The 57,671-nt window shown below is 68.2% G+C and carries 49 protein-coding genes (2 of these 49 only partly in view); 27 read left to right on the top strand and 22 right to left on the bottom strand.

From position 1 onward, the window contains the following. The 6 genes from ACGFI6_RS14765 to ACGFI6_RS14740 form a co-directional block, all read right to left on the bottom strand. On the bottom strand, positions 1 to 322 hold the 5' end (the start) of the coding sequence (locus tag ACGFI6_RS14765) for a glycosyltransferase family 4 protein (protein WP_393118615.1). 797 nt of this gene lie to the left of the window's left edge; the window shows 322 of its 1,119 coding nt (coding positions 1-322); it begins with the start codon at positions 320 to 322; its stop codon lies beyond the left edge, outside the window. Continuing rightward, positions 319 to 1,560, bottom strand: a complete 1,242-nt coding sequence (locus tag ACGFI6_RS14760; RefSeq protein ID WP_393118613.1) for a M48 family metallopeptidase — start codon at positions 1,558 to 1,560, stop codon at positions 319 to 321. The genes ACGFI6_RS14765 and ACGFI6_RS14760 overlap by 4 nt, the downstream gene beginning before the upstream one ends. Continuing rightward, entirely contained in the window at positions 1,553 to 3,040 is a 1,488-nt protein-coding gene (locus ACGFI6_RS14755; RefSeq protein ID WP_393118611.1) for a hypothetical protein, read from the bottom strand. The genes ACGFI6_RS14760 and ACGFI6_RS14755 overlap by 8 nt, the downstream gene beginning before the upstream one ends. Positions 3,041 to 3,157: 117 nt before the next feature. Next, positions 3,158 to 4,219: an NlpC/P60 family protein gene (locus ACGFI6_RS14750; RefSeq protein WP_393118609.1), complete on the bottom strand. Its 1,062-nt coding sequence runs from the start codon at positions 4,217 to 4,219 to the stop codon at positions 3,158 to 3,160. 289 nt (positions 4,220 to 4,508) lie between these two features. Further along, positions 4,509 to 4,736 (bottom strand): hypothetical protein, encoded by a 228-nt coding sequence (locus ACGFI6_RS14745; protein WP_393118607.1) that lies wholly within the window; start codon positions 4,734 to 4,736, stop codon positions 4,509 to 4,511. Positions 4,737 to 4,828: 92 nt separating this feature from the next. Further along, positions 4,829 to 6,136, bottom strand: coding sequence for an NYN domain-containing protein (locus ACGFI6_RS14740; protein WP_393118605.1), 1,308 nt, complete (start codon positions 6,134 to 6,136; stop codon positions 4,829 to 4,831). A gap of 174 nt (positions 6,137 to 6,310) precedes the next feature. Here ACGFI6_RS14740 and ACGFI6_RS14735 point away from each other — a divergent pair, with 174 nt between their 5' ends. Continuing rightward, entirely contained in the window at positions 6,311 to 8,104 is a 1,794-nt protein-coding gene (locus ACGFI6_RS14735) for a DEDD exonuclease domain-containing protein (RefSeq protein WP_393118603.1), read from the top strand. Between the two features lie 22 nt (positions 8,105 to 8,126). Here ACGFI6_RS14735 and ACGFI6_RS14730 read toward each other — a convergent pair whose 3' ends face one another. After that, positions 8,127 to 8,546 (bottom strand): hypothetical protein, encoded by a 420-nt coding sequence (locus ACGFI6_RS14730; protein WP_393118601.1) that lies wholly within the window; start codon positions 8,544 to 8,546, stop codon positions 8,127 to 8,129. Between the two features lie 84 nt (positions 8,547 to 8,630). Between ACGFI6_RS14730 and ACGFI6_RS14725 the strand changes: the two genes are divergently transcribed. From ACGFI6_RS14725 to ACGFI6_RS14715, 3 genes are all read left to right on the top strand, one after another. Continuing rightward, on the top strand, positions 8,631 to 9,428 hold the full coding sequence (locus ACGFI6_RS14725) for a helix-turn-helix domain-containing protein (RefSeq protein ID WP_393118599.1): 798 nt from the start codon (positions 8,631 to 8,633) through the stop codon (positions 9,426 to 9,428). 43 nt (positions 9,429 to 9,471) lie between these two features. After that, a complete protein-coding gene (locus tag ACGFI6_RS14720) occupies positions 9,472 to 9,759 on the top strand; it encodes an Lrp/AsnC family transcriptional regulator (protein ID WP_393118597.1) in 288 nt (95 codons plus the stop codon). A gap of 122 nt (positions 9,760 to 9,881) precedes the next feature. Next, positions 9,882 to 13,958: a hypothetical protein gene (locus tag ACGFI6_RS14715; protein WP_393118595.1), complete on the top strand. Its 4,077-nt coding sequence runs from the start codon at positions 9,882 to 9,884 to the stop codon at positions 13,956 to 13,958. An 826-nt stretch (positions 13,959 to 14,784) separates the two neighbouring features. On the opposite strand, the gene ACGFI6_RS14710 is transcribed toward ACGFI6_RS14715, so the two are convergent. Further along, positions 14,785 to 15,366, bottom strand: coding sequence for a hypothetical protein (locus tag ACGFI6_RS14710; RefSeq protein WP_393118593.1), 582 nt, complete (start codon positions 15,364 to 15,366; stop codon positions 14,785 to 14,787). 381 nt (positions 15,367 to 15,747) lie between these two features. Between ACGFI6_RS14710 and ACGFI6_RS14705 the strand changes: the two genes are divergently transcribed. Further along, on the top strand, positions 15,748 to 16,443 hold the full coding sequence (locus ACGFI6_RS14705; RefSeq protein WP_393118592.1) for a hypothetical protein: 696 nt from the start codon (positions 15,748 to 15,750) through the stop codon (positions 16,441 to 16,443). Positions 16,444 to 16,493: 50 nt separating this feature from the next. On the opposite strand, the gene trpD is transcribed toward ACGFI6_RS14705, so the two are convergent. From trpD to ACGFI6_RS14690, 3 genes are read right to left on the bottom strand one after another with little or no spacing between them, the layout of a single operon-like run. Further along, complete coding sequence (gene trpD / locus ACGFI6_RS14700) at positions 16,494 to 17,534, bottom strand: anthranilate phosphoribosyltransferase (protein ID WP_393118590.1); 1,041 nt, start codon at positions 17,532 to 17,534, stop codon at positions 16,494 to 16,496. A 9-nt stretch (positions 17,535 to 17,543) separates the two neighbouring features. Then, on the bottom strand, positions 17,544 to 17,963 hold the full coding sequence (locus tag ACGFI6_RS14695; RefSeq protein ID WP_393118588.1) for a hypothetical protein: 420 nt from the start codon (positions 17,961 to 17,963) through the stop codon (positions 17,544 to 17,546). 58 nt (positions 17,964 to 18,021) lie between these two features. Next, a complete protein-coding gene (locus ACGFI6_RS14690; protein ID WP_393118587.1) occupies positions 18,022 to 18,939 on the bottom strand; it encodes a cytochrome c oxidase assembly protein in 918 nt (305 codons plus the stop codon). 142 nt (positions 18,940 to 19,081) lie between these two features. Here ACGFI6_RS14690 and ACGFI6_RS14685 point away from each other — a divergent pair, with 142 nt between their 5' ends. From ACGFI6_RS14685 to ACGFI6_RS14670, 4 genes are read left to right on the top strand one after another with little or no spacing between them, the layout of a single operon-like run. Next, a complete protein-coding gene (locus tag ACGFI6_RS14685) occupies positions 19,082 to 19,684 on the top strand; it encodes a heme-copper oxidase subunit III (protein ID WP_393118585.1) in 603 nt (200 codons plus the stop codon). Continuing rightward, positions 19,681 to 20,547 (top strand): c-type cytochrome, encoded by an 867-nt coding sequence (locus tag ACGFI6_RS14680; protein WP_393118583.1) that lies wholly within the window; start codon positions 19,681 to 19,683, stop codon positions 20,545 to 20,547. Before ACGFI6_RS14685 ends, ACGFI6_RS14680 begins: the two co-directional genes overlap by 4 nt. A gap of 17 nt (positions 20,548 to 20,564) precedes the next feature. After that, a complete protein-coding gene (locus ACGFI6_RS14675; RefSeq protein WP_393119734.1) occupies positions 20,565 to 21,593 on the top strand; it encodes a Rieske 2Fe-2S domain-containing protein in 1,029 nt (342 codons plus the stop codon). Beyond that, on the top strand, positions 21,590 to 23,263 hold the full coding sequence (locus ACGFI6_RS14670; protein ID WP_393118581.1) for a cytochrome bc complex cytochrome b subunit: 1,674 nt from the start codon (positions 21,590 to 21,592) through the stop codon (positions 23,261 to 23,263). Before ACGFI6_RS14675 ends, ACGFI6_RS14670 begins: the two co-directional genes overlap by 4 nt. A gap of 47 nt (positions 23,264 to 23,310) precedes the next feature. Here ACGFI6_RS14670 and ACGFI6_RS14665 read toward each other — a convergent pair whose 3' ends face one another. Next, a complete protein-coding gene (locus ACGFI6_RS14665; RefSeq protein ID WP_393118579.1) occupies positions 23,311 to 23,775 on the bottom strand; it encodes a MarR family winged helix-turn-helix transcriptional regulator in 465 nt (154 codons plus the stop codon). Positions 23,776 to 23,815: 40 nt separating this feature from the next. On the opposite strand from ACGFI6_RS14665, the gene ACGFI6_RS14660 reads away from it, so the two are divergent. Then, positions 23,816 to 24,589: an alpha/beta fold hydrolase gene (locus ACGFI6_RS14660; protein ID WP_393118577.1), complete on the top strand. Its 774-nt coding sequence runs from the start codon at positions 23,816 to 23,818 to the stop codon at positions 24,587 to 24,589. A 51-nt stretch (positions 24,590 to 24,640) separates the two neighbouring features. On the opposite strand, the gene ACGFI6_RS14655 is transcribed toward ACGFI6_RS14660, so the two are convergent. The 4 genes from ACGFI6_RS14655 to coxB all read right to left on the bottom strand — a co-directional run bounded on the left by ACGFI6_RS14655 (position 24,641) and on the right by coxB (position 29,147). Then, on the bottom strand, positions 24,641 to 25,888 hold the full coding sequence (locus ACGFI6_RS14655; RefSeq protein ID WP_393118575.1) for an Ig-like domain-containing protein: 1,248 nt from the start codon (positions 25,886 to 25,888) through the stop codon (positions 24,641 to 24,643). Between the two features lie 198 nt (positions 25,889 to 26,086). Continuing rightward, positions 26,087 to 26,482 (bottom strand): cytochrome c oxidase subunit 4, encoded by a 396-nt coding sequence (locus ACGFI6_RS14650; RefSeq protein WP_393118573.1) that lies wholly within the window; start codon positions 26,480 to 26,482, stop codon positions 26,087 to 26,089. After that, positions 26,479 to 28,263 (bottom strand): cytochrome c oxidase subunit I, encoded by a 1,785-nt coding sequence (ctaD, locus tag ACGFI6_RS14645; RefSeq protein ID WP_393118572.1) that lies wholly within the window; start codon positions 28,261 to 28,263, stop codon positions 26,479 to 26,481. The genes ACGFI6_RS14650 and ctaD overlap by 4 nt, the downstream gene beginning before the upstream one ends. After that, positions 28,260 to 29,147 carry a cytochrome c oxidase subunit II gene (coxB, locus tag ACGFI6_RS14640; RefSeq protein ID WP_393118570.1) on the bottom strand — a complete coding sequence of 296 codons (888 nt, stop codon included), beginning with the start codon at positions 29,145 to 29,147 and terminating at the stop codon, positions 28,260 to 28,262. Before coxB ends, ctaD begins: the two co-directional genes overlap by 4 nt. A gap of 94 nt (positions 29,148 to 29,241) precedes the next feature. Here coxB and ACGFI6_RS14635 point away from each other — a divergent pair, with 94 nt between their 5' ends. The 5 genes from ACGFI6_RS14635 (at position 29,242) to pulA (ending at position 37,569) form a co-directional block, all read left to right on the top strand. Continuing rightward, on the top strand, positions 29,242 to 30,357 hold the full coding sequence (locus ACGFI6_RS14635) for a cysteine desulfurase family protein (RefSeq protein ID WP_393118568.1): 1,116 nt from the start codon (positions 29,242 to 29,244) through the stop codon (positions 30,355 to 30,357). Beyond that, complete coding sequence (locus ACGFI6_RS14630) at positions 30,354 to 30,566, top strand: sulfurtransferase TusA family protein (RefSeq protein ID WP_393118566.1); 213 nt, start codon at positions 30,354 to 30,356, stop codon at positions 30,564 to 30,566. The genes ACGFI6_RS14635 and ACGFI6_RS14630 overlap by 4 nt, the downstream gene beginning before the upstream one ends. A gap of 13 nt (positions 30,567 to 30,579) precedes the next feature. Then, a complete protein-coding gene (locus ACGFI6_RS14625) occupies positions 30,580 to 31,143 on the top strand; it encodes a GNAT family N-acetyltransferase (RefSeq protein WP_393118564.1) in 564 nt (187 codons plus the stop codon). After that, complete coding sequence (locus ACGFI6_RS14620) at positions 31,130 to 31,852, top strand: NAD-dependent deacetylase (protein WP_393118562.1); 723 nt, start codon at positions 31,130 to 31,132, stop codon at positions 31,850 to 31,852. Before ACGFI6_RS14625 ends, ACGFI6_RS14620 begins: the two co-directional genes overlap by 14 nt. A 74-nt stretch (positions 31,853 to 31,926) precedes the next feature. Then, entirely contained in the window at positions 31,927 to 37,569 is a 5,643-nt protein-coding gene (pulA, locus tag ACGFI6_RS14615; protein WP_393118560.1) for a pullulanase-type alpha-1,6-glucosidase, read from the top strand. 7 nt (positions 37,570 to 37,576) lie between these two features. Here pulA and ACGFI6_RS14610 read toward each other — a convergent pair whose 3' ends face one another. Further along, entirely contained in the window at positions 37,577 to 37,945 is a 369-nt protein-coding gene (locus tag ACGFI6_RS14610) for a DoxX family protein (protein ID WP_393118558.1), read from the bottom strand. Between the two features lie 78 nt (positions 37,946 to 38,023). Between ACGFI6_RS14610 and sigJ the strand changes: the two genes are divergently transcribed. Beyond that, positions 38,024 to 38,872, top strand: a complete 849-nt coding sequence (sigJ, locus tag ACGFI6_RS14605; protein ID WP_393118557.1) for an RNA polymerase sigma factor SigJ — start codon at positions 38,024 to 38,026, stop codon at positions 38,870 to 38,872. A gap of 125 nt (positions 38,873 to 38,997) precedes the next feature. Here the strand turns inward: sigJ and ACGFI6_RS14600 are convergent, their stop codons facing one another. Beyond that, a complete protein-coding gene (locus ACGFI6_RS14600) occupies positions 38,998 to 39,894 on the bottom strand; it encodes a diacylglycerol/lipid kinase family protein (RefSeq protein ID WP_393118555.1) in 897 nt (298 codons plus the stop codon). Between the two features lie 37 nt (positions 39,895 to 39,931). Between ACGFI6_RS14600 and ACGFI6_RS14595 the strand changes: the two genes are divergently transcribed. The 6 genes from ACGFI6_RS14595 to ACGFI6_RS14570 all read left to right on the top strand — a co-directional run bounded on the left by ACGFI6_RS14595 (position 39,932) and on the right by ACGFI6_RS14570 (position 47,082). After that, entirely contained in the window at positions 39,932 to 41,353 is a 1,422-nt protein-coding gene (locus ACGFI6_RS14595) for a serine hydrolase domain-containing protein (RefSeq protein WP_393118553.1), read from the top strand. A 46-nt stretch (positions 41,354 to 41,399) separates the two neighbouring features. Then, the gene (locus ACGFI6_RS14590; protein ID WP_393118551.1) at positions 41,400 to 42,338 is read left to right on the top strand and encodes an NAD-dependent epimerase/dehydratase family protein; all 939 of its coding nucleotides are present in this window, start codon (positions 41,400 to 41,402) and stop codon (positions 42,336 to 42,338) included. A gap of 143 nt (positions 42,339 to 42,481) precedes the next feature. Continuing rightward, on the top strand, positions 42,482 to 43,774 hold the full coding sequence (locus ACGFI6_RS14585) for a M20 family metallopeptidase (protein WP_393118549.1): 1,293 nt from the start codon (positions 42,482 to 42,484) through the stop codon (positions 43,772 to 43,774). Further along, positions 43,771 to 44,931: an amidohydrolase family protein gene (locus ACGFI6_RS14580; protein WP_393118548.1), complete on the top strand. Its 1,161-nt coding sequence runs from the start codon at positions 43,771 to 43,773 to the stop codon at positions 44,929 to 44,931. Before ACGFI6_RS14585 ends, ACGFI6_RS14580 begins: the two co-directional genes overlap by 4 nt. Positions 44,932 to 44,964: 33 nt before the next feature. Beyond that, positions 44,965 to 46,263: an amidase family protein gene (locus tag ACGFI6_RS14575; RefSeq protein ID WP_393118546.1), complete on the top strand. Its 1,299-nt coding sequence runs from the start codon at positions 44,965 to 44,967 to the stop codon at positions 46,261 to 46,263. A 9-nt stretch (positions 46,264 to 46,272) separates the two neighbouring features. Continuing rightward, complete coding sequence (locus ACGFI6_RS14570; protein ID WP_393118544.1) at positions 46,273 to 47,082, top strand: MerR family transcriptional regulator; 810 nt, start codon at positions 46,273 to 46,275, stop codon at positions 47,080 to 47,082. Here ACGFI6_RS14570 and ACGFI6_RS14565 read toward each other — a convergent pair. The 3 genes from ACGFI6_RS14565 to ACGFI6_RS14555 all read right to left on the bottom strand — a co-directional run bounded on the left by ACGFI6_RS14565 (position 47,069) and on the right by ACGFI6_RS14555 (position 50,023). Next, entirely contained in the window at positions 47,069 to 47,560 is a 492-nt protein-coding gene (locus ACGFI6_RS14565; protein WP_393118543.1) for a DUF3830 family protein, read from the bottom strand. The two genes, ACGFI6_RS14570 and ACGFI6_RS14565, sit on opposite strands and share 14 nt — an antisense overlap. 100 nt (positions 47,561 to 47,660) lie before the next feature. Next, a complete protein-coding gene (locus ACGFI6_RS14560) occupies positions 47,661 to 49,046 on the bottom strand; it encodes an amidase (RefSeq protein WP_393118542.1) in 1,386 nt (461 codons plus the stop codon). Beyond that, the gene (locus ACGFI6_RS14555) at positions 49,043 to 50,023 is read right to left on the bottom strand and encodes a D-2-hydroxyacid dehydrogenase (RefSeq protein WP_393118540.1); all 981 of its coding nucleotides are present in this window, start codon (positions 50,021 to 50,023) and stop codon (positions 49,043 to 49,045) included. The genes ACGFI6_RS14560 and ACGFI6_RS14555 overlap by 4 nt, the downstream gene beginning before the upstream one ends. A gap of 67 nt (positions 50,024 to 50,090) precedes the next feature. Here ACGFI6_RS14555 and ACGFI6_RS14550 point away from each other — a divergent pair, with 67 nt between their 5' ends. From ACGFI6_RS14550 to ACGFI6_RS14540, 3 genes are read left to right on the top strand one after another with little or no spacing between them, the layout of a single operon-like run. Then, entirely contained in the window at positions 50,091 to 50,870 is a 780-nt protein-coding gene (locus ACGFI6_RS14550) for an Asp/Glu racemase (protein ID WP_393118538.1), read from the top strand. Continuing rightward, positions 50,863 to 52,056 carry a M24 family metallopeptidase gene (locus tag ACGFI6_RS14545; protein ID WP_393118536.1) on the top strand — a complete coding sequence of 398 codons (1,194 nt, stop codon included), beginning with the start codon at positions 50,863 to 50,865 and terminating at the stop codon, positions 52,054 to 52,056. The genes ACGFI6_RS14550 and ACGFI6_RS14545 overlap by 8 nt, the downstream gene beginning before the upstream one ends. A 4-nt stretch (positions 52,057 to 52,060) precedes the next feature. Then, the gene (locus tag ACGFI6_RS14540; protein WP_393118534.1) at positions 52,061 to 53,257 is read left to right on the top strand and encodes a PLP-dependent aminotransferase family protein; all 1,197 of its coding nucleotides are present in this window, start codon (positions 52,061 to 52,063) and stop codon (positions 53,255 to 53,257) included. A 46-nt stretch (positions 53,258 to 53,303) separates the two neighbouring features. On the opposite strand, the gene ACGFI6_RS14535 is transcribed toward ACGFI6_RS14540, so the two are convergent. Continuing rightward, the gene (locus tag ACGFI6_RS14535) at positions 53,304 to 56,528 is read right to left on the bottom strand and encodes an FAD-linked oxidase C-terminal domain-containing protein (protein WP_393118533.1); all 3,225 of its coding nucleotides are present in this window, start codon (positions 56,526 to 56,528) and stop codon (positions 53,304 to 53,306) included. A gap of 93 nt (positions 56,529 to 56,621) precedes the next feature. Here ACGFI6_RS14535 and ACGFI6_RS14530 point away from each other — a divergent pair, with 93 nt between their 5' ends. Both ACGFI6_RS14530 and ACGFI6_RS14525 read left to right on the top strand, forming a co-directional pair. Continuing rightward, a complete protein-coding gene (locus ACGFI6_RS14530) occupies positions 56,622 to 57,350 on the top strand; it encodes a maleate cis-trans isomerase (protein ID WP_393118531.1) in 729 nt (242 codons plus the stop codon). Beyond that, on the top strand, positions 57,347 to 57,671 hold the start of the coding sequence (locus ACGFI6_RS14525) for a GntR family transcriptional regulator (protein ID WP_393118529.1). Its footprint extends 326 nt past the window's final position; the window shows 325 of its 651 coding nt (coding positions 1-325); the start codon lies at positions 57,347 to 57,349; its stop codon lies beyond the right edge, outside the window. The genes ACGFI6_RS14530 and ACGFI6_RS14525 overlap by 4 nt, the downstream gene beginning before the upstream one ends.

The raw sequence follows: 57,671 nt of genomic DNA, 5'->3' as shown, positions 1-57,671 counted from the left end.
TCGCGACGATCCGCCGCGCCCCCGCCCGCCGCAGCGCCGGCCCCATCAATCCGAGCGGCGCAGCGGCCCCGAACAGGATCCGGTCCGCGTCGTACTCGCGCATCAACTGCACGGCACGTCGGGTACTGCGGGCCGTCGGCAACAACATCGACGTACGGTCCCGGATCACCGGGAACGGCAGTGTCGCGTCGTACGCCACATCGCCGGCCTCACGTGATGTGTAGACGACCACGTCCGGCAGTTCGTCGCAGAGCGACCGGACGAACGTCTCGATGCCGCCCTGCCGCGGCGGGAAGTCGTTGGTGACGACCAGGACGGTCACGGGACACTAGCCAGCGGCGGGACCGTGACGCCGTTCTGTGCCGCCCACGCGCGGCCCATCGCGATCCGCTCCGGCGGCGTCGGGTGGGTCGCGAACATCCAGTACCGCCAGGCGCTCGGGTCCAGGCCGGAGATGTTCCGGACGGCCAGATCGCGCTGCATCGCGACGAAGTCCTGCGGGTCGTTCGTCAGCCGCAGTGAGTGGTAGTCGGCGCGCGCCTCGATCTTGCGGCTGACCAGGTTCTGCACCGGGCTGCCGAGTGTTGTCGCGACGACCATCAGCGCCACGAACAGTCCGGCCCGGCGCGGGTCGGACATCCGGGCTCCGAGCAACAAGTACAGCAAGACGATGCCGAACGCCGTTGCGAGAACGCCGATCAGCGTGCCGTGCAGTACGTCGTCCTCGGCCGCGTGACCGAGCTCGTGAGCGACCACAAGCCGGACCTGTGCGGGCGGCGTGTCCTTCAGCAGCGTGTCGTACACCACGAGCCGCCGCGTCGATCCGAAGCCGGAGACGTACGCGTTCAATGCCGTCGTCCGCTTCGACGCGTCCGCGACCAGCACGTCCTTGACCGGTACGCCGTCCTCATCCGCGAGCTTGAACAGGTCATTGCGCAGGGCACCGGCCGGCATCGACGTGAAGTTGTTGAACCGCGGCTCGACCAGCACCGGGTACGCGAACGAGACGCCGAGCACGAGCAACGCCGCGATGATTGCGCCGGGCAACCACCAGCCGCGCTGCGAGCGTTTCGCCAGGGCCATCAGCACGACCGCGATCACCGCAACCCCGAGCGACGTGAGCAACCAGTTCACGCCGCGGTCCCAGACCCACAGCCGCCAGTTCTCCACCGAGAGCCCGTACTTCAGGCTGACCCGCTCCGCGAGCACATCGGTCGGGACGGTGAGCAGGTTGGTGATCAGGGCGATCCCGGCGACCACGACCGGTACGGCGAAGAACCACGGGCGGACGCGCAGCGCGTCGTACATCCGGCGACCCAGCGGGCTGAAACCGATCGCCAGCGGAACCACCAGCGAGATGATCCAGGACGTCGTCGACCACTTCAGGATCTCGTGCCGGAACGCGTTCTGCCGGGCGATCTCCGCCGTGCTGAAGTCCAGCGCGGCGTCCGGCTTCGGCAGGTCGATCAGGTGCCACGGTGTGGTGACGGCGATCGTGAAGACCAGTGCGAGCGCGAGCAGACCACCCGTGGCGCGCGGCGCCCACGAGCCTTTAGTCACCTGCCAGCCTCTCAAGGTACTTCTGCCACTGGACGACGAACTCGGCCTCGGTCATCCCGAGCACCGACTTGAACGCATCCGCGAGCCCGGTCGAGCTCTTCGACGCGTGGACGGCGCGGTAGAACGCGACCAGCTTGTCCTGCCCCTCACGCTCGGCGATCAGCCGGCAGGCCAGCCACGCGGATTCGTACGCCTGCGGCAACTCGGTCGCCGAGGCCGCGAACGCCTCAGGTGTCGGCAACCCTGCCGGTACGTGCCCGGCATGGACCGCCTTGAAGAGTTCCTTTGCCGCCGAGTCGTCCTGCACCGGTACGGCGGTGAACGCAACGTAGTCCGCGAACCCCTCGGCCAGCCACAACGGAACCGGCGAGGCCGTCGCGTTCGACGCGACGTGGGTGGTCTCGTGCGTCAGGACGATCCGGCGGCCCTGCTTGCCGAGCTCCTCGAACAACTTCGGGTTCGCGACGATCCGCACCGGCGCACCGACCGCCGGAGTGTCCAGCTCGGCCATCGTGACGGCCGCGATCTGGGTGTACGTGTTCGGCTTGGCGCCGAGGATGCCCTCCATCTGGGCCTGTTTGGCGGGCAGGAAGATGATCACCTTCTGCCGCCACTTCTTGCCCCAGACCTTGCTCACCGACTCGACGGCCTTGTCGGCGACCGAGACGTAGCTCTTCGCCTCCGACTTCGCATCGGAGCCGGCGTCCAGGCTGACCACGAGGCTGTGCTTGCCCTTGGCGATCTCGATCGCGCCAAGCGCCCACACCGGACGCCGCTGCCCGGCCGCGAACCGCTCCGAGAACGAGGCGGCGTACGTCTTCCCGTCGCGGGTGACGAACGTCACCGGGAGGGTCTCGCGGGCCGGCGTCACGTCGAACCCGGAGAGCTGCCAAGAGACCTCGACCTGCGCCAACCAGGATTGCGTGCCGCCGAGCTGGGCCTGCCGGTCCGGCGTCAGAGCGCCCTCGTCGTCGCTCACATAGCGCAACTGGAACGTGCCGAGCGGGAGCGTACTCAGGTTGCTGAAGATCGTCCGCGCACTGGTCCGGAAGGTCGGCGTGTTCGGGTCGATGGTGTTCAGAAACTCGGTGCGGTCGTCGTGCACGACCGCGTCGGCCATCTTCTGCAGGACGGCCTCGCCGGCGACGGCCCGCTGGACACCGGCCTGCGCCTGGTCGGGCGTACTCGAGGTCGCGGACGGCGGCTGGTGCCCGCCCCGCGCGTTCGGGTCCGCAGGCGCGTTCGCGATGTGCTGCAACCCGGCGTACCCGGCCCCGGCGACCAGACAGACGGCCAGACCGAGGGCGACCTTCTTCAGGATCGGCGCGAACGGCGGGCGCTGCGGATCCGGCTCCTGTACGTGATCGAACGACTCCTGTGGGTCACCGTCGGACGGGATCATCGGCAGCGGAACCGTATCGCCGTGCTCGTCGATCACCTCGGCCCCTCGCTGCTCACCTGCCCCTGTCAGGCGGGACACCCGGCCTCCTTCGACACTACGGCATCGCTACCGCACGACACCGTCAGGTGACACCGTGACATGACTCGGCTCCGGGGAAGAGCCCCCGGAGCCGCAGAGTATGTCAAAGGTCTCAGGTCAGCCCGGACGGACCATCGTGTTGATCGGCATCTCGTCGAGCGGGGCGATCTCCACGCTCTTGCCCGGACGGGGGGCGTGCACGATCCGGCCGTTGCCGAGGTACAGGGCGACGTGGCTGATCGGGCTGTAGTAGAAGACCAGGTCGCCCGGGGCGAGCTCGGACCTGCTGACCCGGCGGCCTTCACCGGCCTGTGCCTTCGAGGAGTGCGACAGCGAAACACCGGCCTTGGCCCACGCGTACATGGTCAGACCGGAGCAGTCGTACGAGCTCGGGCCGTCGGCGCCCCACACGTACGGGTCGCCGAGCTGGGACAGCGCCGCGTTGATCGCGATCGCGCCGCGGCCACTGGCCGGAATGTTCGGCAGGTTCTTGTCATCGCTGGTCCGCTCGCTGTCGCGGGTCGGGCGCTGCTTGCGCGCTTCCTCAGCGGCCTTCTTGTTCTCTTCCTCGATCCGCTTCCGGTCGGCCTCGCTGAGCTTGTCGAGGACCTTCTGGGCGTTGTCGAGGTTCGTCTGGAGCTGCTTCTTGAAGCCGTTCTGCTTCGTCTGCACCGCCTGCAGCGCCGACAGCTCGGTCTGCTCGCTCGCCTGCAGGTCGGTGAGCTTGCCCTGCGCGATTTGGTAGCGACGCAGTGCCGAGTTCTGCTGGCCGGCGAACGCCTGGGCGGTGGACGCCTGGCTGAGGAACTGGTCCGGGTTGCTCGACAGCAGCAACTGCGCCGTCGTGGAGATGCCCGAGGTCTGGTAGCCGGCCACCGCGAGAGAGCCGATCTGCCGCTTCACCGCGTCCACCTGGCCCTGCTGCTTGGCGATCCCGGCCTTCAGCGCGTTCACCCGCGCCTGGGAGGCGGTGATCTGGCCGCGAAGGTCGTTCGCCGACTCACCGGCCACTTCGGCCTGGTGCTCGAGGGCGGCGACCTGCTTCTTCGCATCCGCCAGGGTGGGCTTGGGGTCGGCGTCCGCCGCTCCCTGGATCAGGAACACACCCGCGGCGACTGCCGTGCTGGTGATGGCGGCGAGGGCGATTCCCTTGGTGCGGTTGACGCGTCCGATGGACACAGCCCGGTCGGTCCCTTCCTCTGCTCGCGCCGTCCCCGTTGACCTGGCTCGCCACGGACATCACGTCCGCGGGATCCGCCGGATCACTCCCTCGGCTTGCTGCTGCCCGGTCGGCCGGAGCGGCCGACACCCTGAGGCAACGAGAGGTAACAGTAGTGACCGTTTCGTGACCAGTGCAATTCGCCCCTCGGGTTTGATCGAAAATTAACGAAGCCGGTCGCCTGCCAAACGACCGTTTCGCCTGTCGTCACAGGGGTTTCGGCACGATGGTCCTGACATACCGGGAGCGTCAGCCGGTCTGCTCCTCGGGCGCGGCGGGATCGATGCTGTCCACCGCGTGCACCAGGCGCAGCGGTGGAACCAGACCGGACTCGGCCAGCGCGTCCAGAGCGGCCTTCTCGTCGTCGTCGATCCGCAGGCTGCCGGAGCGCTCCGCGGAGAATCCGAGGACCACCGTGACAACGCAGTCCTGGCACCCCGGACCCTTCATCACACATGCGTCGCAGTCGATCAGCACAACATCCTCCAAGTGGGGAAGCACCCGGACTTGCATCCGGCTGAGAAGGACGCTAGAGAACCCCGCCGACAGTTTCTGGTGCCAGACAGGCTCTAGGGCCGGGCGATGCGGGCGATCAGGCTCGTGGCCGACAGTGCGCGGGCGCCGAGTTTGATGGTGCTGTCGGCAACTTCGCGGTCGGTGGAGACGACCACGACCGGACGGCCCGGCGGCTCCGCGCGGACCAGTTGCCGGATCACCTCGTCGGCGATCACTCCGGCCGGGCTGAACCGCACCCGTACCCCGCGCGGCGAATTCAGTTGCACCGGCCCGGACATCTCGGCGCCGTCGAACACCACCGTGACCTCCACACGACGCTGGGCGACCAGCGCGCCCAACGCGGTCACCAGGCGCTGACGCTGCGAGTGCAACGGCGAGTTGGGCCAAGCGGTCTTCGTCACGTTGTAGCCGTCGATGATCAGATGCACCTGCGGCAACGACAGCAGCTCGTCGAAGAGCGCCGGGTCGTCTTCCGGTGCCGTACGTCCGATCGGCGCCGCATCCGGCTCCGAGCCGGCCACGGTGTCCGCCGGACGGAGCTCTCCCCCGGGTGGCAGCGCGAGCTCGCGGCGGAGCCCACTCGCTGCCTCGAGCAACGTGTCGAGCAGCAGCCTGGTACGCGTCGTTGCGAGCTCGCGCTCCTGTCCAGCCGTCCGCCGGGCGGCGTGCTCGACCGCTTCCAGCTCGGTGATGCGGGTACGGAGCTTGCGCAGCTCACGCTCAACCTCGGCACGGGCTGCGTCGACCCGTTCGTCCGCGGTCTCGGCCTCCTTGGTGCGCTGCTCGACCTCGGTCTGCAGGCCGGTGATGCGCTGCCGGGCCTCGTTGAGCTTGCGGCGGAGCGTGACGTTCTCGCCCTTGAGCTCGTTGACCTGTTCACGAAGCCGTTCGCGGACCTGGCGGGTCTCGGTGCGGGCGTGGTCGAGCTGGTCGGACAGCCGGTCGACGACGGCGGCGTCGGCGCGCGGGTCCTCCACCGGGACCTGGGCTGCCGCGGCGACGTGCTGCTCCCAGCCGTCCGGACGGAGCAGGTACGCGAGGGCAGCGACCTCGACCGGATCGGCGGCAGGTACCGGTACGCCGTCCGCGATCGCGTCGCCGAGCTCCGGGTGCGCCCGCCGTACCTCGAACGCGGTCAGCTTGCGGAAGTGGTCGTCGGTCTCCAGGATCGGCCCGAGGACCGACGCGGACAGCTTCGCGCGTTTCGCCGGCGCGAAGCTGGCGAACCGGCGCAGCGGCGCCGGGACGTCGGTCGCGGGGAGCTGGCCGAGGGCGTGCGCGGCCAGCGTCAGAACGCGTTGCCGGACCGGTTCAGGCAAAGTCGTAGCGGCGGAGCTCGCGGCGGTGCCGGCCTCAGTCACCGGTCCGCTGTCCGGCCGGAACGGCGGCCCGAACGGGCCGGTGACGCAGACCACAGCGACCGGGCCCGGGGCCCTGATCCACGGTGATCGCCTGTGTACGCATACAGAGAGCCTAGTCGACTCGCAGGCGTGTCACCTGCGGAATTGTCGGTGGCGGCTCTTAGCGTCGTGGCCATGACCAGCCCAGGACAGGCAGCTGCTGCGGATCCGACGTCGCCGATCCGTGGTGTGCAGCACAGTTTCGACGACCTGGGGACGCCGCTGCGCGACATCACCTTCTGCGTCGTCGACCTGGAGACCACGGGCAATCCGCCGGGTGAGGGCGGCATCACCGAGATCGGTGCGGTGAAGGTGCGGGCCGGTGAGGTGATCGGCGAGTTCCAGACCCTGGTCAATCCGGCGGAGCCGATCCCGCCGTTCATCGCCGTCCTGACCGGTATCTCGAACCTGATGGTTGCCTCGTCACCCCGGATCGACTCGGTGCTGCCCGCGTTCCTCGAGTTCGCGCACGGCTGCGTGATGGTCGCGCACAACGCGCCGTTCGACATGGGCTTCCTGAAGCACGAGACCCAGGTGCACGGGTACGACTGGCCCGACTTCGCCGTCGTCGACACCGCGCTGCTGGCCCGCCGGGTGATCACCCCCGACGAGGCGCCGAACTGCAAGCTCGGCACGCTGGCCAAGCTGTTCCGGACAACGGTCACGCCCAACCACCGGGCGCTGTCCGACGCGCGCGCGACCGTCGACGTGCTGCACGGGCTGTTCGAGCGGGTCGGGTCGTTGGGCGTGCAAACGGTGGAGGACCTGCAGACGTTCTCGGCGCGGGTCGCGCCGGCGGTCCGCGCGAAACGGCATCTGGCCGAGTCGTTGCCGCACGCACCGGGTGTGTACCTGTTCACCGACGACCGCGGCGAGGTGCTGTACGTCGGGAAGTCCAAGGACCTGCGGACCCGCGTCCGCTCGTACTTCACCGCCTCCGAGACCCGGAACCGGATCGGCGAGATGGTCGGGATCGCCACCGGTGTCCGCGGCATCGAGTGCGGTACGCCGCTGGAGGCCGAGGTCCGCGAGCTGCGGCTGATCGCGGAGCACAAGCCGCGGTACAACCGGCGGTCGAAGTTCCCGGAGCGGCAGCACTGGCTGAAGGTCACGGTCGAACCGTTTCCGCGGCTCTCGCTGGTCAAACAGGTGCGCGACGACGACGCCGGGTACCTCGGCCCGTTCAGCTCGAAGAAGACCGCCGAGCGGGCGATGGCGGCGCTGCACGAGGCGTTCCCGATCCGGCAGTGCACGGCCCGGATGTCTCGGCGCCCACAGCTGTCGCCGTGCGTACTGGCCGAGATGGGCCGGTGCGTGGCACCGTGCGACGGCCGGATCTCGATGGATTCGTACGGCGAGTTCGTGAGCGCGCTGCGGTCCGCGCTGACCGTGGACCCGACGCCGGTCGTCGACGCACTGGACCGGCGGATCGACGTGCTGTCCGCGGACGAGCGGTTCGAGGACGCCGCCGTCCAGCGCGACCGGCTGAGCGCGTTCGTACGGAGCTCGGCGCGGATGCAGCGGATGGCGTCGGTGACCGGCTGCGCGGAGATCTGTGCCGCCAGGCGGACCGACGAGGGCGGCTGGGAGCTGCACGTGATCCGGCGCGGCCGGCTCGCGGCGGCCGGGTTCAGCCCGCGCGGCACGGATCCGCGACCGCATCTGGAGATGCTGCGGGCGTCGGCCGAGACGGTGCTGCCCGGGATCGGTCCGGTCGCGGCGGCGTCGCCGGAGGAGATCGAGCTGATCCTGCGCTGGCTCGAGCTCCCCGGTGTCCGGCTGGTCGAGATGGACGGCACCTGGACCTGCCCGGTGAGCGGCGCCGGCCGGCACCTCACCCGCCTCGACAACTCGCACTCCGACGCCCACCACCACCCCACCGAACGCCGCCGCCACCTCCGCCCACTCGGGCCGGTGCGCGTAGGTTAGGGCGTGTCTCCCAGTCCCGCGCCTAGCTCTCGATGAACTGGTAGTCGGTGCGGATCCGGCCGTCCGCGGCGAGCAGCAGCAGATCGATGCCGATGGCAAGCGCCTCTCCGCCGCCGGCCGGGACCATCGCCCAGCGCAGTTTCACCAAGTCGCTGAGTACGGCGGCCGTCCCGTGCGGTACGAATTCGTACTCCCCCGGCGCGACGAACTCGCCGTACGCCGTGCTCACCCGGTTGACGAGCTGCTCGTACCCCCGCGCCTCCAGGCTCGCCGTGACGCCGATCTCGCTCGCCCGCTTGGCGATCTCCTCAGGTGGCTCCAGGACATGCAGGCCGTCCTCGGTCCACAGCTCCTCGACGGCCTTCCGGCGAGCGTCGGCGTCGGGCTCGTTCCAGACTGCTACATAACGGTGTGCCAGCTCTTCGGCTGCGTTGTTGTTCACATCCACGACCTTGCCGGTGGTGCGCGCGGCCGGACAATTCCCTGCTGGGTATGGACTGTCGGTGGTGTGCGTTAGAACTACGGCATGACATCTGTGATGGCCGAGGGGCTGCGGTCGTGGCGCGCTCGCCGGCGTGTCAGTCAGCTCGAGCTGGCCGTGCGGGCGGGGACCACGCAGCGGCACGTCAGCTTCATCGAGAGCGGGCGGTCGGTGCCCGGACGCGACATGGTGATCCGGCTCGCGGAGTCGCTGCAGGTGCCGTTGCGGGAGCGCAACCAGTTACTCGTGGCCGGCGGGTACGCCCCGGCGTACGACGAGACGCCGTACGACTCACCTGATCTCGGCGCGATCCGCCGCGCGCTGACCGCCATCCTCGACGGGCACCGCCCGAGTCCCGCGCTTGTGGTCGACCGGCGCGCCGACGTCGTGCTCACGAACAGCTCGTTCGACGCGCTCGCTGCCGGCGTCGCGCCGTACCTGCTCGAGCCGCCCGTCTCGCTGCCGCGGCTGCTGCTGCACCCCGACGGCCTGGCGCCACGAATCGTGAACCTGGCCGAGTGGTCGTGGCACGTGATCGACGGGCTGACGCGAGAGGCCGCCCTGGTGCCGGGTCTCGGCGTGGACGAGCTGATCGCGGACCTCGTCACGCTGATCCCGCCGCGTCCGGAGACGGGTCCGGACCACGTCGGGTTCGCCGTGCCGCTGCGGTTGCGCTCGGCGAGCGGAGAGCTGCGCTTGGTCACCACACTGACCCGGTTCGGTACGGCGATCGACGTCACCGTCTCCGAACTGCGGATGGAGGCGTTCCTGCCCGCGGACGAACCGACGGCGCGGGCGCTGCGGGGACTCGACCGCACTATGCTTCAGCGGGTCGAGACGTGAGTACCGGACGGCGTTTCCGGACGGGTGCAGAGGAGAGGACGACATGGTCACCGCGATCGTGTTCATCAAGGCCGACGTCGCACGGATCCCGGAGGTCGCCGAGCAGGTAGCCGCCATCGAGGGCGTCAGCGAGGTCTACTCCGTGACCGGCGGGCTGGACCTGATCGCGCTCGTCCGCGTCGCGCGGCACGACGACCTGGCGACCGTGATCCCCGAGCACGTGAACCGGGTGCCGGGCGTGCTGAGCACCGAGACACACATCGCGTTCCGTGCGTACTCCAGTCATGACCTGGAGGCGGCCTTCAGCCTCGGCCAGGAGGACGGTGTCTGAGGACCGGTCCGATCCGATCTGTCTGACACGAGCTGAAGTTACGGTGAACACATGAACGTCTGGGGTCAGTTCGTCGCCGGCCAGGTCCGCGCCTGCGCGCCGACGGTGCAGCGAGGACGCGGATGAGCAACCCACCCGCCGGCTGGTACCCCGACCCCACCGGGCAGCCCGACATCATCCGCTTCTGGAACGGCAAGAAGTGGACCAACAAAACCCAGCACGAGTCCGAGTCCACAGACGACGACTCCACCACTCCCCAGCAGCCCACCACACCTGAGCCCGAACACCAGCCAGGCACGTGGGACACACAGGACCAGCCCGGCGCGTGGGACGCGCAGCAGGCCAGTGGGTGGGACGCACAGCAGCAGCCCGGTGCGTCGGAGTCCCAGCAGCAGTCCGGGCCGTGGGACGCCGAGCAGCAGTCCGGTAGCTGGGACGCGCAGCAGTCCGGGGCGTCGGAGTCCCAGCCGAGTACGGCGGACGCCAACCAGCCCTCCTGGACTGCGAACCAGGAACCGTGGGGCGCCGACCAGTTCTCGACACACGACGAGGCCGCCCCCGCGCCGTCCGACGGCTCCCAGCAGCAGTGGCCGACGCAGGAACAGTCCTGGCCCGCCCAGCAACCTGCGCAGGAACCGCCGCAGCCTGCCCAGCAGCCGACCTGGCCCGCACACGAGGCGTCGCAGCCCGCTCAGCAGCAGTCCTGGCCCGCCCAACAGAGCGACACCACGCCGCAGACAGCTGAAGGCAACCAACCGGCTTGGTCCGCCAACCAGCAGCCGTGGAGCGCCGACCAGTTCACCTCCTACGACCAGCCCAACGAGACCACTCCCCAGCAACACTGGGAAGGCCAGCCCAACGCGAACGGCCCTCAGCAGCAATGGGACGGCCAGTCCAACGCCAACGGCCCTCAGCAACAGTGGAGCGGCCAGCCTGGCCAGGGCGGCACCCAGCCGCAGTGGGACGGCCAGTCCGAGCAGAGCGTCACTCAGCAGCAGTGGGACGGCCAGGCGGGTCCGGGGGCCACTCAGCAGCAGTGGGGTGGTCAGCAGGGCGGTGGGGACCCGAACCAGCCTGCGTGGTCAGCTGACCAGCAGCCGTGGAGCGCCGACCAGTTCACGTCGTACGACCAGCCTGACGCCGAGCAGACTCAGATCCAGCCGTGGTCGGGTCAGGACCAGTCGCAGCCCAGCACTCCTGACTCCACCGGCCAGCAGCCGTGGACGGGCCAGCACGACACAAACCCCCCGCAGCAGCAGTGGGACGGCCAACAGCCGGCCGCAGACAGCACCCAGCTCTGGGGCAGCCAGCAACCCGCAACCGAGCCGAACCAGCCCGCCTGGTCGGCCGACCAGCAGCCCTGGGGCGCCGACCAGTTCACCTCGCACGACCAGGCCGACGCCGAACAAACTCAAATCCAGCCGGCGGTAGAGCAGCAGTCCGGCGCCGACTTCGAGCAGACGCAGCAGCAGCCGTGGTCCGGCCAACAGTTCCCCGCGCACGAGACACCTGGCACCACCCAGCAGCCATGGGCCGGTCAGCAACCCGCCACCGACCCGAACCAGCCAGCGTGGTCCGCGAACCAGCAGCCCTGGGGCGCCGACCAATTCACCTCGTACGAACAGCCTGATTCAGGCCAGCAAGCGCCGCCCGACCAGCTGTGGGGAGCCCAGACGGGCGACAACAACCAGCCCCCACAACAGTCCTGGCCAGCCCAGCAAACCCCAGCCCAGCAACCCCCAGCCAATGACCACCCCAGCCAGCCAGCCGGACCCGACAGCTGGAACCCCCAGCAGTCCTGGCCAGTACAACAGCCAACCGACTATCACCAGCCAGAGCAGGGCTCCGGCACGGGCGAGCAGTCGTGGTCAGCACAGCCAACTGACAACCAGCAGTCCGCGCAACAGGCGCAGTCCGCCGGTGCTGAGCCGCTGAGCGCAGAGCAGCCCGGTGGGAATCAGGGAACGCGCAACCTGCGCTCGGTGCAGCCGAGCAGCGCACCTGACACCAGCCCGGCCGACCAAACAGACGGCGGCTGGTGGCAGCCCTCCCCCACACCGCAGCTCTGGAACCCGACGCAGTCCTCCGGCGGACCCGCGAACGACGGACCGCGCCTTCGCGCCGTGTCCCCCGACGAGTACGCCCAGCAGCCAGTCCAGTCGCCGCAACCAGACGCCCCCGAACAGCCTGCCCAGCAGTCATCCGCCGACACCGGCGAGCACGGCGACGGCTCGAGTCCAGCGGAGCGTGCCCGCGCGACCTGGGGCGCTCCTGAGCTCGCCCCGGCGCCTTCAGAGCACTGGACGCAACGCGACATCGCTGAGGTCAAAGCAGCCGAAGCAGCGCTCAAAGCCGACGTACAGGCCGATGAGCCAGTAACCGGCCAGCCCGCCGGACCGACCCTCAAGCTCGCCCCGGTCCCGGCCGAGCAGCCGGGTGAGGCCTCAGCCACTCCCGCGCCCAACGCCGACCCTGCCCCCGAGTCAGCCCCAGACACCGCCGCACCAGCTGCCGCCAACGTAGCTGCTGCACCTGCTGGTACACCGCCCGCAGATGCAGCTGGCGTAGGTGCAGCAGACGCCGGGCGGACGTCTGAGGAGGCTGCTCAAGAGTCGGCTGAGCGTGCAGCTGACGAGGCGGCGGCTGACGAGGCCGCGGCTCAGCAGGCGGCGGACGACTCCGAGGCGTCGAATGTGCTGGCGCCCGACTGGGGCAGCCAGGGCGGCGCCGAGCAGGACGCGCAGTCCAGCGACGTACCCGCGTGGGGTGTCGAGGCCGACGACGAAGAGGACCTGCAGACTCCGGAGAAGGCCGGCCCGCTCTGGACGGTGCCGGAGTCGACGGACACCGCCCAGGAGCAGCCACTCCAGCTCTGGGGCGACCAGAACCAGTCCCAAAGCTGGGCCGACCAGCAGGCCGGCAACCAACCCCAGAGCTGGGATCAGCAGGCGAGCGACCAGAACCAGAACTGGAACGGCCAACAGTCAGCCGGCCAGGACCAGTCCGGCGACCCGCAGCAGGGCGGCGGCGCGCAGCAGTCCGGCGGCGGGCAGCAGTCCGCTCAGGGCGGCCAGTGGGGTTCGCAGCAAGGTACGGCGGGCACGGATGCAGCACCGGCCGGCAACGGCTGGGGCGTCGGCGATCAGCACGGCGTACAGGAGTCGGGCCCGTGGGGTCAGGACGCCCAGCAGAACAACCAGTCGTGGGACAACGGCCAGACCTGGCCCGTACAAGAGTCCGGCAACCAGCAGGGCGCCAACGGTTGGGGCGACCCCCAGAACGGCCAGCAGAACGCGCAGCGGGGTGGTGCGCGGCACGGCGGTCAGCAGCAGTGGGGCGGTCAGCAGGGCACAGGTACGCAGCAGGCTCCGCAGCGCGCCTGGGGTGACGACGGGAACGAGGGCTGGGGCGGTCAGACCGATCTGAGTTCCGGCGTCGGCAAGCGGGAGAAAGGCAAGACCAAGAAGTCCAACAGCCCTGGTGGCGGCGGTCCGTTCGGCGGGAAGCTGCCGTTGGTCATCGCCGGTGGGGTCGCGGTTGTGCTGGTGATCGTGGCCGCGGTCGTCCTGCTCACCAACAAGGACGACAAGACGGCCACTCCCGACTCGACCGGTACGACGACGCAGAGCGCGTCGCCGTCGCCGTCCGGTGGGACCAGCCCTGGCCAATCGAAGAACCCGAAGCTGCACGAGGGCGACAACCGGGTCTCGTCGGACGCCATCTCGTTCCCGCGCCGGAACCCGCCGTGGTCGGATCACAAGCTGTTCGTTCCGCAGGTACACAACGCGGGCGGCCAACGGATCCTGCTGCAGGAGGACGCCGCAGGTACCAAGGACGACTGGAGCGCGGACATCTTCGTCGGCGGTCTGGGCACCGGGTCCGGGTTCAACGGCGACCCGAAGGCGACCGCGGCGACGCTCGCGACGCAACTGCAGACCAGCATGTACGGGAACATCCCCGTCACCGTGAAGGCCGGCGCGAACGGTGCGGTGAAGCGGACGGACAAGTCCGGCTGGTTCTTCCAGCAGACCGTCACCGCAAACGCGACCACAGTGCCCTCTCGGGTGCTTACCCTGACGGTGGCCGTGTTCGACCTCGGCGACGGGACTGCCGTCGCCTACGTCAGCGGGATCCCCACCAACCGCCCGGATCTGAAAACGGCCGCGGACGAGGCTTTCAAGGGAATTCAAGTTGGCTGAGAACGAAGACCAGAACCAGCCGCCGCAGGGCACTCCCCCGGACACACCGGCCGAGTCGCGCCCCGGCACGGCGGGCGATGAGGCACGCCCTGGCACTCCGGGTGAGGCGCGACCAGGTTCCTGGGGCGACGGATCCCTGGACGGGTCGCTGAGCATCCGGCTTGGTGGTTCGGGTGATTCCCTCGGTGGGTCCGGTGATCCGCTCGCCGGTACGCCGCAAGCACCTCCCGCACCGGCGCCGCGCCCTGTGCAGAACCCCGCACAGTCGCAGGACGCGGACCAGTCAGGCTCTCCGGACGTCCTGTTCGGCCAGTCCCCCGCGCCTGCACCGCCTCCCCGGCCGCCCGCACGCCCCCAACACGCAGCCCCACCCCAGCAGCAACACTGGACCAACTCACCCCCACCAGGCCCGCAGGCATCGGGTGCACAGTCAGGCGCGCAGGCATCGGGCGGACAGCCAGGCGTGCAGCAGCCGGTCAGCGCACAGCGGCCGGGAGAGCAGCAGCCCGACGCGCGCCAGCCGTTCAGCCCGCAGCAGTCGGGTGGGCAGCAGTCGGGTGGACAGTCGTGGGGCGCGCCGCAGCCACAGCAGTCACCTCCGCAGCGTCCCGGCCCACAACACGCGGGCCCACCGCAGCCAACCTCACAGCAACCCGGTCCGCAAACCCCGGCCTCCCAGCAGTCGTCCATGCAGCAAGCGGGCGCCCAGCAGCCCGGTGCGCAGCAGCCTGGGGCACAGCCGGCGCGGCCGCAGCACGCAGCTCCTCCGGCCGGACCGCAGTACGCCGGTCAGCAGCCGAGACAACCGCAACCGAGCCAGCAGGCTCTACCCGGTCAGCCCGGTCAGCCCGGTCAGGTAGGTCCACAGGCTCAGGCAGGGCAACAGCAGCCTGGGCAGCGGCAACCAGGTCCGGGGCAACCGCGCGGCGGGCAGCCACAGGGTGGGCAGCCGCAGGGTGGGCAGCCGCAGGGTGGGCAGCCGCAGGGTGGGCAACCGCAGGGTGGGCAACCGCAGGGTGGGCAACCGCAGGGTGGGCAACCGCAGGGTGGGCAACCGCAGGGTGGGCAACCGCAGGGTGGGCAACCGCAGGGGGCGCCTGTGTGGGGTGCTCAGTCGCCAGGGCAGCAGCCGGGGCAGCGGCAGGTTGGGTGGCAGGCGCAGGCGTTGGGCGCGGAGACTGCCGGACAGCAGCCCGGTCAACAGTCTGGCCAGCAGCCTGGGCAGTCGTCGGGTCCGCAGCAGGGTGGACGGCAGCAGGGTGGACGGCAGCAGCCGGCTGCTTTTACCGAGGTGATTGCGCGGGCGGCCGGGCCGGATGCCAAGACCGCTGGAGGCCGCAGCATCAGCGCCCAGGGTCCTGGTGATCGGCAGGGTTCGGTCAGCGGCCCGGCGGGCGCAGATGCGCATGGCACTGGCGGCGCGTATGCCAGCGGACCAGGCGGGCCTGGCGCACACGCGGCAGGATCTGGCGCGATCGGTCACCAGAACGCGGGCCCCAGCGCCGGACAGGGCACCGGGCCAGGTGCTCGTCAGAACGCCGGACCGGGCGCTCGTCAGAACGCCGGACCGGGCGCTGGGCCGAACGCTGGACCAGTCGCTGGGCAGGCCCCGGGACAGGGTGGTCTGCTGGGTGGTGGGCGGGTTGGGCGGCATGGTTCCGGGCCGAGTGGTGGGGTTGGTGCTGGGCCGGGTGGGAATGGTGCGTTCGGCGGCGGGGAGCTTGCTGAGACCGTTCGTGAGTCTGGCCGGAAGTCCGTGGGTTCAGGTGTCGGCGGGCGGGCTCGGGTTGTGGGGGCGCTCGTGCTGGTGGTGGCTGCGTTGGCGGCGACCGGGTTGAGTGTCGGGTGGATCGTCGACAAGGCCGAGGCCACGTCGCCGGTTGCGTTGCCGACCGGTGGGACGCCGCTCGAGACCGTCAGTCCGTCGGTCAAGCCGTCCGAGACGCCGACGCCGTTCGGCAAGGTGCTCGGCACCCAGATCGTTGCCTCGAACAACGACACGATGCCGATCATGAGTTCGGCCTGGACCAACACCGAGGAGCGCACCGGCCTGTGGGGCGGCGCGGCCGTCTGGCTGACGGTGCACAGCAACTACAACGGCAAGAAGGACAGCTGGGGCAACTACACGGCCTTCGGCCAGCTCCCGCCGGACATCCCGTACAAGAACAGCGCGGCCGGCCTGAAGGACGCGGCCGTGAAGATCGGCGGCCGTGCGATCAGCAATCTGTACGGCCAGAATCCGCAGATCATGAAGGGCACCACCCACAAGGTGATCACGGTCGACGGCCACCAGGGCCACGAGATCGTCGCCAAGGTGGCGGTCAAGGTGCCGCAGCTGCCGGAGACGTTCTCCACGGTGATGATCGCGGTGATCGATCGCGGTGACGGTACCGCGGCGGTCTCGATCGCCGACATCGCCGGCTCGACCCCGGACTATCAGAAGGTCTGGCGCTACAAAGTCACCCAGATCAAGATCAACAAATAGCAGGAAAGGCCGGCCGGGAAATCCCGGCCGGCCTTTCTACTGCGATCCGTTCAGCCGCGGACGTCCGCGCAGGCTGTGATCCAGCGGTCCAGTATGTCCTTCGCGGCGCCGGAGTCGATCGCCTCCGCCGCCCGGTCCATCCCGGTCCGGATCCGCTCCGTCACGGTGCCCTCCTCGGGCGTGTACGCGGCCAGCGCGGCACCGGCGTTCAGCAGTACGACATCACGCACCGGGCCTGTCTCGCCGTCGACCAAAGCGCGGACGACCTTCGCGTTGTACGTGGCGTCCGCGCCCTTCAGCGCGTCCGCCGCCACGGGCTCGATGCCGAGCTCCCGCGGGTCCAGCGTGATCGGTCCCTCGACCGTCCCGCCGCCGACGACCCACACCTGCGACGTCGTACGCGTGGTCAGCTCGTCGAGCCCGTCGTCGCCGTGGAACACCAGCGCATCGATCCCACGTCGCGCCAGGACGCCGGCCACCAGCCCGGCCACGCGGGCGTCCGCAACCCCGACGGCCTGCGCCGACGGGTCGCCCGGGTTCGCCAGTGGGCCGAGCAGGTTGAACGTCGTCGGCACGCCGAGCTCACGACGGGGCACCGCGGCGTACCGCAGCGCCGGGTGGAACGCGGACGCGAAGCAGAACGTGATCCCGGCCCGCTCGCCCACCTCGGCGACCTGCGGACCGGTGAGATCGAGCGGGATCCCCAGCTCTTCGAGTACGTCGGCGGCGCCGCACGCGGACGACGCCGCGCGGTTGCCGTGCTTCACGACCTTCGCCCCGGCGCCGGCCGCCACGATCGCGGACATCGTGCTGATGTTCACCGTGTGGGCCTGGTCACCGCCCGTACCGACCACGTCCAGCGTGCGGCCCGGGACACTGATCCGGGTGGCGAAATCGCGCATCGTCTGCACGAGGCCCTCGACCTCGTCGACCGTCTCGCCCTTGGACCGCAGCGCGATCACGAACCCGGCCAGCTGCGCCGGCGTCGCGGCCCCGGACAAGATCTGCTCCATCGCCCACGCGGTGGCGGCGGCCTCCAGGTCCTCGTGCCGCAGCAGCGGTCCGAGGACGTGGGACCAGGTGTAGGTCATCAGCCCGGGTCAGGCGGTGGTGGCAGGCAGCCCGGCGACCCGCTGCCGGAGCAGGTCGGCGGTGACCTGGGCCAGCTTGATCGGGTCGATCGGGTGCGAGACCGCGCCCTCGGCCCGCGACCAGGTCGCCAGCCAGGCGTCCTGCGGGCGGCCCGTGATCACCAGCACCGGCGGGCACTGGAAGATCTCGTCCTTCAGCTGCCGCGCGATCCCCATGCCACCGGCCGGGACGGCCTCGCCGTCCAGGATGGCCAGGTCGATCCCGCCCTTGTCCATGGTCTTGATCACGGCCGGCTCGGTCGCGCACTCGACGTACTCGAGCTCGGGCAGATCGGCCACCGGCCGCTTGCCGAGGGCCAGCCGGACGGACTCCCGCGTCGTACGGTCGTCGCTGTAGACCAGGACCTTCAGCGGACGCTCTGAACTCATCGATCCATCCCAAGCTGTGTTCTGAGGAAGACTGGACATTCAAACAACACCGCGCATGCTACCGGGGTGCCTGTTCGGCCCGGCGAGCCTGTTCCTCCAACCGGTCCAGACGCCGGTCCTCGCGGCGCGCCTCACGCTGCGACTCACGCACCCACTGGACGAACAGTACGGCGAAGAACACCACGCCGACGAGGTCGCCCGAGCCCCACAGCAGACCGCCCGCGATGTACTGGTCGTGCAGCGGCGACGGCGGCCAGGACCGGCCGAAGCCGGTGTACCAGTCCTCGGCGATCAGCTTGCCGGCCGACATGATCGTGATCCCGAGGAACGCGTGGAACGGCAGCGTGAGGAACGTCATCATCAGCCGGAACGGGTAGATCACCCGGCCGGGCACCGGGTCCAGCCCGAGTAGCGGCCAGAAGAACAGCGACCCGACCAGGATGAAGTGCAGATGCAGCAGGTCGTGCAGCGAGGTCGACCGCAGCGTCGCGTCGTACCAGCCCGTGAAGTACAGCGCCCAGGGGCTGAGCACGAACAGCGTGAAGCCGATCAGCGGGAAGCAGAGCACCTTCGCCACCCGCGAATGCAACACGGAGAGCAACCACTTCCGCGGCCGCCCGGGCAGCGTCCGCAGTGCCAGCGTGATGGGTGCGCCGAGCGCCAGCGCGAGCGGCGTCAGCATCGACAGGATCATGTGCTGAACCATGTGCACGCTGATCAGCACCGTGTCGTACGTGCCGAGTGCCGACTGGGTGGCGATCACGGCGCTGCCGAGGCCGACACCGACGAACGCGAACGTCCGCCCGCGGGACCACTTGTCGCCCCTCCGGCGCAGCCTGTGGACGGCGTACAGATACAGGGCGCCGAGCAGCACGATCACGGCGAGTAACACCGGTTCGAAGGTCCATGCCGTCAGCAACCGGACCGCCGTGAGCGGCTCGATCCGGTCGCCCGGGGCGGCGTGAAGGGGAAGCACGCTTCCACAGTAAGAACAGCCGGTCGGCGACATGCACGGGGGTGGTCGTAGCGCTGAACGCGAGGACCGACATAATGACCGCGTGGCCACTGCAACCGCGCTCCCAGCGTCTCGTGAACACGGTCATGCCGACCGTCCCAGCATGGTCAGTGTCGGCACGATCGTCTGGCTCTCGAGCGAACTGATGTTCTTCGCCGCCCTGTTCGCGGCGTACTTCACCATCCGGTCGGTGACGACCGCTGCCGCGGCTTCCGGAACGGAGACGCTCTGGCAGCTCATGACGGAGCATCTGGACGTCCCGTTCGCCGCGGTGAACACGACGATCCTGGTGCTGTCGTCCTTCAGCTGCCAGTTCGGCGTCTTCGCGGCCGAGCACGGCCGGGTCGGCCGGACCGGATCGGTGCTGAACCCGCGGGCCTGGGGCATGCGTGAGTGGTTCATCCTCACGTACCTGATGGGCGCGGTCTTCGTGGCCGGCCAGGTGACGGAGTACACCGGGCTGGTGCAGGAGGGCCTGACGATCTCGTCGAACGCGTACGGATCGGTCTTCTACCTGGCCACCGGGTTCCACGCTCTGCACGTGACCGGCGGCCTCATCGCTTTCATGTTCGTCCTGGCCAGGACGTACATGGCTCGTAAGTTCACCCACGAACAGGCCGTCTCGGCGATCGTCGTGTCGTACTACTGGCACTTCGTCGACGTGGTCTGGATCGCCCTGTTCGCGACCATCTACCTGCTCAAATGAGTGAGAAGAGACAACCCTTGTCACCGGCGCGCTTTTTCTCCGCGCGACGACGCCACCGGTCCGCCGGCCTCGTCGTGCTCCTGTTCGGCCTCCTGGCAGTCGGCTCGGCGTACGCCGCCTTCGCCCCTGACAACGCGGTTGCGGACAACTCGCCCCAGTCACAGCAGATCGAGGAGGGCAAGAAGCTCTTCTCGGTCGGTTGCTCCAGCTGCCACGGCCTGGCCGCCGAGGGCGGCGGGAACGGCGCGGGCAAGATGGCCGGCCCGTCGCTGATCGGCGTCGGCGCCGCCGCGGTCGACTTCCAGGTCGGTACCGGCCGGATGCCCGCGATGCAGCCGGGAGCGCAGATGCCGCGCAAGCAGCCGGCGTACTCGCAGGAGGAGATCGAGGCCCTGGCCGCGTACGTCGCCTCGCTCGCCCCCGGCCCGGCCGTTCCGGCCTCGGAGTCGTACGACGTAAGCAAGGCCACCGACGAGCAGATCACCCGGGGCGGCGAGCTGTTCCGCACCAACTGCACGGCGTGCCACAACTTCGCCGGCCGCGGCGGCGCGCTGCCGAACGGCAAGTACGCACCGTCGCTGATGGGCGTCGACCCCAAGCACATCTATGAAGCCATGCTGACCGGCCCGCAGCAGATGCCGGTGTTCTCCGACCAGGTCATGCAGCCGGAGGACAAGCGCGACATCATCGCGTACCTGAAGACACTGCAGAATCAGAAGGACCCGGGCGGCTTCGGCCTCGGCCGGCTCGGCCCGGTCTCCGAGGGCCTGTGGGGCTGGTTCGTCGGAATCGGCCTGCTGGTCTGCGTAGCCGTCTGGATCGGCGCCAAGGGCGTCAAGGCCAAGGGAGCGAAGGCCAAGTGAGTAACGACAACCTGCCGGTGAAGGCGGAGGACGAGGAGCACGGCGCCGTCGAGGTGGCGGAGCCGATCCCGGACCCAGGCCTGGAGCCGCACGAGCCGCGGATCACCGACATCGACAGCAAGGCCGCCGACCGCGTCGAGCGCCAGGTGTCGTCGATGTTCGGTCTGGCGACGCTGCTCGTGCTGGGCGCCTGCGTGGCGTACTTCGCCATTCCGCGGGACTCCTACATCGAGTTCGGCCCGCTGACCGGCAACGCGAACAACATGACCATCGGCCTGTGCATCGGGCTCGCGCTGTTCCTGATCGGTGCGGGCGCGATCCAGTGGGCCAAGAAGCTGATGGTCGACGAGGAGATCTCCGAGGAGCGCCACGACGCGCACTCCTCGCCGCAGCAGGTCGCTGAGATCACCGAGGCGTTCAAGCAGGGTACGGCCGAGTCCGGCTTCACCCGCCGCAAGATGATCCGGAACTCGCTGATCGGTGCCCTCGGCGCCCTCGGCCTGCCGGCCATCATCCTGCTCCGCGACCTCGGCCCGCTGCCCGGCCGCGCGCTGTACAACACGATCTGGGCCAAGGGCATCCGGGTCGTCAACGACGTCACCGACCGCCCGATCAAGCCGTCCGACCTGGTCGTCGGCCAGCTCGTGAACGCGGCCCCGGCGAACCTCGCGCCGATGCAGGACGAGGACCCGGTCGGCTACCAGAACGCCAAGGCCAAGGCCGCGGTGATCGTGGTCCGGATCAAGCCCAGCGAGATCCGTACGAAGCCCGGCCGGGAGAACTGGGGCATCGACGGGATCCTGTGCTACTCCAAGATCTGCACCCACGTCGGTTGCCCGATCTCGCTGTACGAGCAGACCACCCACCACGTGCTCTGCCCGTGCCACCAGTCGACCTTCGACCTGTCTGACAGCGCCAAGGTCGTCTTCGGGCCTGCGGCCCGGCCACTGCCTCAGCTACCGTTGGCAGTGGACGGTGAGGGCTACCTGGTTGCGCAGAGCGGCTTCAACGAGCCGGTCGGCCCGAGCTTCTTCGAACGAGGGTGACAACAGTGTCAACAAGCACAGAGTTTCCCGGACCGGTCAAGTGGTTCGACGACCGCCTCGGAATCGGGAAGATCGGCAAGAAGAACCTCCGGAAGGTCTTCCCGGACCACTGGTCCTTCATGCTGGGCGAGATCGCGCTCTACAGCTTCATCATCCTGATCCTCACCGGCACGTTCCTGACCTTCTGGTTCAAGCCGTCGATGGCGGAGGTCCAGTACCAGGGCTCGTACAGCCTGCTCAAGGGCTTGCACATGTCCGAGGCGTACGCCTCCACGCTGAACCTCTCGTTCGACATCCGCGGCGGCCTGCTGATGCGGCAGATCCACCACTGGGCGGCGGTGCTGTTCATCGCCGCGATGATGGTGCACCTGCTCCGGATGTTCTTCACCGGCGCCTTCCGCAAGCCGCGTGAGCTGAACTGGCTGATCGGCTTCGGGATGCTGTTCCTGGGCATCATCGAGGGCTTCATCGGCTACGGCCTCCCCGACGACCTGCTCTCCGGTACCGGTCTGCGAATCACCAACGGCATGATCCAGGCGTCACCGGTCGTCGGTACGTACATGAACTTCTTCATCTTCGGTGGAGAGTTCCCCGGCGGCGACTTCGTCTCCCGGTTCTTCATCGTGCACGTACTGCTGATCCCAGGCATCATCCTGGCGCTCGTCACGGCCCACCTGTTCCTGGTCGTGTACCACAAGCACACGCAGTACGCCGGTCCCGGCCGGACGCAGAAGAACGTGGTCGGCTACCCGCTGTTCCCGGTGTACACGGCCAAGGCCGGCGGCTTCTTCTTCGTGGTCTTCGGCATCACGGCCCTGATGGGCGCTTTGATGCAGATCAACCCGGTCTGGCTGTACGGGCCGTACAACCCGGCCGAGGTGACCGCAGGCTCCCAGCCCGACTGGTACATGGGCTGGCTGGAAGGCTCAGTACGAATATTCCCCGGCTTCGAGTCACACTTCTGGGGCATCACTCTCAGCTGGAACCTGATCATCCCCGCGCTGATCGTGCCACCCGCGTTCGTCACGCTGGTCGCGCTGTATCCGTTCATCGAGGGCTGGATCACCGGCGACAAACGTGAGCACCACCTGCTCGACCGGCCGCGGGACGTGCCGACCCGGACCGGTATCGGCGTCGCGTTCATCGTGTTCTACGCGCTGCTGTGGATCGGTGGTGGTAACGACGTCCTCGCCACCCACTTCGGCATCTCGCTGAACCACGTGACCTGGTTCCTGCGGTTCGCGGTGATCCTGGGACCGATCCTGGGCTTCTGGGTGGCGCGTCGCTGGGCGATCTCGCTGCAGCGTGCGGACACCGACCGGCTGATGCACGGTCTGGAGACCGGCGTCCTGGTCCGCTCCCCCGAGGGCAAGTACACCGAGCGGCACCAGCCGATCTCGACGTACGAGGCCTACTCGCTGACCGCGCGGGACCGGCTGGTGCCGCACGAGATCGGACCGGACACCGACGACAACGGCGTCCGCGCCCCGCGGCGGGCCCTGAACAAGGCACGCGCCGCTCTGTCCCGGTTCTACTTCGCCGACGCGGTGCAGAAGCCGACGACACAGGAGATCGAGGAGGCGCACGAGCACGCGCACGACTCCGACGAGATCCACGAGCTGACGGAGGACACGGAGACCTACCGCGAGGTCACCAGCGACAAGTCCTGACGTCGCACGACATGGAGAGGGCCCCGCTTCGGCGGGGCCCTTTCCGTTTATCCCAGAGCGTTGGCGACTGCTGTGAGGTAGTTCTTCACGAGAGTCTGCTCGTCGCTGCCGAGCGCCTGCGTGGTGACGGTCAGCCGGTTGAGGAGCGGGCCGAAGAACTGCCAGCCGAGCTCGACCGCACCGTCGGACACCTGGAGGCGGGAGCTGCGACCGTCTGTAGGGCTTCTGAGCCGTTCGACATGGCCGGCAGTCTCCAGGCGGTGGATGACCGCCGTCGTCGCCTGAGAGGTCATTCCGAGCTGTTGAGCGAGCCAGCTGGGCGTGGCCTCGAGTCCGGCGCGTTCGGCGTCCAGGAGGCGTACGAGCGCCCGTACGTCGGTCCCGTGCAGTCCCGTCGTACGGGCAAACTCACCGACCGCCAACTCGAGCCGCAGTGCGACCTCGCGCAGCAGATGCACCACGTCCAGCGCGGCCGCGCGTTCCGGGTCGGCCGGGGTCACTCCTTCACGCATACCCCGGACCTTACCTCACTCAGTGAGCTATTCTTGGCGCATGAGCTTCCGAGAGGCGTACGACGCCCTGCTCGATCGCTGGGGCGTACCGGTCGAACACCTCGACCTGGCCGGCACCCACGTCAACGTCTGCGGCCCGCCCGACGCCCCACCAGCAGTTCTGCTCGCCGGCCACGGAGCCACCGCCGCCGCATGGTTCGCCGTCGCCCCGCGTCTGGCTGACCGGTACCGCGTGTACGCGCCCGACCTCCCCGGCGACGCCGGCCTTAGCACCGCTCCCCCGCCGCGCACTGTCACGGACCTAATGGCGTGGCTGTCCGGTGTCCTGAAGGGCCTCGACGAGCCGCTGCTCGTCGGCCATTCGTACGGCGCCTGGGTCGCACTCACGTACGCGCTCGAGGCGCCGGTCCGGAAGCTGGCCCTGATCGACCCCACAGACTGTTTCACGGGCCTGAGACCCACCTACGTGGCCCGAGCCCTCCCCATGCTCTTGCGCCCGTCAGAAGCGCGCTACAGGTCTTTCATCCGCTGGGAGACTCAAGGCCTCCCAGTCGACCCCGCCTGGCTCCAGGCGGCAGCTCTCGGCTCCCTCGAACCCACAGCCAACCCCGTCAAACCCCGCCGCCCCGCAACCTTCAAGAACCTCCCACCAACAGTCGTCGTAGTAGCCGACCGCACCAAGGCCCACAACCCCCACCAAGTAGCCACCCAAGCCAAGTCCGCCGGCGCCACAGTCACCCACATCCCCCAAGCCACCCACCACTCCCTCCCAGCCCTCCACACCGAGGAACTCCTCGCCGCACTGGGCAATTGAAAACGGCCCCGACACCGGGTTGGTGTCGGGGCCGTTTCAGTTGCTGCTGGGTCAGGCGAGGGCGGAGCCTGCCTTGTACTTGGCCCAGGTGGAGTTCCAGTCGGTCCAGCCGTTGCCGGGCTCCATGTGGCGGGTGGTGCCGGTGACGATGACCGGGTCGCCGATCAGGGTCTGGCCGAAGTACCACTGGGAGTCCTTCAGGCTCATGCCGACGCAGCCGTGGCTGACGTTGGCGCTGCCCTGGCTGCCGGACGACCACGGCGCGCCGTGAATGAACTCACCGGAGCTGGTGACGCGCTGGGCGTACTTCACATCCGGGATGTTGTAGTAGTTCGGGTCGCCGGGCTTGAGGCCGATGGTCGCCGCGTCCATCCGCTTGGTCGTGTACTTCTCCATGATCACCTTCACGCCGCTGCGGGTGGTGAACCCGTCCTTGCCGGCGGTGATCGGGATGGTCCTGGCCAGCTTGCCGTTGATCGTCACCGTCATCACGTGCTTCTTGACGTTGATGTTGCTGACGACGGACTTGCCGATGCTGAACTTGATCGTCCGGCTGGCAGTGCCCCAGGTGTTGTTACCGGCGTTGACGCCCTGCGTGTCGATGTTCACCGTCACCTTGGTGCCGGCCGGCCAGTAGTTCTTCGGGCGGTAGTTGACCTGCTTGCTGTTCACCCAGTGCCAGCTGCCGTCGACCGGGACCGAGGTCTTCACCGAGAGCCGCTTCTCGACCGCGGCCCGGTCCTTGACCGGGTTGTTCCAGTAGACCTGGATCGGGTACGCGACACCGACGGTCGCGGTGTTCAGCGGGGCAACCGATGCCTTCAGGCTCCTGGTCGCCTTCAGGGTCTTGAAGGTCGAGCTGATCGGCACGGTGGCGCCGTCGGTGCCCTCGGCCGAGCCGGTCACCGTGTACGCGGCACCGGGCTTCAGCAGGTCCGCGGACGTCCACTGGGTCTTCTCGGCGTTGAAGCTGCCGGCAACCTTGTCGCCGTCGTCGTCCTTCACCGTGACCGCGCTGAGCTTGCCGCCGGTGGTGGTCACCGTCACCGGCTTGTCCGGCTGCACCGACGTGGCGCCCTTCGCGGGCACGATGGCGATGCTTGTGGCCGGAGCGGTCTCCGACGGAGTGGTCGAGTCATCGGGCGTGCTCGAGGCGCCCGGAGTACTGCTCTGCGACGTGGATGCGCCAGGCGTCGACTGACTGCCGTTGCCGGCGCCGTCGGCCTTCGTGTCGCTACACGCCGTACCGGCCAGCAGCAGGACACAAATCCCCGCCACGGCAAGGCCGTGCTTCCTCACCGAACCGCTCACCATTCCCCAGATCTCCCCTGTTTAGTCAGACCGCGGTAAGGGTAACCTGCCGCGGCGACATTTCCGTGCATCGCCTACAACCCAACTGGTACGGACCACAACCCTCTGTACCCGCACGCACTACACAAGACGCACGAAAACGCCGCCGGGTTCGTTCCCGGACGGCGTTTTTCGTACGACTCTCAACTAGTGAGCGTGGTCCCCGCGGTAATACTCGAAGATGAACCCGCTCACGGTGACGATGCAGATCGCCACACCGGCGATGAACAGCCACCAGCCGAAGACGACGCCGAGCACCATCACGCTCACGGTCAGCGCCACCCACAGCGGCCACCAGGAGTACGGCGGGAAGAAGCCGAGCTCGCCGGCCCCTTCCACGATCTCGGCTTCCTTACGGTCCTCCGGGCGTGCGTCCATCCGGCGCGCAGTGACGCTCAGGTAGAACGCCACCAGCAGCGACAGGAAGAACGTCATCGTCAGTGCGGTCGTACCGGTGGGGTCCTCCGACATCAGCCAGTAGATCGGCGTGACGACCACCAGGAACACACTCAGGATCCCGAAGACCCAGGCTTCGACCTTCACGCCTCGTCCTTCCCGTCGTTCCCGGTAGCGGACTCGGCGTTGCTCTGCTCGACCAGATGGTCGACCCTGCCCTCGTCGTCACCAGCGTCCAGCAGGTTGTCCTTGCCGGCCCGGTTCGCCGGGTACTCGGCAAGAGCGACGTCCGCGTGGTGCAGGTCGAACGCCGGCGACTCCGACCGGATCCGCGGCAGCTTCTCGAAGTTGTGCCGCGGCGGCGGGCTGCTGGTCGCCCACTCGAGCGACCGGCCCCAGCCCCACGGGTCGTCGACACCGACCGGCTTGGCCTTGCGGGACTTGTAGATGTTGTAGAAGAACGGCAGCATCGACGCGCCCAGGATGAAGGCACCGACGCTGGAGACCTCGTTCAGCGTGGTGAAGCCCTCGCTCGCCTTGTAGTCGGCGTACCGCCGCGGCATGCCCTCGACACCCAGCCAGTGCTGCACCAGGAAGGTCGTGTGGAAGCCGATGAACAGCAACCAGAAGTGCAGCTTGCCGAGCCGCTCGTCGAGCATCTTCCCGGTGAACTTCGGCCACCAGTAGTAGAACCCGGCGAACATCGCGAACACCACGGTGCCGAACACGACGTAGTGGAAGTGCGCGACCACGAAGTACGAGTCCGACAGCTGGTAGTCCAGCGCCGGCGAGGCCAGGATGACACCGGTCAGACCGCCGAAGAGGAAGGTCGTCATGAAGCCCACCGACCAGAGCATCGGCGTGTCGAACGACACCGATCCGCCCCAGATCGTGCCTATCCAGTTGAAGAACTTCACCCCGGTCGGCACCGCGATCAAGAACGTCATGAAGGAGAAGAACGGCAGGTTCACCGCGCCGGTGACGAACATGTGGTGCGCCCACACCGCCACCGACAGCACCGCGATACCGAGGGTCGCGCTGACCAGGCCGATGTAGCCGAAGACCGGCTTACGGCTGAAGACCGGCAGGATCTCGGTGACGATGCCGAAGAACGGCAGCGCGATGATGTACACCTCGGGATGCCCGAAGAACCAGAACAGGTGTTGCCAAAGTATGGGCCCGCCGTTTGCCGCGTCGAAGACATGGGCCCCGAGTGTTCGATCCGCCTCCAGCACCAGCAGCGCCGCCGCCAGGATCGGGAACGCGATCAGCACCAGGATCGACGTCACCAGGATGTTCCAGGTGAAGATCGGCATCCGGAACATCGTCATGCCCGGTGCGCGCATGGTGATGATCGTGGTGATGAAGTTGACCGCACCCAGGATCGTGCCCAGACCGGCCATCCACAGACCCATGATCCACAGGTCGCCACCGACGCCCGGCGAACGGACCGCGTTCGACAGCGGGGCGTACGCGAACCAGCCGAAGTCGGCCGCACCACCCGGGGTGAAGAAACCGCTGACCGTGATCAGACCGCCGAACAGGAACAGCCAGTAGCTGAACATGTTCAGCCGCGGGAACGCGACGTCCGGCGCACCGATCTGCAGCGGCATGATCTCGTTCGCGAAGCCGACGAACAGCGGCGTCGCGAAGAGCAGCAGCATGATCGTGCCGTGCATCGTGAAGAGCTGGTTGTAGACCTCTTCGTTCACGATCTGCAGGCCGGGCTTGGCCAGCTCGGCGCGGATCAGCAGCGCCATCACGCCGCCGATCAGGAAGAAGATGAACGAGGTGACCAGGTACATGTGCCCGATCAGCTTGTGGTCGGTCGTGGTCAGGATCTTGACCAGCAACTCGCCCTTGCTGCGCCGCCGCGGTAGTGCGGCGGTGCTACCGATGGCGCCGGAGCGCTCGGCGAAGTCGGTCACTTCTCGCCCTCCCCTGTACCGGGAATGGTGGTGGCGTCGGCGCCACCGGTGGCTGCTCCGGTCTGGCCCTTGGCGGCCAGTTCCTTGAGGTGTGCGTCGTACTCGTCACGGTCGACCACCTTGACGGTGAAGACCATGCGGCTGTGGTAGAGCCCGCAGAGCTCGGCGCACTTGCCGGCGAAGGTGCCGGTCTTGGTCGGCGTCAGCTCGAACTTGTTGGTCCGGCCCGGGATCACGTCGAGCTTGAAGTAGAACGACGGCACCCAGAAGGAGTGGATGACGTCCGGCGAGGTCAGGTCGAAGTGCACCGACTCGTTCACCGGCAGCCACAGGGTCGCGGGCTTGTCGAGCGTTCCGGTCTCCCAGACGCCCTGCTTGCCGTCGACGGTGTCCTTGTAGTTGAAGGTCCACTGCCACTGCTGGCCCACCACGTTCACGGTGTGCTGCGGGTTGGCGTCCATCTTCGTGACCGCGTTGCCGTGCTCGACGGTGTAGAAGAAGAGCACACCGATGATCGCGAACGGGGCCAAGGTGTAGAGCACCTCGAGCGGCAGGTTGTACCGCACCTGTCGCGGGGCCTCCTCGTTGCGCTTGCGGTACCGCACGCTGACCCAGAGGATCAGGCCCCAGACCATCACGCCGATGATCAAGGCGGCGGTCCAGGCACCGATCCAGAGGCTGCGGATCGCCTCGGTCCGGTCCGATGCGCCCTCGGGCAGACCGAGTCGCTTCCACTGCTCAGTGGTCGCCGACGAACAACCGGTCAGCAGCGTGGTGCCGAGCACCACTGCTGCACCGACCAGCAGGCGTCGCTTCGCCGGACGTGTGGCGCCGGCAGAACCTGCCGGTCGCTCCTCCACTCCGGGCGTGCCGTTCGAACCCACGGGGCGCCTTTCCCTTCCCAAGTGAGACTGACGACCAAACACTACTGGACACCATTCTCGGTCCTGCGCATAGGTAGGGCTTAGCGTTTCCCGTGTGATCGAGCGTAGGTATCTGGACGCGGCGTCGGCCGAGCCCATGCACCCCGCGGCGCGGGAGATGTTGCTCTCGGCAGTGGATTCCGGATGGGCGGATCCGGTCCGTCTGCACCACGAGGGACGGACCGCGAGACTGCTGCTGGACAACGCCCGCGCGGTCCTCGCGGACGCCGTCGGAGCCCGGCCGGACGAGCTGTATCTGACCACCTCCGGTACGACGGCGATCCAGACCGGCCTGTCCGCGGTACGGGCGGCCAGGCGACGTGCCGGTACGTCGGTGGTGCACAGCGCGGTGGAGCATTCCGCCGTACTGCACACCGCGGGCGAAGACGGTGTCGAGGTCGGGGTGGATCAGCTGGGCCGAGTGGATCTGGATGCGTTCACAGAGGCGGTACGGCGACCCGGTGTGGCGGTGGCTGCACTACAGGCAGCCAACCACGAGGTGGGGACACGTCAACCCGTCGCAGCAGCGGCGGCTGCGTGTGGCGACGTACCGCTGCTTGTTGACGCGTCCGCGTCGATCGGCCACGACGCCGTACCGGACGGGTGGTCGGTGCTCGCGGCAAGCGCTCACAAATGGGGTGGACCGGCAGGTGTGGGTCTCCTCGCGGTACGCAAAGGCACGCGGATCGCCCCGGCGTGGCCGATGGACGAGCGGGAGGACGGCCTCTCCCCCGGCTTCCCGGACGTGCCCAATGCGCTGGCCGCTGCCGCAGCACTACAGGCGCGGCTCAGCGAGGCAGAGGAGCTCAACAAGCAGCACCGTGCGTGGATCGACGAGGTACGGCAACGAGTGGCCACCGAGATCCCCGACGTGGACGTGGTGGGCGATCCGGACGACCGCCTGGCGCACATCCTCACGTTCTCCTGTCTGTACGTCGACGGTGAAGCTCTCGTCACCGCCCTGGACGCTGAGGGCTTCGCCGTCTCCAGCGGCTCCGCCTGTACGTCGAGCACGCTGCAGCCGTCACACGTACTCGCAGCCATGGGCGTACTGACCCACGGCAACGTCCGGCTGTCTCTCGCACGCGGCACGAAGCACGAGGACGTACTGCGCTTCTGTGCCGTGCTGCCCGGGATCGTGCACCGGATCCGGGCAGAGGTGGGGATGTGAACGTCGACCTGGACTGCACAGGCCTGCTCTGCCCACTCCCGGTGATCAAGCTGGCCAAAACGCTACCGACCGTTGTCGTCGGCGACACGGTCACCGTGCTCGCGGACGACCCGGCTGCCGCCACGGACATCCCGGCCTGGTGCCGGATGCGCGGGCAGGAACTCGTTTCAACCGCGGTAAATCAGTACGTCGTGCGGCGGGTCAGCTGACACACTCCACCGCGTGACCGACTTCGCGCACAAGCCCACGCTGTCCGGGGACCGGGTGACCCTGCGCCCCTTGGACGAGGGCGACTACGAGGCGCTGGCCGCGGCCATGGACGACCCGGACGTGGACCGCCTGACCGGCAGCCACGGCGACATCAGCGAGAACCAGGCACGGCAGTGGATGCGGACCCGCAAGGACCAGACCGATCGGCTGGACCTGGCTGTCGTCGACAACACGTCCGGCGCTGTCGTCGGTGAGGCCGTGCTGAACGACTGGGACCCCGACAACCAGTGCTGCAACTTCCGGATCCTGATCGGCGCGGCCGGCCAGAACCGCGGCCTCGGCACCGAGGCGACCCGGCTGATCGTCGGGTACGGCATCGAGCAGCTCGGCCTGCACCGCATCAGCCTGGGCGTGTACAAGTTCAACCCGCGCGCCCGTCGCGCGTACGAGAAGGCCGGCTTCAAGGAGGAGGGCGTACTGCGGGACGCGCTGCTCTGGGAAGGCGAGTGGGTGGACGAGATCGTGATGTCCGTGCTGGCGCCGGAGTGGGTACCGTCGGAGGGTGATCCGAGCTGACCGCATCGCCGTACTGACCGGAGCAGGTATCTCGACCGCCTCGGGCATCCCTGACTTCCGGGGGCCCGAGGGCGTGTGGACGAAAGACCCTGCCGCCGAGGCGATGTTTGACATCGACGAGTACGTCGACAGTCGCGAGGTTCGGGTGGCGACCTGGAAGCACCGTCTGGCCGTGCCCACCTGGACCGCCGAGCCGAACCCGGGCCACCTGGCCCTCGTCGAGCTGGAGCGGCAGGGTCGCCTGACCGGGCTGATCACACAGAACGTGGACGGCCTGCACCAGAAGGCCGGGTCGTCGCCGGAGCTGGTCCACGAACTCCACGGAACGGTCCGGTACGTCGACTGTCTGCAGTGCGGGCGCCGCCTCCCCATGTCGGATGTACTCCCCCGGCTCGAGTCCGGTGACGAGGACCCGGCCTGTGAGGCCTGCGGCGGCATCCTGAAATCGGCGACGGTGTCCTTCGGCCAGTCCCTCGACAGAGCTGTGCTGGACAGAGCAGTCGCCGCAACCGAGTCCGCGGACCTCTTCCTTGCCGTCGGTACGTCCCTGCAGGTCTACCCGGCCGCTGGTCTCTGTGACCTCGCACTGAACTCCGGCAAGCCGCTGGTCATCCTCAACGCGCAGCCCACGCCGTACGACGAGCATGCGACGACCGTGCTGCGTACGCCGATCGAGACGACACTGCCGGACCTCGTGACCTTACCGTGACCATCGAGCCCTCCTCACGGTAAAACGCGGCCGCTACCGTCCCCGGCAGGTGAGTCGGCGGGGAGGGATGCGTGATGCGCGGATTCAGGCGTTTGACTGCGGGTTTCACTGCGGCAGCGGTGGTCGTACTCGGACTGGGTACGGCGACACCGGCCCCAGCGGCGGAGCGGGTTGTCACCGTCGCGGGCTCGCTGCAGAGCGAGCTGGGTTGTGCGGCCGACTGGGACCCGGGCTGCGACGCGACGAGTCTCGGTGCGGGTGCGCCGTACACGAAGGTGTTCGACGTACCGGCAGGCTCGTACGAGTTCAAAGTCGCGGTCAGCAAGGGCTGGGACGAGAACTACGGCGCCGGTGGCGTCCTGAACGGACCGAACATTCCGCTGCGGATCGAGGGCCCGGCCAGGCTGCAATTTAGTTACAACGACACTAGTCACATTGTCACTGTGACGCCGGTCGATCTCGCCGGTCCGAAGGTGACCGCGGTGGACAGGACCCTTGCAGCGCCAAGCCTGCGCCGCGACCTCACGAAGGAACGCTTCTACTTCCTGATGGCGGACCGGTTCGCGAACGGCGACCCGTCCAACGACGTCGGCGGCCTCACCGGCGACCGGCTGCAGACCGGGCTGGACCCGACGGACAAAGGCTTCTACCACGGCGGCGACCTGGCCGGTGTGATCCAGAAGCTCGACTACATCAAGTCCCTCGGAACGACGTCGATCTGGCTAACTCCGTCGTTCAAGAACCGCCCGGTGCAGGGCGCCGGCGCGGACGCGAGCGCCGGGTACCACGGGTACTGGATCACCGACTTCACGCAGATCGATCCGCACCTGGGCAGCAACGCGGACATGAAGCGGCTGATCGACCTCGCGCACCGCAAGGGCATGAAGGTCTTCTTCGACATCATCACCAACCACACCGCCGACGTGATCGACTACCAGTCCGGCGACCACGGGTACGTCCCGAAGTCCACATCGCCGTACAAGGATGCCCAGGGCAACGTCTTCGACGACAAGCAGTACGCCGCCGGCGACACGTTCCCGCCGCTCGACCGGAACACCTCGTTCCCGAACGTCCCGATCTTCCACAACCCGGCCGACGAGACCGTGAAGGTGCCGGCCTGGCTGAACGACCCGACCCTGTACCACAACCGCGGCGACTCCACGTTCGCCGGCGAGAGCGCGGAGTACGGCGACTTCTCCGGCTTGGACGACCTGTTCACGGAGCAGCCGAAGGTCCGCGACGGGATGATCGACGTGTACCGGAGCTGGGCCGAGTTCGGCATCGACGGCTTCCGGATCGACACCGTGAAGCACGTGAACCTCGAGTTCTGGCAGAAGTTCTCGCCCGCGATCCTGACGGCCGCGCGGAACGCCGGCGCGAAGAACTTCTTCATGTTCGGCGAGGTGTACGACGCGAACCCGCAGTTCATGTCGACGTACACCACCCAGGGCGACCTGCAGGCGACGCTGGACTTCGGGTTCCAGCAGAACGCGGTCGCCTATGCGAAGGGCGATCCAGGGACCAGGCTGCAGGACTTCTACTCCGACGACGACTACTACACCGACACGGACTCGAACGCGTACGAGCTGCCCACGTTCCTCGGCAACCACGACATGGGTCGCGTCGGCACGTTCTTGAAGCAGGGCGGTGCGTCGGGCCAGGAGCTGCTCGCACGGGACGAGTTGGCGCACTCCCTGATGTACCTGACCCGCGGACAGCCCGTCGTGTACTACGGCGACGAGCAAGGCTTCACAGGTCCCGGCGGCGACAAGGACGCGCGGCAGGACATGTTCGCGACCAAGACCGCCGACTACGCGGACGACGAGGTCGTGGACGGCACGGGTACGACAACGATCGGCAGCAAGGACAGGTACGACGTCAACGCGCCCATGTACAAGCACATCGCCGCGCTGGCGAAGCTCCGTACGAAGTACCCCGCGCTGTCGGACGGACGCCAGGTGCACAGGTACTCGTCCAACAGCAACGGCCTGTACGCGTTCAGCCGGCTGGGCGCCGACAACGTCGAGTACCTCGTAGTGGCGAACAACTCGAAAACGACCGCCTCCGCCACCGTGCCGACGTACGGGCACAACACGTGGCTCAAACCGGTCTACGGCGGCAGCAAGGCGTTGAAGACCGACCGTGAAGGCAGGGTGGCCGTCAGCCAAGGCCCTCTGTCCGTAACGGTGTACCAGGCGCAGATGAAGGTCCCGCCGCGTGCCAAGGCGCCCAGTGTCTACATGAGTTCGCCGGAGCTCGGTGCCACGGTAGGTGGACGTGCAGAGATCGCAGCAGCCGTCCCTGAGAACACACCGGCCACCGTGACGTTCGGCTACCGCCCTGTGGGTACGACGCAATGGCAGCGGCTCGGGTCCGACGACAACGCGCCGTACCGGGTGTTCCAGGACGTCAGCGGGGTCCCGAAGGGCACGCTGCTCGAGTACCGCTCCGTACTGCGGGATGCCTCGGGCAACTACTCGGTCTCTGGTTCGTACGGGGTCGTGGGCGATGCCACCGCACCAGGTGGTGGTGGCGGGTCCACGGGCCCGGTCGTCCAGCCGGCCAACGTGTCGGTGCCCGGCGACCACAACAGCGAGATGGGTTGCGCGGCGGACTGGTCACCGGACTGCGACCAGGCGCAGCTGAAGCTGGACCCGAAGGACAACGTCTGGAAGGGCACGTACACGATCCCGTCCGGTGAGCACGCGTACAAGGCGGCCATCGACAAGACCTGGGACGAGAACTACGGCGCGGGTGGTGTCGCCAACGGCGCCAACATCTCCTACACGGCGCCCAGTGGACCGGTGACGTTCTACTACGAGCACGGGCGGCACTACGCGACGTCCAGTGCGCAGGGGCCGATCATCACGGTACCTGGCTCGTTCCAGACGGAGCTGGGTTGCCCAACCGACTGGGACCCGTCCTGCATGCGACCCTGGTTGACCGACGAAGACGGTGACGGGACCTACACCTGGTCCACGAGCGAGTTGAAGGCGGGCAGCTATGAGGCGAAGGTCGCACACAACCTGTCGTGGGACGAGAGCTACCCGGCTCAGAACGTACCGGTCGCGGTCCCGAGTGACGGGCTGGTCGTCACGTTCTCGTACGTGCTCGCAACGCATCAGCTCACTGTGACGACCTCCAAGCCCGGGGCGCAGCCTGACCTCAGCCAGGCGAAGGCGTACTGGCTCAACCGCGACACGCTCGCCGTGCCGGCTGTCGACCACCCGGAGCGGTACCGCTGGCGGCTGCACTGGTCGGACACCGGTTCGCTGAAGGTGGACGCGGACGACATCGGCGGCTCGTCCGCTGCTTTGCGCTACGACTCCGCGGTGGTGAAGCCGGGCTACACCACGTTGCGGCTCGACCATGCCGACGTGGACAAAATCCTGCGCGGCCAGCTCGGCCTGGCCCAGTACGACGACACAGGTCGGTTGCTGGACGCCACGGGCGTGCAGATACCTGGTGTGCTCGATGACGTCTACCGGGGCGCTGCTAACCGCTCTTATGGCGTCACGTGGCACGGCGGGAAGCCGACGTTCGCCCTGTGGGCTCCCACGGCCCAGAACGTCCGCCTCCTGGTGGGCAGCGCAGCCGTCGCGATGCACCGCAACTCGGACGGGTCGTGGGCCGTTGCCGGACCCCGTTCGTGGAAGAACGCGCCGTACCGGTTTGAGGTAACGGTGTACGCGCCCAGTACTGGGAAGGTCGAAAAGAACGTTGTCACAGACCCGTACTCGGTTGCGTTGACCACTGGCTCGACGTACTCCGTAGCCGCGGACCTGAACGACCCTGCGGGCAAGCCGGCGCTCTGGTCGACCACACCGTCGCCCAAGCTCGCACGGGGCGTCGACTCGACCATTTACGAGCTGCATGTGCGGGACTTCTCCATCAACGACAGCACGGTGCCCGCTGCGCACCGCGGTACCTACCTGGCGTTCGCGGACAACGGGAACGGTACGAAGCACCTGCGATCGCTGGCGGCAGCTGGACTCAACACGGTGCATCTGCTGCCGACGTTCGACATCGCGTCGATCCCTGAGACCGGGCAGCAGACACCTGCGTGTGACCTGAAGTCGTTGCCGGCCGACTCCGACCAGCAACAGGCATGTGTGACAGCCGTGGCTGCCAAGGACGGGTTCAACTGGGGTTACGACCCGTACCACTGGCTGGCGCCGGAGGGGTCGTATGCGACTGACCGCGACGGCTTGGCCAGGGTCTCCGAGTTCCGCACCATGGTCGGCGGACTGCACAAGTCCGGGCTGCGTGTCGTACTGGACCAGGTCTACAACCACACACCCGCTGCGGGGCAGGCCACGACGTCGGTACTGGACCAGGTCGTGCCCGGGTACTACCAGCGGCTGAACGCGACCGGCGGCGTGGAGAACTCCACCTGCTGCAGCAACGTCGCCACCGAGCACGCAATGGCCGAGAAGATCATGGTCGACGGCACGGTCAGCTGGGCGCGCAACTACCACGTGGACGGCTTCCGGTACGACCTGATGGGCCACCACACCAAGGCGAACATGCTGAAGATCCGCGCCGCGCTGGACAAGCTGACGCTCGCGAAGGACGGCGTGGACGGCAAGTCGATCTACCTGTACGGCGAAGGCTGGAACTTCGGTGAGGTCGCGAACGACGCGCTGTTCGTCCAGGCCCGGCAGGGCAACCTCGGCGGTACCGGGATCGGCACGTTCTCGGACCGGCTGCGGGACGCGGTTCGCGGCGGCGGTCCGTTCGACGACGACCCGCGGATCCAGGGCTTCGGCTCCGGCGAGGCGAGCGACCCGAACGGCGCCCCGGCGAACGGTACTCCGGACGAGCGGGCGAAGCGGCTCGCCCACGACACGGACCTCGTCCAGCTCGGGCTGGCCGGGAACCTGCGCTCGTTCACCTTCAGGTCGGCCGAATCGGGTACGTCGGTGCGCGGTGACGGCGTCGACTACAACGGCGCACCGGCCGGGTACGCCGATCAGCCGGACGAAGTGGTGACGTACGTCGATGCCCATGACAACGAGACGTTGTGGGACACGCTGACGTACAAGCTGCCGGAGGAACTGCCGATGGTGGACCGGGTCCGGATGAACACGTTGTCGCTGGCAACGACTGCGCTGGCGCAGACGCCGTCGTTCTGGCACGCCGGCGCGGACCTGCTGCGGAGCAAGTCGCTGGATCGCAACTCGTACGACTCCGGTGACTGGTTCAACACGCTGGACTGGACGGGCGCCGACAACGGCTTCGGCCACGGGCTGCCGCCGAAGGCGGACAACGAGGCGAAGTGGCCGTTCATGAAACCGCTGCTGGCCAACCCGGCGCTGAAGCCCTCCGCGGCCGATGTCGCCACCGCCTCGGCGGCGGCAGCGGACCTGCTGAAGCTCCGGTTCTCGTCTCCGCTGTTCCGGCTCGGGTCTGCCGCGCTGATCAACCAGAAGCTCAGTTTCCCGCTCAGCGGTACGACCCCGGGCGTGATCACGATGCGCATCGACGACACCGTTGGCCCGAACGTCGACCCGGCGCTGAAGGGCGTCGTGGTCGTCTTCAACTCCACGAACGCCGCCGTCACCCAGCAACTCCCCGGGCTGGCCGGCGCCAACCTCGCGCTGTCCCCCGTGCAGGCGGCTGGCTCCGATGCGGTGGTCAAACAGACCACGTGGTCGGCTGACAGCGGTACGGCAACGGTCCCGGCGCGGACCGTCGCCGTACTCGTTCAGCGATAACCCGTTCTTAGAGCGTCGCGAAGCGGGCCGCTGCGACGAAGGCCGCCAACGCCAGGAGGACGGTGTTGGCGGCCGTCGACTTCGGTTCGCGTAGTGACGAGTGGGACGTTGCGGCGCCGATCATCACCACGGACAGACCGGTGGCTGCCAGCGGGGTGAGCACGCGGGCAGTGTCCGTCAGCCATGGCGCGAACAGGCCGGCCACGGCGAGGAGCTCGCAGACTGCCACGCCGCGGACCAGCGGCATCGGGAACGGGGCGATACCGGTCTGACCGGTGGCGATCAGCCGCTCGCGGGACATGGTGGCCTTCAACAGGCCGGAGATCGTGAAGACGACGGCCAGCGCGCCGCTGAAGATCCAGGTGATCGTGTACATGCAGATTGCAGACGATCGACAAGCCGATCGTGTGACACTGTCACTGAGAGACTGCCTCGATCGTCTGTGACGGGTGTGATGGAGGAACTCAGGCCACTGCTGCTGTCGATCGCGTACCGGATGCTCGGAACGTTCGGTGACGCCGAGGACGTCGTGCAGGAGGCGTACCTGCGACTGCACCGCGAGCCCACGGTCAAGTCACCGAAGGCGTTCCTGACGACCGTGACGACGCGGCTGGCGATCGATCAGCTGCGCTCGGCGCGGCGGCAGCGCGAGCAGTACCTCGGGCCTTGGCTGCCGGAGCCCGCCGTCGACGAGTACGTCGATCTCGCGGACCGCGCCGCGCTGTCGGACTCGCTGTCCACCGCGTTCCTGGTCGTCCTCGAGCGGCTCTCCCCCGACCAGCGTGCGGTGTTCCTGCTCGGCGACGTCTTCGGCTACTCCTACGACGACCTGGCCGGCATCCTCGGCAAGACACCGGCCAACTGCCGCCAACTCGCCGTCCGCGCGCGTCGTCGGATTGCTGACAATCGACCGCGCTTCGACCCGTCGCCGAAGGAACGCGACGAACTGGTCCGCCGATTCGTCGCAGCCGCTGAACGCGGTGAGCTCGAAGCCCTCGTCACGCTGCTCACACCGGACGTCACGTTCACGGGCGACGGCGGCGGGAAGGGCGGTTTCCCGCGTCCCGTGCACGGAGCAATGAACGTCGCCCGGATGCTGATCGGCGCCTTCGGCAAGTTCGGCGGGCTGCGGACCGAGCCGGTGCATGTCGGTGGCCAGCCCGCTCTACGGATCTACGCCGACCAGACGATCGCGATCTGGTCCTTCGTCGTCGCCGACGCCCGGATCAACGCCATCCACGGCATCGTCAACCCCGACAAACTGGCCCACCTCCAGCCATCAGCACCGCCCCCGCCCAGGTGAACCCCGCCCTACCGCGCCGGATCTGCTGAACCCGCCCTAACCGACCCCGGGCGAGTTGACCCCGCCCAACCGGCCCGAGCGAGTTGACCCCGCCTTACCGGCGCCCCGGCGAGTTGACCGCTTCTTCACGGGACGCGGGTGACGAGAGCGGAGGCGTCGACCTCGGCGGTCAGTGATGTACCTTCGGCGATCGCGTCGCCGTCGAGCTGGCGGCGTACCGTCCGGTCCGCGCGGACCTGGATCCGCTTGCCGGTGAAGCGTTCGACGTGCCGCTCGCGCAAGGACTTGACGACCAGACCGAGCACCAGGCGCGGCCAGTGACTGACGGAGCGGGGCGTCAGCACCACAGCGTCGATCATTCCGTCATCCGGCTCGGCATCCGGGAGCAGCGGGATGTTCGCCTGCAGAGTGCCGACGTTCCCGATCACCACAGTGCGCGCACGCCGACGTACCGGCGGCCGGTCGTCGACGGTGATCTCGACGCGCACGGTCGGATGGTTCAGGTTCTTCAGCGTCGACACCACGTACGCGGCCCAGCCGACCCGCTTCTTCAGCTCGTCCGGCGCGTCGTCGATGATCGCCGCATCCAGTCCGAGCCCGGCCATCACCACGAACCGGTCACTACTCAGCCCGTCCCCCTCGACCTGCACACTGTCGATCCGCCGATCCGAACCGTCCAGCAATTCATGCAGAGCAACCTCGAGCTCGAGCGAGATCCCCAGGTTCCGAGCGAGCAGATTCCCGGTCCCGCCCGGCAGCACCGCCACCGTGATCCCGGTCCGCGCAAGCTCGGCGCAGACGACCCGTACCGTACCGTCGCCACCCGCGACCAGCACCAGATCCGGCTCGTCGTCGATCGCCTGCCGGGCCATCGAGACCCCGGCGTCGTCCGCGGTCGTCTCGAGCCACAGCGGGTCCGCGAACCCGCGATCCGTCAGCGCAGTCTCGACCGTACGCCGGAACCCGTCACCGTCGACCTTGACGGGATTCACGATCACGGCTGCTCGCCTGGCAGAACTCACCTTATTTTTGTCCGTTCGGGGAGATAGCGTGCTGAGGGTGAGCAGACTTTCACGGAGTACGCCAGATGCCCAGGGCCTGTCCGCCGCCGCCCTCGACAGTTTCGTCGGGGCGCTCGACGCCGCCGAGTCCGAGATCCAGACGCTGATGGTGCTGCGGCACGGTCAGGTCGTGCTCGAGCAGTCCTGGGAGCCGTACCGGCCGGACGACCGGCACCTGTTGTTCTCGGTGTCGAAGAGCTTCACCTCGACGGCTATCGGGCTCGCGATCGACGCCGGGCTGCTGTCGCTGGACGACCCGGTGATCTCGTTCTTCAACGCGGACGAGCTGCCCGAGACGGTCAGCGACAATCTGGCCGCGATGACGGTCCGGCATCTGCTGACGATGACGACCGGACACTCCAAGGACACCGTCGACGCGCTCAGCCGGGACCGCCGGATGGTGAAGATCTTCCTCGGCCTCGACGTCGAGAACGAGCCCGGCAGTCAGTTCGTCTACAACAGCGGCGCGACGTACATGCTGTCCGCGATCCTGCAGCGGCTCACCGGCGAGCGCCTGCTCGACTACCTGCGGCCACGGCTGTTCGAGCCGCTCGGCATCAGCGAGGCGACGTGGCAGGTGTCGAAGGAGGGCGTCACGGTCGGCGGCTGGGGCCTGAGCGTCAACACCGAGTCGCTCGCCTGTTTCGGGCAGCTGCTCCTGCAGCACGGCGTGTGGGAGGGCGAGCAGCTCGTGCCGGCCGAGTGGTTCGAGGCCGCCTCCTCCAAGCAGGTCCCCAACGAGAACGAGGAGAACCCGGACTCCCACCAGGGCTACGGCTTCCAGTACTGGCGCGGCCGGCACAACACGTACCGGGCGGACGGCGCCTTCGGGCAGTTCGTCATCATCGTGCCCGAGCACGACGCGGTGGTTGTCACCACCAGCGCGTCCAACAACGCGCAGGAGATCATGAACGTGGTGTGGGACCACCTCCTGCCCGCGCTCGAGGGCAAGGACGTCCCCACGGTCCCACGTCCGGCGAAGCTGGAGCTGCCGCCGCCGAGCGGTCCGGCGCCTGCGGGCGGCGACGGGACGACGTACCGGTTCTCGGAACGTAACAACGCGGGGCTCAAGGCAGTCCGTATCGACGCGGACGGGACCGGTACGTTCAGCTTCGAGGATCCGGACGGCAACGGGACGCACGACCTGGTTTGCGCCGCCGGTGACTGGCGGGAGCAGTCCGCTCCGGACGCGCTCGGCGACGCCGGTGCGGGGACGGGCGACCGGGTCGTGACCAGCGCGGTCGGGGTCGACGGTGCGTTCGTCGCGACGCTCCGCTGGGTCGAGACGCCGTTCCTCGCGTCGCTGTCCTGCCGCGGGACGGACGGCACCATGACGGTCGAGGGCAAGCTCAACGTGTCGTTCGGGCCGACGGAGTTCACGCTTTCTTCGGATTCTTCGGAGGCCATGTCACAGAGCTGAAGTGACGCGTGTCCTCCGGGTCGTAATCACGACGACGGAGGATGACATGAAGGTCTTGGTGGCAGGCGCAACCGGCGGACTCGGCCGGTCGCTGGTCCCGCAGTTGGTCGCGGCCGGGCACGAGGTGACCGGGATGATCCGGTCCGAGTCCGGCGCGGCCGGCGTCCGCGCGTTCGGTGCGGAGGTTGCGTTCGCCGACGGTCTCGACGCGGACGCCGTACGGGCCGCCGTGGAGTCGGTGCGCCCGGAGGTCGTCGTCCACCAGATGACGGCGCTCAAGGGCGGCATCGACTTCAAGCACTTCGACGACAGTTTCGCGACGACGAACAGGCTGCGCACGGTCGGCACCGACAACCTGCTCGCCGCCGCGCAGGCTGCCGGCGTACGACGGTTCGTCGTCCAGTCGTACGCCGGCTGGAACCTGCAGCACGGAGGATCCGCCACGAAGACCGAGGCCGACCCCCTCGACCCGAGCCCGGTGCCCGCGCAGCGCCAGACGATGGCCGGTATCAAGCACCTCGAGTCGGCGGTCCTGAACGCCGACGGGATCGAGGGGGTCGCGCTCCGGTACGGCTCCTTCTACGGCCCCACCGGCGACATCGGCAAGGGTGGTTCGATGGTCGAGCTGATCCAGAAGCGGCGGCTGCCGATCATCGGCGACGGCGCCGGGATCTGGTCGTTCATCCACTACGACGACGCGGCCGCGGTGACGGTGAAGGCGATCGAGAGCGACGTCACCGGCGTGTTCCAGGTCGCGGACGACGACCCGGCGGCGGCCTCGGTCTGGTTGCCGGAGTTCGCCCGGATCCTCGGTGCGAAGGCGCCGCGGCACATCCCGTCCTGGCTCGGCCGTCTTGCCGTCGGCGACGTCGGGGTCGCCGCGTTCACCGAGATCCGCGGCGCCGACAACACCCTCGCCAAGCAAACCTTCGGCTGGCAACCCGGCTACGCCTCCTGGCGAGAAGGCTTCCGCAACGGCCTGTAGTCCCTGTGAGCCCTGGTGTGAACAGTCGGCGGGGGCCGTGAACAGGAAATACCTTGTTCACGGTCCCCGCCGCTTGTCGTCACCCACGGCTCCCGGCGCTTGTCCGCGCCCCCGGCCGGTGTGGCGCTCTAGGGTGGGTGGGTATGAGCCTGACGCCCGCCGAACAGAAGGTGCTGGACCGCATCGACGAGGAGCTGCTCGTCCAGATCACGCAGGACCTGCTCCGCGCCCGCGGACAGAACCCGCCCGGCGACGAGGCCGCCACGGTCGCCGTACTCGCCGCCGCCGCTAGCGACCTGGGTCTCGACGTCCGCACCTCCCCCGTCGAACCCGGCCGCGAGAACGTCTCGATCACCCTTGCCGGCGGCAACGACCCTGGCCTGTTGCTGCTCGGGCACACCGATGTCGTCCCGGTCGGTGACGGCTGGAGCGTCGACCCGTACGGCGGCCTCGTTCGCGACGGACGCATCTACGGCCGCGGCGCCTCCGACATGAAAGGTGGCCTCGCCGCAGCCCTCGCCGCCCTCGCAGCACTCCGCGAAACCCCCCTCGCCGGCCCGGTCGAACTGGCCGCCCTGGTCGACGAGGAAGAGACCGGCAAAGGCATCCGCGCCTATGTAAAGGCTGGTCTGACCGCCGCTGTGGATAACTTTGGTCCGGACGAACCGCCGACGGATAGACTTGAAGCAGAAGGAACAGGGCCGGGACACACCTCACCCGCCTCGCACCGCATCCCCCGCCAGTACGTCGGATGCATCACGGCTGAGCCGACCGATCTGCAGACGATCATCGCGGCACGCGGCGACTCGTACCTGCAGGTCTCCGTCCACGGCCGCGCCTCGCACGCGGGCAACCCGGACGGCGGCGCGAACGCCATCTACGGCGCCGCGGCAGTCGTCACCGAGATCGAACGACTGCACGCCGAACTAGCGGAGTCGCCGCACCCCCTCCTCGGCCCGGCCACCTGGAGCGTCGGCCAGATCAACGGAGGCACCGGCGGCTCGATCGTCCCCGCCGACTGCGTGGTCGTCGCCGACCGCCGGCTCCTCCCCGGCGAGTCCCCCACCGAAGTCCTCGCCGACCTGCAGCGCCGAGTCGCCGCACTCCACCTGGAGGATCGCGGTCTGACCGTCGAGCTGGCGATGCCGATGGAGATGCCCGCTTTCGAGACCGCCGAGGACCACGACCTGGTCCGGATCACCGAGGCGGCCCGCTTCGACGCCGGCGGTCCGCCGATGCCGCTCGCTGGCTGGACAGCCGCCTGTGACGGCGGGTACGTCGCGCGCGACCTCGACGTACCGGTGGTAGTCCTCGGCCCCGGCTCCGTCACCGACCAGGCTCACCGCGCGGACGAATCCGTCGCGATCGCCGACCTGGTCACGGCCGCGCGCGCCTACGCGCTGATCGCGCTGCGGCTCCTGGGTACGGCTGCATGACCCGTCGGCTGCTGCACTCAGGCTCGATTCTCGACGCCGACTCGGGCGACATACGGGCAGGTGACGTCGTACTGGAGGCCGACCGGATCGTCGAGGTGGGAATCGGACTGGACGGTGACGAGGGCGTCGACTGCGCCGGCAGTCTGATCGTGCCTGGGTTCATCGACTGCCACACGCACGTATGTTTCGGGCCGGCGGGGATGGATCCGTTGCGGGTGCCGCGATCGGCCCGCGCGCTGTCATCGGTGCCGGCGTTGCAGACGCTGCTGCGACTCGGGGTGACGACAGTGCGCGACGCCTGGGGCGCCGATGCGGGTGTGCGGCTAGCGATCACGAGCGGATGGATCGAGGGCCCCGACCTGCTGCTGAGTCTGCGCCAGGTCGGTACGACGGGAGCGATCGGCGATGTCTGGGCGCCGCGGACCGGGACGCTCGACTTCTTCGACGATCCGTCGCTGCCGGATCCGATCTTCGACGGGGCGGATGCCGGGCGAGCCGCAGTACGGCGGATGATCCGCGCCGGTGCGGACTGGATCAAGGTGACCGCGACCGGATCGATGGCGCTCGGTACCGGGGTCCACGATCTGCAGCTCACGTTCGACGAACTGGCGGCGATTGCCGACGAGGCACAGCGGCGCGGAGGGCGGCGGGTGATGGTGCACGCTCATGGCGCTCGCGCTGCGGAACTCGCGGCGCGCGCCGGTGCCGCCAGCATTGAGCACGGGACGTACTTGGACGACGCTGCCGTTGGCGCCATGGTCGAGAACGGGACCTGGTATGTGCCGACCTTGTCAGTGACACAGTCCGATCCGGAGCATGCCCCGTCCGGGTCGGCCGAGGCGCATCGGGAGTCGATGCGGCTGGCGATCGACGCCGGGGTCCGGATCGCGATGGGGACAGACTGTCCGGTGCGACCGTATTCGGAGGCGCTGTGGGAGCTGAAGCACCTGGCCGCGGCCGGGTTGGGCGACGCCGGTGCACTGCGGACCGCGACGATCGACGCGGCGCGGCTGCTCGGGCTGGCGGACGAACGCGGCGAGATCGCACCGGGCAAGCGCGCTGACCTGGTGATCCTCGAAGGCTCAGCGCTGGACTGCTCGGACCTGGAACATCGGGTTCGGCAGGTATTCCACAACGGGACCGAGATCAATCGTTGACCCTGACACTGTGTCAGACCGTAGACCTGGCGCATGATCACAGCTGGAGAGATTGCAGAGCGGATTCGTACCGGTCGAACGACGTCGCGTGAGGTGACCGAGCATCTGCTCGCGCGGATCGCGGACGGCACCGAGGTCAACGCTGTCGTCGAGGTTCGGCGCGAGCACGCGCTGGCGGCAGCAGACCGCGCCGACGCCTTGGTCAACGAGTCTTGCGGTCTCGGGCCATTGCACGGGGTACCGATGACGGTGAAGGACTGTTTCGACGTCGCCGGAATGCACACGACCTGGGGCAATCCGGCCTTCGCCGAGTACATCGCCGACCGGGACGCGTTGGTGGTGGAGCGGTTGCAGCGCGCGGGCGCGATCGTTGTTGGGAAGTCCAACGTCCACACGATGCTCGCGGACTTCGGGCAGACGGTGAACGAGGTGTACGGGCGGACGAACAACCCGGCCGACCTGACCCGCACCGTCGGCGGTTCATCAGGCGGTGCCGCGGCCGCTCTGGCTGCGGGACACACCTGTCTTGAGTACGGCTCCGACCTTGTGGGATCGATTCGGCTGCCGGCGGCGTACTGCGGGGTGTACGGGCTGAAGCCGACCAACGGACTCGTCCCGCAGCGCGGCTTCCAGGTTCCGGGGACGTCGTACCTGCCGAGCGAGTTGCCCAACTTGTCGACAATCGGACCACTGGCGCGGAACGCCGCGGACCTACGAATCGCGCTCCGCGTGACAGGTGGTACAGAGACACCGCCGTACTCGTACACGCCGAGCCCTCCGCGGCACGCGCGTCTCCAGGACTACCGCGTCGGCGTGGTCCTCGATCACCCGGCCGCGCCGGTCACGAGCGAGGTCGGAGCCGCGCTGTCCGACCTCGTCGACCGAATCGCCAGCAGCGGCGCGAAGATTGTTGACAATTGGCCGACCGGCGTCGAACCGGCCCAACAGGCCGAGGAATTCGGTCGCCAGGTCGAGCTGTTCTTCGCGCTGCACGGCGGGGAACCAACCGAGCTGACCGTCGACCAACTGCTCGCGACCGAGCGCAATCGCCTGGCGGCCAGGACGAAATGGCAGCAGTACTTCGACGATGTGGACGTGTTCGTCTGCCCGACGAGCTTCACCGTCGCGTTCCCGCACGGCTCGACAGCCATCGACGGACGTCCGTACGAGGCGCAGGCGTTCTGGATCGCCCATGCCGCCCTCACCGGCCACCCCGCGCTGAGCATCCCGATCGGTCGCACCTCACGGGGCCTGCCGACAGCCGCACAGGTGATCGGTCCCTGGCACGAGGACGACACCGCGATCAGCTTCGCGGAACTCCTGGCTGATTGACTGGCCGGCATGTTCGCCATCGGAGAGTTCGCACGGTACGGGCGGGTGTCGATCCGGATGTTGCGGCACTACGACACGATCGGCCTGCTGCGGCCGGCGTACGTCGATCCTGCGACCGGGTACCGCAGCTACACGGCAGCCCAGCTGGCCGACCTGAACCGGATCGTCGCGCTGAAGGATCTCGGGTTCTCGCTCGAACAGGTGGGCACGATGACTGCCGACAATCTCGGCCCGGCCGAGTTGCGCGCGATGCTCACGCTACGACGCGCACAGCTCGAGACCGCCCTGGCCGAAAGCTCCGCGCGACTCGCCCAAGTCGAGTCCAGGCTGCATGGCCTGGAAACCGACGCCCCGGCCGCGGACATCGTCGTCAAATCGCTGCCTGCGGTACGGCTGGTTGGCCTGACCGCCACCGCAGCGAGCTTCAGGCCTGACGACATCACGCCGGTCGTGCACCCACTGTGCGCGGAACTCGGGCGCCGCCTGCCGGACGCGGACGTACGACCCGCTGGACGACTCACCTGCCTGTACGAGCAGCAGCAGGATGCAGTCGCTGTGCGGGCGACGGTACCGGCCGCAGTCGATGCCGAAGGCAACCTCAACGGCCTCAAGGTGATCGACCTGCCCGCAATGCCCGCCGCAACGCTTGTGCACCGCGGCCCGATCGACCAGGTACTCCCGTCCTGGCAGGCCCTGGCCCGCTGGCTGGAGGACAACGGGCGCCGCCCCGCCGACCCCGCCCGCGAGCTCTACCTGGCCACGCCCGAGGACCCAGCCACTTGGGTTACCGAACTCCAACAACCGCTCACAGCCGGCTGAACGACAGCGTCTCCCCGCGCGCCCCACCCATCCAAAGGTCCTGGCAGGCCGCGGCGAACTCGTCGAGGTTCTCGGTGACGGCACCGAACACGTTGCCCGGCACCCATCCCTGATCGCCGTTGATCAGCAGGTTGTTCCGCCCGTAGAACACGGCAAGGTCGACAATCGCACCCTGCGTACCGGTGCCGGTCGTGTTCTCGTACCCGTACGCCGGATTCCCCAGGTCGTCGGAGTCGAACGAGAACCAGCACAGGTCCCCCGGGATCGGCGTGATCGTCGTGTTCTCCTTACCCGGATCCGACGCGAACCCAGGCAGCAACGTGTAGATCTCGTTCCGCGCGTACTTCCCGTGGAACACCGGCGCCGACAGCGGCAGCGCATCCCACACCGCCGCACACGTCCGCGGCGCAACGTCGTCGAGCAACTTCGCCACACAACTGACGCCCCGCTTTTCCAAGCTGACAGTCACGTACTTCATCGCGCCTCCAAGCCGCTCACGGTGGTGTGCCTCATCGCGCCCCCACGCAACTCACGCCGGCGTACTTCATCGAGCCCTATGCCGCTCATGTTGGTGTGCCTCATCGCGCCTCCAAGCTCGGGGTGCGGCGATGCCAGTCGGTCGCCGCCTGATAGGCCTGGCCGACCCGTAGCGTCAGCGCGTCCGTATGCCGAGCGCCGACAATCTGCAATCCGACAGGCAGGCCTGCGGAGGTGAACCCGCACGGCACACTGAGCGCCGGCTGCTGCGTGAGGTTGAACGGATACGTGTACGGCGTCCAGTCGGTCCAGTCCGGCGACTCCGAACCGTCCGGCACGTCCTGCCCAACCGGAAACGCCGTGATCGGCAGCGTCGGCGTGATCAGAACGTCGTACTGCTCATGGAACCGCCCCATCAGCGTCCCGAGCTCCATCCGCACCGTCGACGCGTCGAGGAAGTCTGACGCCGTATAAGCCGCACCCAACTCCGCGACCCGCCGCAGTCCCGGGTCCACCCGATTGTCGACAACGTACGCCGACAAGACCTTCGCAGCACCCGACCACCACAGCACGTTGAACGCATCGATCGGATCCGCGAACCCTGGATCAACCTCTGTCACCTCGGCACCCAGTCCCGCGAGTACGTCGACCGCACCGCGCACCTGCGCCTCGACTTCCGGATCATTGTCAACAAAACCAAGATCAGACGAGAAGGCAATCCGCAGGCCGCCGACCCCGTCGTCGATGCCGTCCAGGAACGACCGTCCCGGCGTCGGCATCGCCGACCAGTCGCGAGGATCGAATCCAGTCACCACATCGAGCAGCGCCGCAGCATCGCGCACGGTCCGCGTCATCGGGCCGGCATGCGACAACGTCCCGAAGGCGCTCGGCGGGAACAGCGGGATCAGCCCGTACGTCGGCTTCAACGCCACCGTGCCGGTGAACGCAGCCGGAATGCGTACCGACCCGCCCCCGTCCGTGCCGAGCGACCACACCCCCATCCCGAGCCCGACGGCAGTCGCGGACCCACCGCTCGAGCCACCCGAGGTCTTCGTCGGATCCCAAGGGTTGCCCGTCGCGCCGTACGTGAAGGAGTCCGTCACGCCTTTCCACGAGTATTCCGGCGTGGTGGTCTTACCGAGGATGACCGCGCCGGTCTCCCGCAGACGCGCGACCGACGGCGCATCAACGTCCCACGGCCCCGCCGGGTCGATCATCGTGCTGCCGCGCATTGTCGGCCATCCTTTTGTCCACAATGCGTCCTTCACGGACGTCGGTACCCCGTCTCCGGGACCGAGCGGCGTGCCGGCATGCCAGCGGGTCTCAGACTCTTTGGCCGCGGCCAAGGCGCCCTCGGCATCGACGAGGACGAAGGCGTTCACCTGCTCGTCGTACCGCTCGATCGCGTCCAGTGCCTGCTGCGTCGCCTCGACCGGGGACAGTGCGCCGGTCCGGTAGGCCTCGACCAACTCGGTTGCTTGAGTCATCGATCTCCTGTCGGAATGTAGCCAAGCTTCTTGTCGACAATGTTCAGCAACGGTTCGCCGGCCACCCAGCGCCGCACGTTGTCCGCGAACTGCGCCGCCAGGGTGTCGCGCCAGCCGATCACGTCTCCGGACATGTGTGCGGTGACGGTCACGTTCGGCGCGTCCCAGAGCGGGTCGTCGGGCGGCAGCGGCTCGTGGTCGAACACGTCGAGGGTCGCCGCGATCCGTTCGCCGGCAAGAGCTTCGACCAGGGCGGCGTTGTCGACAATCGGACCGCGGGCAACGTTGACCAGGTGCGTGCCCGGGCGCATCGCGGCCAGCACGCCGGCATCGACCAGCCCGCGGGTCGCATCGGTCAACGGGGCCGCGATCACCAGATGGTCGGCCCAGCCGACCTCGGCGCGAAGATTGCTGCTGGCAACGATGTCGCCGAAGTCCGGGTCGTCCCCACGCGCGACCCGGCCGGCGCCCTTCACCTGCAACCCAGCCGCGCGAAGCAGCCGGGCAGTCTCACGACCGATCGCCCCGGTCCCGACGACGAGCGCCTTCGCGCCCAGGACACTGCGCGTCTCGCGGTGCTGCCACCGGTGCTCGCGCTGCAGTCCGTAGCTGCGCAGGCTGTCCTTGGCATGCGCGAGCACCGCACCGAGCACGTACTCGGCGATCGGCCGGTCGAACACCCCGTGTGCATTCGTCACCACGACCGCCGAGTCCCGCAGTTCGTCGAACAGCAGCGTGTCGACCCCGGCCGCCGTGACGTGAATCCATTCGAGCGATCCCGCGTCCGCCCAGATGTCACGAACTGCCGTCGAGAAGAAGTCCCACAACAGCAGCCCCCGCGCACCACGCACTGCCTCGCGCAGTCCGTCCGCAGCGCAGTACCGGAACTCGACAGGCAGACCGTCGAGGCCGGGCGGCCGGTCCGTCGCCCGCTCGCAGAGCACCGCGACGACTGGGCTCTGGTGGGTGGCGGACACAGCATCGAGGCTAGGAACTCGCTGGTAGGATTGTCAACAATCTACCTGGGGTCGCACACTGACTCGCATGAGCACGAGCCGTCCCTCCACCAACCCGCTGCCGGCGCCGGTCCCGACGCTGCTCCAGACCGGCATCGGTGTCGTCGCGCCGTACGACTTCGCTCTCGATCGAGAGATCTGGCGCTGGGTTCCCGACAACGTGACCCTGCACATCACGCGGACGCCGTACGCGCCGCTGGCCGCGACCGTCGAGATGGCGGTGCAGATCTCAGATCCGGAACTGATCGCGCGTACGACGTACGACGTGCTCGCGGTCGGCCCATTGGCCGTCGCGTACGCCTGCACCTTCGGCAGCTTCGTCGGCGGGCTGCTCGGCGAGGCCGCGCTGGTGGACGCGATGGTCGGCGCTGGGGCACCGGCCGCAGTCACCACCAGCGGCGCCCTGCTGCTCGCGCTGCGGCGGCTCGGAATCAACCGGATCGCGACCGTCACGCCGTACACGAACGACCTGACCGCCGGCCTGACCGCCTTCCTCGCCCAGGCGGGGATCGAGGTGGTCGCGACCGCCGGGCTCGGGCTGATCGCGCAGATCTGGGCGGTCCCCTACGAGACCACCGTCGAACTCGTCCGCAGCGTCGACAGTGCCGCAGTCGAGGCGATCTTCATCAGCTGCACCAACCTGCCGACGTACGACGTCATCGCCGGGCTGGAAGCTGCGATCGGCAAACCGGTGCTGACCGCCAACCAGGTCACGATGTGGTCGGTCCTGGAGCTCGCCGGGTATCAGGGCATCGGACCCGGGCAGCGGTTGCTGAGTGCGTCGGAGAGGAGCGTTCCCAGTGTCTGAAGTGTCCGACCTGCTCGAGCAGGCGGTCGATCCGGGCGAGTACGCGGGGCGGCTCGCCCGGGTTCGCGCCGTCCTGGCCGACCGCGGCCTGGGCGCGCTCGTGGTCAGCGACCCCGCGAACCTGTTCTACCTCACCGGCTACGACGCCTGGTCGTTCTACACCCCGCAATGCCTGCTCGTCCCGTCCGACGGCGAGGTCCAGCTCTTCGCGCGGGCGATGGACGCCGCCGGCGCGTCGTACACGTGCAACCTGCGCGCGGACCAGATCCACGGCTATCCCGAAGACCTGGTGCACCGGCCCGATCTGCATCCGTACGACTGGATCGCGGGCATGTGCCGGGACCTGATCCCGGCCGGCGCGGATGTCGCGATCGAGGGCGACGCGCACTACTTCACGGCCCGCGGATACCTTGCCCTCAGCAACGGGTTGCACGGTCACCGACTGGTCGACTCGGCCGAACTGGTCAACTGGGTACGGCTGGTCAAGTCACCGCACGAGCTGCGCCAACTGCGGATCGCCGGGTCCATCGCGGAACACGCGATGCGGATCGCGCTCGAACAGCTCCAGCCCGGCCGCAGGCAATGCGACCTGGTCGCCGAGATCCTCGCCGCGCAGGCGACCGGGACCTCCGAGCACGGCGGCGACTATCCGGCGATCGTGCCGATGCTGCCGACCGGTGACGCGGCCGGCACTCCGCACCTCACCTGGACCGACCGGCCGTTCCGTGACGGCGAGGCGACCACGATCGAGCTGGCCGGGGTGTTCGGCCGCTACCACGCACCACTCGCCCGCACGGTGATGCTCGGCGACCCACCGCAACGACTGCGCGAAACCTCGAAGATCGTTGCCGACGGCATGCAGGCCGTATTGTCAACAATCCGACCGCAGACCACCGGCCGAACCGTGCACGCAGCGTTCAACGACGTGATCGCGGCCCACGGCCTGGTGAAAGATTCCAGGATCGGGTACTCGATCGGTATCGGGTACCCGCCGGACTGGGGTGAACGCACCGTCAGCCTGCGCCCCGAGGAGACCACAGTTCTCACCGCCGGCATGGCGTTCCACGTCATTCTCGGGATGTGGATGGACGGCTGGGGGTACGAACTGTCCGAGCCGGTGGTGGTCACCACCGACGGAGTGGAACGACTGACCGGTCTGTCCCACGAACTGACGATCAGGAGGTAGTCCCTTGTCAGCACTCCCGTACGCCGCACGCGCGACCGGACTCGTAGGTTCGGTGATCGACTCCAGTACGTCGTTGCTGCACAAGCAGACCCACGACATCGTCCGTTTCGCGATGGGATCCCCCGCGGCCGAGGCCGTACCGTCGGAGATCCTGTCCGCGATCGCGGCCGACGAGCTGAGTCGTCCCGACGCCTACGACTACGCCGCGACCGAGGGCGACCCGCCGCTGCACGCGGCGCTGCTGGAGATGCTGAGCGGCACCAGCGACGAGACGACCGCCGAGCGGCTGACCGTCACGGCCGGCGGGATGCAGGGCCTGGACCTGTTCTGCAAGATTTTCGTCGACCCCGGCGATCTGGTCGTCGTCGAGTCGCCGACGTACACGAACGGCAGCGCGACGGCCTTGTCATACGGTGCGGAGCTGCTCGAAGTACCGGTGGATGACGCTGGAATGATTGTCGACGATCTACCACGCCTGCTCGACGGGCGGCGGCCGAAGGCGATCTACACGATCCCGACGTTCCAGAACCCTTCAGGCGCAACACTTTCGCTGGAGCGACGGCATCGGCTGCTGGAACTCGCGCAGTCGTGGGGATCGATGGTGATCGACGACGATCCGTACGGGCTGCTCCGTTTCGCCGGCGAACCTCTGCCGACCCTGCGGGAGCTGGGTGCGGGCGATCCGCTGGTGTTCTCCGTACGTACGTTCTCGAAGATCGTCGCACCCGGGCTGCGGGTCGGCTGGGTGGATGCGGATCCTGAGCTGCAGCAGGTGCTGATCAACGCGAAGCAGGCGATGGACACCTGCACGAACCTGCCCGCCCAGCGGTTGCTCGCCGGGTTCCTGCGCGGCGGTCACCTTGCCGAACACCTGGTCCGGCAGCGGGCGGAATACAAGCGCCGTAAGGAAGCGATGCACGCGGCGCTGGCCGAGCACTTCGGCGACATCGCCCGCTGGACCGATCCTGAGGGCGGGTTCTTCCTCTGGGTGACCCTGGAAAACGGCGTCAACACTCAGGACCTGTTCGAGATCGCCCTGGACGAAGGCGTTGCCTTCATCCCCGGCCCCGCCTTCTCCCCCAGCGGTCGCTTCACCGACGCCTTCCGCCTGTGCTTCGCCTCCACCACTCCCGCCCGAATCCACGAAGGCATAACCCGCCTCCGCCAAGCCACCAACAAACTAACCCCACGAACAACCTAAGCCCCACAAGACCCGAAACCCCACCAAGCCGCCCACCCCTACAGGGTCAGATGGTGGGGTGGGGAGGCAGGGACTGGGCTAGTAGTTCGGCCAGGTGTTGGGGGCGGCGGGGGGTGGCTTGGGCTATTTGGGTGCGGCAGCTGAAGCCGTCGGCGAGGACGGTTGTTGTGTCGGGCAACGAACGCACGGCGGGGAGCAGGGTCTGCTCACCTACAGCTTTCGAGATGTCGTAGTGATCGCGTTCGAAGCCGAAGTTGCCGGCCAGGCCGCAGCAGCCGGGAGCGGCAAGTTCGGTGTTGATGCCAGCTGCCGCCATCAGCTTCTGGTCCGCGTCGAAGCCGAGGACCGCGTGCTGGTGGCAGTGCGGCTGGACGAAGGCCTCTCCCCCGACCTGCGGCGGTTCCCAGCCGGACTCGACCAGGAACTCGGAGAACGTACGAATGTTCGCAGTCAACGAGCCGACAAGTGGATTGTCGACAACGAGGGCGGGAGCGTCGTGGCGGAAGGCTGCCGTGCAGCTCGGCTCCAGACCGACGATCGGAGTGCCTGCCTTGAGGTGTGGAGCGAGGACGTCGAGCGAGCGGTTGAGTACACGTCGCGCGGTACTGAGCTGACCAGTCGAGATCCAAGTCAGCCCACAGCACACAGGCTTGTCAGGAAGGACGACCTCGTACCCAGCAGCCTCAAGTACGGCCACGGCCGCCCGCCCGATCTCCGGCGCCAGATAGTTCGTGAAGGTATCCGGCCACAACACCACCCGTCCCCGCCGACCGCTCCCCGACTCCCCACCCTCCGATGCACCGGCGCCCAATGTGCCTACGCCCGACGCGCTCTCGGGCGGCGCGGTGTCGCCCAACGTGCTGGGGTCCGACGTGCTGGGGTCCGACGTGCCGTGCTCCGATGTGCCGCCACCCAAACCCTCGACCGGCGTGGTGCTACCCGACGTACCGCCCTCCGGCACGACGCCTTCCGGCCTGATATCGCCTGGCGCAGGGTCGGCCGGCTTGCCGCTGTCCCGCGTGGCGTTGCCGGACGGCGCAGTGGGGTTCGGCTTGGCTCCGTCCCGAGTGGTGTTGCCGGACGGCGCAGTGGGGTTCGGCTTGGCTCCGCCCGACGTGGTGTTGCCGGGCGGCGTGTTGGCGTTTGGGGTGGGGCGGTTGGCGAACCAACTGGTGAAGGTTTCGCGGGTGAAGGTTGGGACGGTGCGTTCGGCGGCTATTCCGCCTAGGCGCTTGGTCAGGCGTAGGGCGGCGAAGCGGTTCGCGAGGTTTGGTGCTCGTGATGCCAGGCGCGCCCAGACGGGGAGCCAACCCATCGACCAGTGCGACATCGGCCTTGCCCAGGGACGGCGGGCGTAGTGGTGGTGGGTGAACTCAGCTTTGTACGTCGCCACGTCCACGTTCACCGGGCAGTCCGACAGACAGCCCTTGCACGACAGACACAGGTCAAGGCCGTCGCGTACTTCGGTCGATCGCCAGCCGCCCGTGATCAGGTCGCCCTGGAGCATCTCCCACAGCAGGTGGGCCCGTCCGCGCGTCGAGTGCAACTCGTCACGGGTCACCTGGTAGCTCGGGCACATCACGGTGCCCGACGTCTGGCGGCACTTGCCGATCCCGACGCAGCGGCGCTGTGCCTGAGCGAAGTCGTGGTCGTCCTCGGGATAGTCGAAGATCGTCAACAATCTGCGATCCTTCGCGGGGCCGTCGTGCCGGATCGCGAGGTCCAGCGGCGGCGGGGCGACGATCATGCCGGGGTTGAGCACGTCGTTCGGATCCCAGATCCGTTTCAGCTCACCGAACAGTGCGAGCCCGTCCGCGCCGTACATCTTCCCCAGCAGTTCACCGCGCGCCCGTCCGTCACCGTGTTCGCCGGAGACCGATCCGCCAAGCCCGACGACCAGGTCCGCGGCCTGTTCGACGAACTCCCGGTACGTCGCGACGCCCCGCGCACTCAACAGGTCGAAATCGATCCGCATATGCATGCAGCCCTCGCCGAAGTGCCCGTACGACGCACCCGACAACCCGTGTCGCCCCAGCAGTTCGTCAAGACCACGTAGGTAGGCACCCAGGCGTTCCGGCGGTACGGCGGCGTCCTCCCAGCCGCCCCACGCCTCGGCGCCGTCCGCACGCCGCGTCGCCAGGCCCGCGGCGTCTGTACGACAGCGCCACAACACTGCCTGCGCCTTTGGCTCGGTGACCAGCGACATGGTCGCGCCCGAATCCTGCAGTTCCTCGAGCATCACGCGCGCAGCAGCTGCAGCGGTGGACTCGTCCTCGCCACCGAGCTCGACGAGCAGCCAGGCTTTGCCGGCCGGAAGACCGGCGTGCACCGCGGCGTCGCGGACCTCCGTCGGCAGGCGATCGACGAGTTCGTTGTTGATTGACTCGATGGTGAGCGGTGCGTGCCGCAGCACGACGGGAACGCAGTCCGCCGAGGTGATCGAGTCGGCGAACCCGAGCACGCAGAGAACTCTTGCCTTCGGCAACTGGACGAGCCGGACGGTTGCTCGGAGCGTCGCGGCCAGTCCGCCCTCGCTCCCCGACAGCAGGCCGGCGACGTTGTAATCGTCGAGCAGACGGTGCAGCGCGTACCCGGAGATCTGCCGCGTGAACTGCCCGAACCTGCGGCGGATCAGCAACTCGTGACGATCCGCGAAAGCCTGTAGGGCCCGATGCAGCTCACCCTCGCGCCCGGGTCGTGCGGCGGCAACGGCTCGATCGACAGCGGAGTCGACGGTCAGCCGCGTGCCGTCGGCGAGGATCACATCGAGTGATTGCAGATTGTCGGCAGTCGTACCCCAGGCGACCGAGTGGGCGCCGCATGCATTGTTGGCAATCATTCCACCGAGCGTCGCGCGACTGGCCGACGACGGATCCGCACCGAACGCGAGCCCGTGCGGTTTCGCTGCCGCGAGCAGGTCGGTCAGTACGACGCCCGGCTCGACGACGGCGGTCCGTGCGGCAGTGTCGAGGTCGAGGATCCGATTGACATGCCGCGACGCGTCGATCACCACGCCGCCGATCGCATTGCCCGCCATCGACGTACCGCCACCGCGAAGCACCACGGGCGCGCCGGCCGACGCGGTCAGCGCGACAGCTGCTGCGAGGTCGTCCGCATCCGCCGGTACGACGACCAGGTCGGGCACGGCGCGGTAGTTCGAGCCGTCCGCGGCGTAGAGCGCCCGCGTCCGGCGATCGTCGCCGACGTCACCGCGAAGCTCTTGACGCAGTGTGGTGAGCAGCCGCTGGACGTCGTACGGAGAGTTATCCACAGGGTGCTGCGCAGCGGATCCATTCGCCGGGCGCTCTGGGGTTAACATTGTCGACAATCTACCCATTCGGCGCACATCAAGCCAGGAGGTCTGATGGTCACGGTAGGGCTGCTTTATCCCGGACACAGCGCCGAGGACGATTATCCCGCACTCGAGGCGAGACTGAACGGCACGGTCAAGTTGCCGCTCGTGATCACCTCGGTGGGCGAGGATGCGCACCGGGTGGACGCACTCCTCGATCTCGGTCGCGCGGAACGGCTCGCCGAGGGCGCGGCGGAGCTCAAGCAGTCCCACCCGGACGCCGTGATGTGGGCTTGCACCTCGGGAAGTTTCGTCTTCGGCCGCGAAGGCGCGAACATCCAGGCGGGTGGCATCGCCCAGGTGGTCGGCGTACCGGCGTCGTCCACGTCGATCGCCTTCGTCGACGCGTGCAAGGCCCTGGACATCTACAAGGTCGCCGTTGCCGCGTCGTACCCGGAGGACGTCGCGCAGCACTTCGTACGGTTCCTCGCGGCGGCCGGCATCGAGGTCGTGTCGATGGGCAGCAACGGGATCGTCACCGCGGCAGAGGTCGGGACGCTGACGCCCGATCAGGTGATCGACATGGTGAAGGCTGCCGACCATCCGGACGCCGAGGCGGTTCTGGTTCCGGATACCGCGATGCACACGCTGGCGATTGTCGACGATCTCGAGACGGCGACCGGCAAGACCGTACTGACCGCGAACCAGGTGACGCTCTGGAAGGGGCTGGAGCTCGCCGGACGCGTACCTTCGTTGCCAAATCTCGGGACGCTGTTCGAGACAGGGGAGAGTTCGCAGTGAGTAGTTTCATCCAGCCGCTGGCTCAGGAGTCGACGCCGAGCATCATTGCCGACAAACTGCGCAAGGCCATCGGCCACGGGGAGTTCAAGCCGGGTGCACAGCTCGTGGAGGCCGACCTGGCGCGCAAGCTCCACGTGAGCCGCGGGCCGTTGCGCGAGGGAATGCAGCGGCTGACCCAGGAGGGCCTGCTGGTCTCGATCCGGAACCGCGGCCTGTTCGTCGTCGACATGACGCCCGCGGACATCCGCGACATGTACGTCGCCCGCGAGGCGATCGAGCGGGCGGCCGCGCTGCAGATCCTGCGCGACGGCGATTTCGAGA

This window comes from Kribbella sp. NPDC048928, from assembly GCF_043197975.1.
Taxonomy (GTDB): domain Bacteria; phylum Actinomycetota; class Actinomycetes; order Propionibacteriales; family Kribbellaceae; genus Kribbella.
Note: the sequence above shows the minus strand (reverse complement) of the source record. Positions and strands in the feature narration are given on the sequence as shown.

What these genes read in the sequence shown, in the direction of transcription:
- ACGFI6_RS14735 (WP_393118603.1), top strand. Translation starts at nt 6,311, where the DNA reads ATGACCAGCCCAGGACAGGCAGCTGCTGCGGATCCGACGTCGCCGATC.
- ACGFI6_RS14725 (WP_393118599.1), top strand. Translation starts at nt 8,631, where the DNA reads ATGACATCTGTGATGGCCGAGGGGCTGCGGTCGTGGCGCGCTCGCCGG.
- ACGFI6_RS14720 (WP_393118597.1), top strand. Translation starts at nt 9,472, where the DNA reads ATGGTCACCGCGATCGTGTTCATCAAGGCCGACGTCGCACGGATCCCG.
- ACGFI6_RS14715 (WP_393118595.1), top strand. Translation starts at nt 9,882, where the DNA reads ATGAGCAACCCACCCGCCGGCTGGTACCCCGACCCCACCGGGCAGCCC.
- ACGFI6_RS14710 (WP_393118593.1), bottom strand. Translation starts at nt 15,366, where the DNA reads ATGCGCATCTGCGCCCGCCGGGCCGCTGACCGAACCCTGCCGATCACC.
- trpD (WP_393118590.1), bottom strand. Translation starts at nt 17,534, where the DNA reads ATGACCTACACCTGGTCCCACGTCCTCGGACCGCTGCTGCGGCACGAG.
- ACGFI6_RS14695 (WP_393118588.1), bottom strand. Translation starts at nt 17,963, where the DNA reads ATGAGTTCAGAGCGTCCGCTGAAGGTCCTGGTCTACAGCGACGACCGT.
- ACGFI6_RS14685 (WP_393118585.1), top strand. Translation starts at nt 19,082, where the DNA reads ATGGTCAGTGTCGGCACGATCGTCTGGCTCTCGAGCGAACTGATGTTC.
- ACGFI6_RS14680 (WP_393118583.1), top strand. Translation starts at nt 19,681, where the DNA reads ATGAGTGAGAAGAGACAACCCTTGTCACCGGCGCGCTTTTTCTCCGCG.
- ACGFI6_RS14665 (WP_393118579.1), bottom strand. Translation starts at nt 23,775, where the DNA reads ATGCGTGAAGGAGTGACCCCGGCCGACCCGGAACGCGCGGCCGCGCTG.
- ACGFI6_RS14660 (WP_393118577.1), top strand. Translation starts at nt 23,816, where the DNA reads ATGAGCTTCCGAGAGGCGTACGACGCCCTGCTCGATCGCTGGGGCGTA.
- pulA (WP_393118560.1), top strand. Translation starts at nt 31,927, where the DNA reads ATGCGCGGATTCAGGCGTTTGACTGCGGGTTTCACTGCGGCAGCGGTG.
- ACGFI6_RS14610 (WP_393118558.1), bottom strand. Translation starts at nt 37,945, where the DNA reads ATGTACACGATCACCTGGATCTTCAGCGGCGCGCTGGCCGTCGTCTTC.
- sigJ (WP_393118557.1), top strand. Translation starts at nt 38,024, where the DNA reads ATGGAGGAACTCAGGCCACTGCTGCTGTCGATCGCGTACCGGATGCTC.
- ACGFI6_RS14590 (WP_393118551.1), top strand. Translation starts at nt 41,400, where the DNA reads ATGAAGGTCTTGGTGGCAGGCGCAACCGGCGGACTCGGCCGGTCGCTG.
- ACGFI6_RS14585 (WP_393118549.1), top strand. Translation starts at nt 42,482, where the DNA reads ATGAGCCTGACGCCCGCCGAACAGAAGGTGCTGGACCGCATCGACGAG.
- ACGFI6_RS14580 (WP_393118548.1), top strand. Translation starts at nt 43,771, where the DNA reads ATGACCCGTCGGCTGCTGCACTCAGGCTCGATTCTCGACGCCGACTCG.
- ACGFI6_RS14575 (WP_393118546.1), top strand. Translation starts at nt 44,965, where the DNA reads ATGATCACAGCTGGAGAGATTGCAGAGCGGATTCGTACCGGTCGAACG.
- ACGFI6_RS14570 (WP_393118544.1), top strand. Translation starts at nt 46,273, where the DNA reads ATGTTCGCCATCGGAGAGTTCGCACGGTACGGGCGGGTGTCGATCCGG.
- ACGFI6_RS14565 (WP_393118543.1), bottom strand. Translation starts at nt 47,560, where the DNA reads ATGAAGTACGTGACTGTCAGCTTGGAAAAGCGGGGCGTCAGTTGTGTG.
- ACGFI6_RS14560 (WP_393118542.1), bottom strand. Translation starts at nt 49,046, where the DNA reads ATGACTCAAGCAACCGAGTTGGTCGAGGCCTACCGGACCGGCGCACTG.
- ACGFI6_RS14550 (WP_393118538.1), top strand. Translation starts at nt 50,091, where the DNA reads ATGAGCACGAGCCGTCCCTCCACCAACCCGCTGCCGGCGCCGGTCCCG.
- ACGFI6_RS14530 (WP_393118531.1), top strand. Translation starts at nt 56,622, where the DNA reads ATGGTCACGGTAGGGCTGCTTTATCCCGGACACAGCGCCGAGGACGAT.